The sequence below is a fragment of the Nocardia sp. NPDC051981 genome, assembly GCF_040680715.1.
Lineage (GTDB): Bacteria > Actinomycetota > Actinomycetes > Mycobacteriales > Mycobacteriaceae > Nocardia.
This window is the reverse complement of sequence record NZ_JBFAXK010000025.1, coordinates 1-56850: the sequence shown is the minus strand read 5'-3', so window position 1 is coordinate 56850 and position 56850 is coordinate 1. Positions and strand designations below refer to the sequence as shown.

Genomic DNA, 56850 nt, shown 5'->3' with positions numbered 1-56850 from the left:
GCGCGTGTGCTGGCCGAGTCCTCGGTGGTCGGCCCGCGCGGTGGGACGCGGCCGCCCACTGAACCGTGGGGCGTCCTGCGGCCCAGGCCCATTCCGGCCCTGACCGGTGAAATCCACACCGCGACAGTCATGGACAAAAGGGCGGCCCCGCCTTCCGGCGATGATCCACGCGCCGCCCTGGCCGCCGCCCTGGGCGGGGCGGGCGGCGATCGCGCGCTGCTGATCGCCGATTTCGCGATGATCGTCAGCGGCAGGCTGGAACTGCATTTCGAGGCGGCCCGCGGGCAGGTCATCGACGGCGCTCTGGTCGAGGTGCCCACAGTGGCGGCGCTCGACAGTGCGCCGGTATTCCGGTACGTGGCCCGCGGCTCGGCTGACACCTATCTTTCGGCTGACTCGGTCGGCGGACGCTACCTCGTGCTCGCGCTGGAGGACGCGACGACGCCGGTCTCGCTCCGGATTCGTGAACTACTGCGCCCTCGGGACCCGGTCGCCCCGTTCGACTCCAGCGACCCACGTCTCGACGCCGTCTACCGCACGGGTCTGCGCACCGTGGACCTGACCTCCCACGATGCCTACATCGACTGCCCGACAAGGGAACAGCGGTCCTGGACCGGGGACGCCGTGGTGCATCAGTCCGTCGATCTGATCGCAAACCAGGATTGGCGGCTGGCTCGATGGAACCCGCAGCTGGCGGCGCAGCCGCGCGCAGACGGTTTGCTGCCCATGGTGGTAGCCGGTGATTTCGCGACCACGCAGGTTCCGACGATTCCGGACTGGTCGCTGCACTGGATTCGCTCCGTGCACAACCTGTTTCGCTACACCGGCGATCGAGAACTGGTCGGCGGTCTGTTGCCCACCGCCGAAGGAATCCTGCGCTATTTCGAGCCCTATCGCGGTCCTGCCGGTCTCGTGGAGAAGGTGCCCGGGTGGGTCCTCATCGACTGGTCGCCGGTGCAGGTATCTGGCGCGAGCGCGGCACTGAATGCCCTGCTGGCACGCGGATTACGGGATTTCGCCGAGATGGCGCGCTGGGTCGGTGATCATGGCCGGGCCACCTGGGCGGCCGCCTTCTACGATCGCTTGCTCGGCGGGTTCGAGTCCTTCTGGGACCCGGGGCGATTCGCCTATCGCGACAATCTGGCTGATGGCCGCCGTGGCACATCGGTGAGCGAGCATGTCGCGGCCGCGGCGGTCTGCGCGGATCTCGTCCCGCCCGAACGCAAGCCGGAGATCTTGCGGCTGCTGCTGGATCGATCGGCCATGTTCACCGCCAGCCCACTGGCCGATCACGGTGGCGACGCGTTGGGACCGAGCGCCGGTCAGCCGGTGTCCGTGCGACCCGAACCCGATTGGGACACCGAGCGTTCGGTGGTCGGGGCGCAGCCGTTCTTCCGCTATGTCGTGCACGACGCCATCGCACGATTGGGTGCGGCCGAACGGATCGCGGAACTGTGCCTGGACTGGGATCGCCTGCGCGCCGATGCCCCGACCGCGTTCCGGGAGTGCTGGGAAGGCGGATCCTACTGTCACGGCTGGTCGGCCACGCCCACCCGGGATCTGGTCTGCTACACCCTCGGCATCACCCCGGCCGAACCCGGATTCACGCGGGTCCGCATCGCGCCGCGCCCCGGCGTGCTGACCGCGGCAGCGGGCGCCGCGCCCACGCCGTACGGCGTCGTGTCGGTGGAGATCGACGGCAACCGCGTCGTGGTCGACTCGCCGGTTCCGGTGGAGATCGTCGACACGTCGGGTACGGCGACCCCGCACGCTGCCGGAAAGTTCACCGCACACTTCTGAAATCTTCTGGAGTATTCGATGAAGCACGTGATCCGCATGATCACGGCGGCCGCGGTTGCGGTCGGCTCGGTATCGGGGATGGCCGTGGCCGCCCCACCCGACACCACGATCGGGACGGTTTGGTTGTGCAAACCCGGCATGGCAGTCGATCCCTGCGATCAGGATGCCGACGGCAGGCCCGGGGCCCAGCCCCGGCTGGCACGCTATCCGGATGGTAGCCGAGCCGCACTATCCGTCACCACTGTCGGTCACAGTGACCTCGGTGACGAAACCGCCACCGCCTCAGCACTTCCGGGCGTGGACTGCTTCTACGTCTATCCCACGGTGGACCTGGTGCCCAACCCCGTGACCGGAGACCGGCCGCAGCCTCGGGCCGAGGAGCTCGCGGTGTTGCTCGCACAGGTGGGGCCGCTGCTCGGTCACTGCCGCATGTTCGCCCCGCTGTACCGCCAGGACACCCTGCCGCAGCTGGCTCAGCATGAGGTCACCGGCTCCGACGGCTACGCCGGACCAGGATTCGCCGACGTGCTCGCGGCGTGGGACGACTACTGGGCCCACGACAATGTCGGGCCGGGCGGCGACCGGCGCGGGGTGATCATGCTCGGCCATTCGCAAGGCAGCGTGGCGCTGGAACAGTTGATTCGCGAGCGGATCGACGGGCGGCCCGACACCACTGCACAACTGGTCAGCGCGGTGCTACTGGGCGGAAAGGTGCAGGTGCCCGACGATCGTCCGACGGGCGGCGGCGCGGACCCGGACTCCACCTTCCAGCACCTGCCGCTGTGCGGCGCGAGCGCACCCGTTCCGGCCGGATGCGTCATCGCCTATTCCGCTTACGCTGCGGGGCATGAGCCGGGGTCGAAGAGCCTGGCCTGGAGCGCGGCCCCCGCCCATCGCATCGCCTGCGTCGATCCGGCCGCGCTGCGCCACGCCGCCGATCCGGCCGCGCGCACCCCACTCGATACGGTCATGCCGACCCGGAATCTGCTGCAGGGCACCGATATCGCGCCCGCCGGGCACCTGACGGCGGTGCTCCGCGACTACCGGTTGCCGAGCACCGCAACGGGTTTCACCCGCTATCCCGGCCTGCTGACGTCCACCTGCCGCTACGGTCCAGGCCGCGACGGTTCAGCCGCGTGGCTGGAGATCGGCGGCGATCTCGATGCCGTTCTGGGTACTTCCGGCGACACGCAACTCGGCCTGCACGTGGCCGATTACAGTGTCGCGCTGGGTGATCTGGCAGCCGTCCTGGATCGGCAGTCCGCTACCTGGCTCGCTCGCCGATGACCGCGACCACCGGTCACGCCGTCGTGGCGCGGCCCTGGTCGCTGGCGACCTTGGCGGGCATGGCGTCCTATCTGGACGCCGGCACCATCATCGCCGTGTCCGCGGCGCTTTCGCATTGGCAGTCGAGCTTTCGAATGTCGGAGTGGCGGTTGGGCTTTCTTTCCGCCGTGCTGACCGTCTGTATCGGTCTCGGATCCATCGCCGGCGGGCGGATCGGCGACCGCTACGGCCGCAAACGGGTCTACGCCGTGGACCTGTTGGCGTATATCGCCGGGCTGCTGTGGCTGGTGCTGGCTGTCCACCCGGTCATGTTGTTCGTCGGCGTGGTGATCGTGGGCCTGGCCATCGGCGCCGACGTGCCGGCGGCGCTGGCGCTGGTCGGTGAAAATGCTCCGGCGTCGGAGCGGGGGCGGCTGGTGACTTTCACTCAATTCCTCTGGGCACTGGGACCTTTGGTCGTAGTCGGGCTGGAATTGTCCGGTTCCCGGCTCGGTGATCAGCTGCCGCGCGCGATCTTCGCGCACCTGCTGGCGCTCGCGCTGATCACTTGGCTGCTGCGGCGGCGCATGGTCGAATCCCTGCGTTGGCATCCGTCGGACAGCACCCCCCGGGAGCTGCTCGCGCCAAATCTGAGGCGCGGCAGTTTCTTTTTGCTCGTCTTCTATGTCAGCGTCACCCTCGGCACGAATTTCTACGGGTCCTTCGGCCTCTACGCACTCGAGACCGTGGGCCATCTCGACTCGTCCCGAGCGCTGGGGGCCTCGCTGCTGGTGATCCCGCTCATCGCGGTCACGGTGCTGGCGATGATGCCGCTGATGGACACCCGAGCTCGGACAACGGTTTTCGTCGCGGGCGCGGTCACGCAAACCTTATCCTGGGCTGCACTGCTCGTAGTCGACACCAGCGCACCCATGCTCGTCGCCGCGTTCATCGCATACGGCATCGGCAACACCCTGGCCGGTGAGGTGCACTACAAGCTGTGGTGCCAGGAGAGTTTCCCGACGCGATTGCGCAGCACAGCGATCGGCCTCAGCTTCGGTCTCGCGCGCATCTCCTCCGCCGTGATGCTGGTCTTCGTGCCGACCCTGCTGCACCGCGGCTTCACGGTCCTGGTGGCCATTATGGTGGTCGTCACCGCGATGTCCGGCCTCGTGGGTGTGACCTTTCGCCCGCGCGGCCGGGGCGAGAGCATCGAATCCATCGACGCCCGTCTTGAATCCGCCGCTCCGTAACCGAATCTTCCTCCGGACTGGGCGGGCTGCCACTGTCGGCTGTCCGGCAGTGTGGCTCGCAGCTCGCCGGGTGGCCGGACGGGTACCTCGCAGCCCGGGGGAGCGGGTTCGAGACCCGCGTTTTCGTGCAAGTGTTCAGGCAGCTCCCGCGCTGGATTCGCCGCCCTGGAGGACCTTGAATTTTACCTAGTGGTAAGTAAAACTCATGTGCGAGCGCAGGTTTCGTGACCGAGTCCGCTCGCGCTCATCCGAATCCACAATCATTGAGCAAGAAGGCTTTTCATGACCAGCTCGTCCGATCATCAGGCGCCGCAGGGCTATGGGCCTGCGACGCAGCAGCCCGTCACCGGCTATCCGCCCCCGTGGCCGCCGCAGCCACCCAGGCGACACCGGAGGTGGCTGGGTGCGGTCGGGGGTCTGGTCGGCTTGGCGCTGTCGATTACCGTCGTGTACGGCTGGCAGCACGTCACCGATCATGGCCGTGTTCGAGACAGTGGCCGTGATCCGCTGCGGAAGGTGTCCGCCGGTGACTGTGTGAAGGTCAGCGGCGGGCCCGCCATGGTCGACGTGACGACGGTGTCCTGTGACGACCCGACGACGATCTACCGCGTCGGCGTGGTGCTGAAGGATCCGGGCGGCGGCTCGTGTCCCGGTACCGATTACGACACCGTGCGCTCTATCGGCGGCATGCGCAACACCACTTTGTGCCTGGAATTGCAGGTGCGCGAGGGTGAATGCGTGGCCCAGAACAGCATCGACAACTCGGCGCAGCCGGTCGACTGCGGCACTGCCGCGGCGCAGAATGGGCACCAGGCGCAACTGACCTATTTCAAGATCGGCCGAATCATCAAGGGCTCCACCGACCCCACCGCGTGCGGCGACGCGACCGACGCCCACAACGCGGTCGTCTACCCGAAACCCGATCCGACGATTCTGTGCCTGGTCGATCCCGGCGAGTGAATCGCGGTAGCGGACGGGCGCCCGGTACTTGGAGTAACCGGGCGCCGGTGCGTCGGTTGGAAATCAGTGGGTCACCACCGGTTTCATCGGTGTGTCGAGCAGGGCATCGGCTGGGTGCAGGACAATGCTCTGCTCCTGCCCACCGCGTGGGGTGCGGATCAGGGAGCCAGTCCTGATTGCGCGGATTGGGTGAACATGGTGACACCGCCGGTGGCGAAGTTCCGGACATCGCGGCCGGCCGCCTTCATTTCGGTTGAGGCCAATGCCTGATCGAGTGCCTCGGCCGTCGGGAAGTCCAGGCTCGCAACCATGTAGTACGGCGGTTCGCCGCTACCGAGCGCGGAGCAGAGGCCCCAGGTGAATGCGGAGAGTCCGGGGATCTTCCGAGCCAGCGGGACATGGGTTTCGGCGTAGTACGCGTCGAAGGCCGCGGGATCCGCCGGGCGGCCGTAGCAGATGGCGATGCGGTAGATCATGACTTCGCCACCAGGGTGAGTACGTCGTAGGTCGCGACTGGTTCGGCATTCTGATTCGTCACCACGGTGTCCCAGCGGACTTCACCGTAGTCGGCGGTGGCTCGGGGCGTGATGGCCTTCGCGGTGAGGGTCACGGTGAGGATGTCGTCGACCTTGACGGGGGTGAGGAATCGGAGGTTGTCGACCCCGAAATTGGCGAGGACGGGGCCCGGTGCGGGGTCCACGAACAGCCCGGCCGCCAGGGACACGACCAGATAGCCGTGGGCGACGATCCCGCCGAAGAGTGGATTGGCCGCTGCGGCAACGGGATCGGTGTGGGCGTAGAACGTGTCGCCGGTGAACTCCGCGAAGTGCGCGATGTCCGTGCCCGTGACCTGCCGCGGACCGCCCACGATGGTGTCACCGATGGCCAACTCCGCCAGGCTCTTCCGGAACGGATGCACCGCGCCGGCGTGCCGGGCGGCGCCGCTGACCCACTGTCCGGTGATGGCGGAGAGCTTGTCCGGCGACGCCTGAACGGCCGTGCGCTGCATGTGATGGAGTACGCCGCGGATACCGCCCAGCTCTTCGCCGCCCCCGGCCCGGCCGGGTCCTCCGTGCACGAGCACCGGCAGCGGGGAACCGTGGCCGGTCGACTCCTTCGCATCCTCGGTGTCGAGAACCAGGACACGGCCGTGGAATGGAGCCAGTCCCAGCACGATCTCCCGGGCGAGCGCCGCGTCGGCGGTGACCAGGGAGGCGACCAGACTGCCTTGCCCGCGGGCCGCCAGGTCGATCACCTCGGCGGCATCGCGATAGCCGATGATCGTCGCTACCGGACCGAACGGCTCGATCTCGTGTGGTTCGGCGGCCGTATTGTCCGTGCAGCGCAACAGGATAGGCGACAGGAACGCGCCCGGTCCCTCCGGCGCCTGAGCTCGGCCGACCACGATATCGCTGCTGGCGGTGAGGGCCTGGACGGCCTTCAACACTTCATCGCGCTGCTGCACGCTGGCCAGCGCGCCCATGGTGACGCCTTCGTCCCCGGGCGCGCCCACCACAACCTTGCTCAACCGCTCCCGGGCCGCGTCGATCACCGCGTCGACCATGTCCTCCGGAACGAACGCACGCCGGATGGCCGTGCACTTCTGCCCCGCCTTCGCGGTCATCTCCGTAACCAATTGGCGCACATACAGATCGAATTCCGCAGTGCCGGGCTCCACGTCGGTGCCGAGGATCGAGGCGTTGAGCGAATCGGCCTCCGCCGTGAAACGTGTGCCGTGGTGCACGAGCGCCGGGTGCGAGCGCAGTAGCGCGGCGGTCTGCGCGGAACCGGTGAACAGCAGCGAGTCCTGGCCACCCAGCTGATCCAACAGGTCGCCGGTGCCACCGCATACCAGCTGCACCGAACCTTCTGGCAGCAGACCGGATTCGATGATGTGGCGGAAAACGACCTCGGTCAGATACGCCGTCTGCGACGCGGGCTTCACGATGCTCGGTACACCCGCGATGAACGCCGGAGCCAGCTTCTCGAGGAAACCCCACACCGGGAAATTGAAAGCATTGATCTGCACCGCCACGCCCGGGCGGGTGGTGAAGACGTGCTGGGCGACGAAGGTTCCGCGCTTGCCGAGCCGTTCCACCCCGCCGTCGAGATGCACGGTGCCATTGGGCAATTCACGCTTGGCTCGACTGGCGTAGCTGAGCAGGGTGCCCGCGCCGCCATCGATGTCGATCGCCGAGTCCCGGTCGGTCGCACCGGTGGCCCGCGACACCGCGTAGAACTCGTCCTTGCACGCCAGGATGGACTGCCCGAGCGCCTTCAGCTGCCCCGCGCGCTCGTGGAAGGTCAGCCGCGCCAGCGCGGGCCCCCCGACCGAGTGCGCGTGGTGCACCGCCGCGGCGAAGTCGACTCCGGTCGAGGAGACCCGCGCGATCTCGGTGCCGTCCACGGCGCTGAGGATCGACTGGCCCGCATCCGGCGGAGTGTGCCACCGCCCGCTCACATAACTCTGCAACAACCTGCTCACAACAACTCCTATCTACCGTCCATTCGGTCGGTAATTACGATCGCGCGCGGCCCTTGCCCGTGTCAAGGAACCGCGACCGGTCAGTGCGTGCGCAGGCCCTCGAACGTCATGTGGACCACGGCGTCGGCGAGTTGATCGATGGAGGTGCCCCCGCGCGGGCTGTACCACTCGATGAGGGAGTTGACCATGCCGAAAAGCAGGCGGCTGATCAGCGCGGGGTCGATGTCCGGGCGCAGATCGCCCTCGGAAACGGCCTCGGCGACCAGTTGCGCGACCACATCGTCGAATTCGCGGCGGCGGGCGAGGGCGCGGCGTTCGACGGGGCTGTTGCCACGAACACGCAGCAGCAATGTCACATACGGCAGCTCGGTGGCGAGCACGTGGACGCTGCGGCGCACCAGGTGCTCGAGCCGGTCGACGTACGGGCCCGAGGTGACCTCGGGTTCGGTGGTGACCGCGAACAGCCCGTTGAGTGCGCGGCCGAGCGCCAGCTCCAGCAGCTCTTCCTTGCCGGAGACATGGTGGTAGATGGACGATTTCGTGATTCCGAGCCGCTGCGCCAGGGTCTCCATGCTGGTGCCGTCGTAGCCCTTCTCGTTGAAAACCTTGACGGCGACCGACAGCAGGGAGTCGAGGTCGTAGCCGGGCCGGCCGGGGCCGGACCTGCGGGTGACGCGCGGAGAAGCCATCCGCCCATCTTCTCAGTGCCCGGCGTGGATTTCGCGGAGACCCGCGGCCGAGGCTTGATTACCGACCGAACATTCGGTAATTATGGAGGCGAGGACAGGAGTGTGAGGATGCGCGAGGTCTTTCTGGTGGACGGGGCGCGAACGCCCCAGGGCCGCTACGGCGGCGCACTGGCCGAAGTCCGGCCCGATGACATGGCGGCGCTGGTGATCCGGGAAGCGGTGCGCCGGGCCGCGATCCCCGATGACGCAGTGGACGAGGTGATCCTGGGCGCGGCCAATCAGTCCGGCGAGGACAACCGCAATGTCGCCCGCATGGCGGCGCTGCTGGCCGGGCTGCCGGATTCGGTGACGGGATTCACGGTCAACCGGTTGTGCGCGAGCGGATTGACAGCCGTCGCGACCGCCGCCGCCATGATTCGCGGCGGCGACGCCGATCTGGTCGTGGCGGGCGGCGCCGAATCGATGACGCGAGCGCCGTGGGTGGTCGCCAAACCCGGTGTGGCATGGGCCAAGCCGGGGGAGCTGACCGACACCGCGCTCGGATGGCGTTTCACCAATGAGCGTTTCGCGCGAGCGGATGCGGCTGTGCTCGGCAGCGGCCCGGAGGTACGCAAGGTGACATTGGCGATGGGGGAGACCGCCGAAGAGGTGGCTGTCGCCGAGGGCATTTCCCGTACAGAGAGCGACGAATTCGCACTGCGCAGCCAGCGGCGCGCTGCTGCGGCCATCGATGCCGGACGTTTCGTGGCGGAGATCGTTCCCGTCCCGGTCCGCGGTGGTGAGGTGAGCACCGACGAGGTCCCGCGGCGCGACACGACCCTCGAAAAGCTCGTGGGCTTGCGTCCGGTGTTCCGTCCTGGGGGCATTGTCACCGCGGGGTCGTCGTCGCCATTGTCCGACGGGGCGGCCGCGCTGGTCGTGGCCAGTGCAGAGGCGGTACGCCGGCACGGTCTGAGGGTGCGTGCCCGGATCGTCGCCGCGGCGAATGCCGGTGTGCCGCCCAATGTCATGGGATTGGGTCCGGTACCGGCCACCCGCAAAGTCCTCGGCCGCGCCGGGTGGGGGATCGGTGATCTCGGAGCGGTCGAGCTGAACGAAGCCTTCGCCGCCCAGGCGCTGGGCGTGATGCGGCAGTTGAAGCTGGACGAAGAGATCGTCAACGCCGATGGCGGCGCCATCGCGCTGGGACATCCGCTCGGATCCTCCGGTGCGCGAATCCTGTTGACGCTATTGGGGCGTATGGAGCGCGAAGGCGCGCGCCGTGGACTCGCGACCCTCTGCGTGGGTGTCGGACAGGGTGTGGCGATGCTGGTGGAGGCCCCGTGAGCCGCCTGTTCTCCACCCTCGATGTCACCGAGTCCGACGACCGCATGGTGGTGGTCCTGGATCGGCCGGAACGGCGCAATGCCATCGACGCCGAAATGATCTCCGAGCTGCACCGGGTCTGCGAGCGGCTGGAACGTACGCCGAAACCAGTGGTGCTCACCGGTCGTGGTGACCATTTCGCAGGTGGCGCCGATATCGCCGAATTGCGTGACCGGGGACTGAACGAAGCGCTGGCCGGGATCAATCGCACCCTGTTCGACAGGGTGGCTCGGTTGCCGCTGCCGACGATCGCCGCGGTGAGCGGTTACGCCTTCGGTGGCGGCGCCGAACTGGCCTATGCCTGCGACATCCGGATCGCCACGCCGACGGCCGTTTTCGCGAATCCGGAACCAGGTCTGGGCATCACGGCCGCGGCGGGCGCCAGTTATCGGCTGCCGGAGCTGGTCGGCGCCTCGATCGCCAAGCAGGTCCTGCTCGGTGGTGCACGGCTGGATGCTGACCGCGCACTGCGGTGCGGGCTGGTGCTCGACGTCGTCCCGGAGGGTGCGCACGTCACCGCCGCACACGAACTCCTCGACCGCGTCGTGCGCCAGTCACCGCTGGCCTTGCGGCTGACCAAGCTGGTCGCCGACGGCTCCCGCGCCGATGACATCGCCCAAGCGGTGCTGTTCGACAGCGCCGAGAAACACGAGCGGATGACCGCATTCCTGGAGAAGAGGACACGATGACCGACACTGCGGTAGCCGTACGGGTCGGGGTGATCGGCGGGGGACGGATGGGTGCGGGCATCGCCCAGTCCTTCGCCACCCTCGGCAGCGATGTCACCGTCGTCGAAACAGGCGATCTCGCCGCGGCACGGCGGCGTATTCGCAATGGCCTGTCTGCGGCAGCGGACCGAAATGCGCTGGGCAGCAGTGATATCGACACGATCATGGGGAGAATCACCCTGGCTGGGGTGATCGCCGAGCTGCCCGCCGATTCGGATCTGGTGATCGAAGCGGTGCCGGAGACCCCGCGACTCAAAGCCGAAGTGCTGACTGCCGCGGAGCGGGCGGTCGGGCCGGACACGGTGCTCGCCTCCAACACCAGTTCCCTGTCCATCACGGAACTGGGTGCGGTGCTGAAGAACCCGAGCCGCTTCCTGGGCATGCACTTCTTCAATCCCGTTCCCGCGTCGAAACTTGTCGAGGTGGTGCGCGCCCCCGCCACCGCCCCCGGCGTCACGGAGCGAGTGCGCGGCTGGGTCGCCGCGCTGGGCAAAGCCGAGGTATTGGTGAACGACGCCCCGGGCTTCGCGACCAGCCGCCTCGGGGTGTGCCTCGGTCTGGAGGCCGTCCGCATGCTCGAGGACGGCGTCGCCGATGCCGAATCCATCGACAGGGCAATGGAACTGGGCTACCGGCATGCGATGGGCCCGTTGCGGTCGACCGATCTGGTCGGGCTCGACGTCCGGCTCGCGATCGCCGAACACCTCGCCGCCACCCTGGGACCCCGCTTCGAACCCCCACAGCTGCTGCGCGACAAGGTCGCCCGGGGTGAGCTGGGGCGCAAGACCGGACGCGGGTTCTACGACTGGAACGGCGGAACGAAAGGAACGACTCGATGACCACCGCCACCATGGAACTGAGTGATGGCCTGGCCGTCCTCACGCTGGCGCGGCCCGCGGCATCCAACGCGCTGGACCGCGCCCTCAAAGAGGAACTGCTCGACGCCTTGGGATCCCTCGCTGCCGACGATAGCGTCCGGGCCGTCCTGCTGCGCGCGGAGGGCCGGAACTTCTGCGTCGGACAGGATCTCGACGAGCACGTGACCGCCCTGGACGCGGACCAGGCCACCGCCATGGCAACCGTCCGGGAACACTACAACCCGCTGATCACCGCGTTGGCGGGGATCCAGGTACCGGTGGTCGTCGCGATCCAGGGCGCCTGTGTCGGTGCGGGACTCGGCATCGCGCTCGCGGGCGATATCCGGATCAGCGGGCGCTCGTCGACCTTTGCCACGGCGTTCACCGGCATCGGCCTGGCCAGCGATTCGGGCCTGAGCCACAGCTTGCCACGTGCTCTGGGCACCGCGCGCGCCGCAGGGCTCATGCTGCTCGGCGATCGGATCGATGCCGCCCGGGCCCTGGAATGGGGACTGGTGCATCGGGTCGTCGACGACTCCGAATTGGACACCGCGGCACGTGAACTCGCGGCCCGCCTGGCGGCAGGACCGACCGCCGCCTACCGAGAGGTGAAGGCGCTGTTGGAGCGGTCGGACGCCGATCTGGCCGAAACGCTGGAACACGAAGCCAATGCCCAGCAGCGGCTCGGCGCGAGCGCGGACCATCGTGCCGCGGTCACTGCCTTCCTGTCCAAGTCAACCCCGGTCTTCACCGGTCACTGAAGGGTTCGGTCATGAACACCCCTGTCTCCGACGATCTCCAGGCGGGATTCGACGCCACACTCGACGCCGATCAGCGCATCGAGCCCCGCGACTGGATGCCGGACGCATACCGCGCCACCCTGATTCGCCAGATCGCCCAGCACGCCCACTCCGAGATCATCGGCATGCAGCCCGAAGGCAACTGGCTCACCCGCGCGCCCTCGCTGCGCCGCAAGGCGATCCTGCTGGCCAAGGTCCAGGACGAGGCCGGGCACGGTTTGTACCTGTACGCGGCGGCGGAAACCTTGGGCGCGGACCGCGGTGACCTCACCGGCAAACTGCTCTCCGGTCGGCAGAAATACTCCTCGATCTTCAACTATCCGACCCTAACCTTCGCCGATGTCGGGGTCATCGGGTGGCTGGTGGACGGCGCGGCGATCTGCAACCAGGTTCCGCTGTGCCGCAGCTCGTTCGGACCCTACGCGCGCGCGATGATCCGGGTCTGCAAGGAGGAGTCGTTCCATCAGCGTCAGGGCTACGAGCTGCTCATGACCATGATGCGCGGCACCGACGCCCAGCGGGCCATGGTGCAGGAGTCCGTCGACCGGTGGTGGTGGCCGGCACTGATGATGTTCGGCCCGCCCGACGACGCCTCACCCAACACCGCGCAGTCCATGCGCTGGCGGATCAAACGCCACACCAATGACGAACTGCGGCAGCGATTCGTCGACATGACGGTTCCGCAGGCCGCGACGCTGGGTGTCACGCTGCCCGATCCGGAACTGGCATGGAACGCCGACCGCGGCGCTCACGACTTCGGCCGACCCGACTGGGACGAGTTCGCGCAGGTCGTGGCCGGCAATGGCGCATGCAATGCGCAGCGGATCGAAGTCCGGCGATCCGCACACGACAACGGGGCGTGGGTGCGCGAAGCAGCCACGGCGTTCGCCCACCGCAACGGACAGCAGGAGGCATGACCATGACCGGAACTCGTTCGGAATGGCCGCTGTATGAGGTGTTCGTGCGTGGCAAGCGCGGACTCAACCATGTGCACGTGGGTTCGCTGCACGCCGCCGACGACGAGATGGCACTGCGGCACGCCCGCGACGTCTACACCCGTCGCAACGAGGGCGTGAGCATCTGGGTGGTGCCCTCCCACGCCGTCGCCGCATCCAGCCCGGCCGAGAAGGATCCCTTCTTCGCGCCCAACCGCGACAAGGTCTACCGCCATCCGACCTTCTACGAGATCCCCGACACCGTCCCCCACATGTGAGGCGCCGCCATGATCGACCACGACAATCCCTTCGACGGTCTTGCCGCCGCCGATGACGACGGCCGCTGGGCCTTCGGGACCAGCTTCGACGACCCCCTGGCCGGGGTGGACACGACCGTGCCTGCGGACGCGGACGCCTCGGCGCTCGCGCGGTACTGCCTCATGCTCGCCGACGATGCCCTGATCAGCGCCCAGAGGCTGACCGAATTGGTCACGCACGCACCGGAATTGGAGGAGGAGGTCGCGCTGGCCAATATCGGCCTGGACCTGCTCGGGCAGGCGCGGCTGCTGCTGGCCCGCGCCGCGGCCGCCGATCCCGCCGTCGTGCCGTACCTCTCGGAGACCTCACCCATTCCACCCGAGGATGCGCTGGCGTTCTTCCGTACCGACGCAGAATTCCGCAATGCGCGCCTGTGTGAACTCGACAATGGCGACTTCGCGCAGGCGATCACCAGGCTGCTCGTCTTCTCGACCTGGCGACTGGCGGTGTTCGCGCGTTTGCGGGACTCACGGGATCCGGTGCTGTCGGCGGTGGCGCACAAGGGGGTCAAGGAATTGACCTACCACCGTGACTACGCGGCCCGGTGGGCGGTCGTGCTCGGCGCGGGGACCGACGAGTCGCACGGCCGGTTGGTCCGGGCGCTCGGCCAGGTCTGGCCCTTCGTTCCCGAACTGTTCAGCACCTCCGCGGACGAGACGGCGCTCGCGGCGGCCGGGGTGGCGGTGGACCCGGCACAGGTGCGCGCCGAGGTCGAGGAGACCCTCACCACGATTCTGCGGGCTGCGGAAACCACTGCACCCGAGCTGGTTTCGGCTGGCACTGTCGGAGGGCGCGCCGGACGCGACGGCCTGCACACCGAGGCGCTGGGGCTGATCCTGGCCGAGATGCAGAGCGTGGCCCGCGCCCATCCGGAAGCGTCATGGTGACCGCGGCCTCCACCGCCGGGGAAGATCGTGCCCGGGCGGTGGCCGCGGCGGTCGCGGACCCGGAGATGCCGATGCTCACCATCGCCGACCTCGGCGTCCTGCGCGACGTGCGGGTCGAACCCGACGGCGCGGTCGTCGTGACCATCACCCCCACCTACTCGGGGTGCCCGGCCATGGCGACCATTCGAGCCGACATCGAATACGACCTGCGCGCAGACGGTTTCGTGGCCGTGCGGGTGGACACCGTGCTGTCGCCGCCGTGGAGTAGCGACTGGATCACCCCCGACGGGCGGCGCAAGCTGCGCGAACACGGATACTCCCCGCCGGGCCCAGCGCAGGCGCGAACCGGCGGGCCCATCCCGCTCACCCTGACCTCGCTCCCGCGCGCCGTGCGCTGCCCGTACTGCGGCTCGGCCGCGACCGAACTCGTCTCGCCGTTCTCGGCCACCGCATGCAAGGCGCTGTATCGCTGCCGCGACTGTCTCGAACCGTTCGATCATGTGAAGGAGATCTGAGGTGACCACGACAACGGCACCTACCACCGGCCGATCCCGCGCGTTCTACGCGCTCGAGGTCGCGGCCGTGCAGCGCCTGTGCGACGACGCCGTCGCCGTGACCTTCGCCGTACCGGATCGGCTCGCCGACGAATTCCATTTCCGGCCGGGCCAATTCCTCACACTGCGGCGGACGGTGGACGGCGTCGAGCAGCGGCGATCGTATTCGATCTGCGCTGCGCAAGGCGCGGCGCCCCGGGTAGGAGTGCGGGAGGTATCCGGCGGCCTGTTCTCGAACTGGCTGGTCCACGAGGTCACGCCGGGCGATCGTGTGGAGGTGCAGCCCCCGTCCGGCAGCTTCGTCGCCGACACGGCGAGCGCCGGACGGCATCTGCTGGTGGGCGCCGGGTCCGGCATCACTCCGCTGCTGTCGATCGCCGCCTCGCTGCTCGCCAACCCCGACAGCCGGGTGACGCTGCTCTATGGCAACCGGCGCACCCGCTCGGTCATGTTCGCCGACGAGCTCGCCGACCTGAAAGACGCCTACGGCGAACGCTTCTCGCTCATCCACGTGCTCTCCCGCGAACCACGCGACGTCGAATTGTTCAGCGGCCGACTCGATGCCGACCGACTGCGTGAAATCCTCACGGCGCTGGTCGATATCGACGGTATCGACCACGCGTGGATCTGCGGGCCGCACGGCATGGTGGACGACACCGTCACCGTGCTGGCCGACTTCGGGGTGCCCGCCGATCGCATCCACCGCGAGCTGTTCTACGTCGGCGACACCCCACCACCGCCGGAGCTCCACCGCGAACCGGGGACGACCGGGCCGAGCAGCCAGGTCACCATCACCCTCGACGGCCGCTCCACCACCGCCGACCTGCCACGGGACCGGACGATTCTGGATGCCGCCGAGCAGGTGCGCTCCGATCTGCCCTTCGCGTGCAAGGGCGGAGTGTGCGGCACCTGCCGCGCCAAGATCACCGACGGAGCTGCCGACATGCGGCGCAACTACGCCCTCGAGAACAGCGAAATCGCAGCGGGCTTCGTGCTCACCTGCCAGAGCTACCCGACCACCGACACCCTCACCGTCGACTTCGACGCCTGATCACCACACCGACAGGAAATCCCCTTGAGTACCGTCGCCCCCAGTCCCGCTACGGTTCCCGCCGACGATATCGAATTCGCCTCTCGCGACCGCATCACCGCGCTACAACTCGAACGCCTGCGCTGGTCACTACAGCACGCCTACGACCACGTTTCCCACTACCGCACCGCATTCGACGCGGTCGGTGTACACCCGTCGGACCTGAGAGAACTGTCCGACCTCGCGAAATTCCCATTCACCACCAAGGCCGACCTGCGAGCCAATTATCCGTTCGGGATGTTCGCCGTTCCGCGCGAACAGGTGTCGCGCATCCACGCCTCTTCCGGTACCACCGGCCAGCCCACTGTCGTCGGCTATACCGCCAACGATCTCGGACACTGGGCCGATCTCATCGCCCGCAGTCTGCGCGCCGCGGGCGTGCGCTCCACCGACGTCGTGCACATCGCCTACGGGTACGGGCTGTTCACCGGGGGACTCGGCGCCCACTACGGCGCGGAACGGCTGGGCTGCACCGTGATTCCCATGTCGGGTGGCATGACCGAGCGCCAGGTGCGCCTGATTCAGGATTTCAGGCCCGACGCCATCATGGTGACGCCGTCCTACATGCTGACATTGCTCGACGCCATGACCCGCCAGGGCATCGACCCAGCATCGACGTCCCTGCGGATCGGCGTGTTCGGAGCCGAGCCGTGGACCGAGGCCATGCGCCGCGAACTCGAATCACAACTGGACATCGACGCCCTCGACATCTACGGGCTGTCCGAGGTCATCGGACCCGGCGTCGCCATGGAATGCGCGGAAACCAAAGACGGACCGCATATCTGGGAAGATCACTTCTACCCGGAAATCATCGATCCCGAGACCGGACAGGTGCTGCCCGACGGGGCCGAAGGCGAGCTCGTGTTCACCTCCCTGACCAAGGAGGCATTCCCCGTCATCCGCTACCGCACCCGCGATATCACCCGCCTGCTGCCCGGCACCGCCCGCACCATGCGCCGAATGCAGAAGATCACCGGCCGCAGCGACGACATGATCATCCTGCGCGGCGTGAACCTGTTCCCCACCCAGATCGAGGAAATCATCCTCACCGTGCCCGCGCTCGCACCCCAATTCCATTGTGTACTGGACCGACCCGGCCGGATGGATCAGCTGACCGTGCGAGTCGAAGCCCGCCCGGACGCCACCGCCGCGGATCGCGAGGCGGCGGCCGCGACATTGATCCATCTGGTCAAACACCAGATCGGGGTCACCGTGGGTGTCGAGATACTCGCGCCCGAGACCCTCGAACGATCGTCGGGCAAGGTACGCCGGTTGATCGACAACCGCCCCCACTGAACTCGTCCGAGGGAGTACCCGATGAACGAACACGTCGGCGAGGATTCCACCGGAATCGACTTCGCCCGTGCCATGCTCGACGCGGATCACGCGTCGACAGACTGCGGAATTCAGTTGCTGGGCAACGGACCCGGGTCGGCCACCCTCGCCATGAAGGTCACCGACGACATGCTCAACGGCCACGCCATCACCCACGGCGGCTACGTCTTTCTCCTGGCCGACAGCGCCTTCGCGGTGGCGTGCAATGGTTACGGCCGTCCCACGGTGGCCGCTGGTGCGTCGATCACCTACCTGGAACCGACGACCGCCGGCGACGAGCTGGTCGCCGAAGCCGTCGAGCGGGCCCGCTACGGCCGCAACGGCATCTACGACGTCACCGTGCGTCGCGGTGAGATGGTCGTGGCCGAATTCCGCGGCACCAGCCGTGAGATCCGAACTCGCGCCTGACGCGCTCTCGGCCCTCGTCGGCGCCGGCGCCCTTCCTATGCTCATGGTTTCCACAACGATCGGCCCGCGGTCACACTGTTCACCGCGGGCCGATCGTTGTTACGCGATCAGGAATGGCTGTGCAGCGGGCGGCCGGCCAGGGCGAGCATGGCTTCGCCGAGCGCTTCGTTCTGGGTGGGATGGGCGTGGATAAAGGGCGCGATGTCGGAGGGGAGGGCCTCCCAGGCGACCGTCAGCTGGGCCTCACCGATGGACTCACCGATTCGGTCGCCGACCATGTGGACGCCGACCACCGGACCGGTTTCACCCGCGCGCACGACCTTGACGCCGCCTGCGGTGCGCAGGATCTGGCTCTTGCCGTTGCCCGCGAGGTCGTAAACCGTTGCGGTGCAGGCGCCGTACTGTTCGCGGGCCGCGGCCTCAGTGAGGCCGACGGAGGCGAGTTCCGGGTGCGAGTACACCACGCGCGGAATGAGGTGGTCGGCGACCGGGACCGGCGAGAGGCCGGCGATCTCCTCGGCGACGAACAGGCCGTGCTGAAATCCACGGTGCGCCAGCTGGGGCCCGGCAACGAGATCGCCGACGGCGTACACTCCGGACACGTTCGTGCGCAGCTGGCCGTCGGTGACCACGCCGCCATTGTCGATAGCGATGCCCGCCGCCGCGAGGTCGGCGCTGCGCGGGGCGCGGCCGACGGCGACGAGGAGTACGTCGGCCGCCAGCGTTTCGCCCCCGGCCAGCTCCACCGACACCCCGTTGTCGTCCTCCTTCGCCGCTGCCACTCGGGTTTTCGTGCGCAAGGTGATCCCACGTCTGCGCAGTGCCCGCGTCAATTGTGCCGAGCTCCAGCGGTCTTCGGCCATGAGCAGATGGGGGAGGGCTTCGACGATCGTCACCTCGGCGCCGAAGGAATGCCAGAGACTGGCGAATTCGACGCCGATGACGCCGCCGCCGAGCACGATCGCCGAGCGCGGGATGAAGTCCAGCTCCAGGGCTTGATCACTGGTGAGGATGCGGGCACCGGTCTCGATGCCATCGAGCAGACGCGGTTGGGATCCGGTCGCCAGTACGACCGATTCGCCGGTGTAGCGCACACCGTCCACGGAGACCGAGCGGTCCGGCGAGTACGCCCCGGTACCCTCCACGATCTTGATCTTGTCGCCGGTGAGCAGCCCGCGCAGTCCTTTGTACAAGCGTTGCACGACACTGTTCTTGTAGTTGTGCAGCTCGTCGACGTCGATGCCGTGAAGTTCGGCCAGGACACCGAAAGAGGGTGCGGTGTGGGCTGTTTCGGCGACCTCGGCGGCGCGCAGGAGCGCCTTGGTCGGGATGCAGCCGCGGTGCAGGCAGGTGCCGCCGACCTTGTCGGCCTCGACGAGGGTAACGGTCAGCCCCAGTTGGGCGGCGCGCAGGGCGCAGGCGTAGCCGCCCGAGCCGCCGCCCAGGATCAGGACATCACTATGGGTTTCGGTCATCACAGCCTCCCCAGCGCGGCGACGGGGTTTTCGAGGTAATCGGCGAACAGCCGCAGGAATCCGCCGGCCGCTCCGCCGTCGCATACCCGATGGTCGAAGCTGAGCGAGACCTGGGTGAGCTTGCGAATGGTGAGCACACCGTCGACCACCCACGGCCGGTCGACAATGCGGCCGATTCCCAGAATCGCGGCCTCCGGGTGATTGATGATCGGGGTCGAGCCGTCGACGCCGAAGACGCCGTAGTTGTTGAGGGTGAAGGTGCCACCGGTCAACCGGGCAGGCGGCAGCTTGCCCTCGCGCGCGGTCTCGACGGTGTCGCGCAGCGCACGGGCTAGTTCCACAGTGGTCATCGTGTCGGCGCGGTCGAGGACCGGAACGATCAGACCGCGGGGAGTTTGCGCGGCCACGCCGAGATTCACCTGGCCGTGGCGGATGATCTCGCCGTGCTCGGTGTCCACCGACGCGTTGAGCTCCGGATATCGGGACAGCGCCGCGATGGTCAGCCGCGCCAGCAGTGCCAGCAGACTCACCTGGTCCTCGGGCGGCAGACCGTGATTGATGGCGGCGCGGGCCCGCAGCAGCTCGGTGGCATCGACATCGACCCAGGTGGTCGCGTCGGGAATCTCGCGGCGACTGGTGGACAGCTTGTCGGCGACCGTCTTTCGCAGGCCTTTCAGCGGAATCCGCTCGAGATGGAAGCGGGCGGGGCCGGACATGGGAGCTGCGGGTACCGGCGCGGGCAGGCTCTCGACATCAGCGTGGCTTTCGACATCGGCGCGGACGATGATGCCCCCGGGCCCCGTTCCGGTCAGTGCGGAGAGGTCGATTCCCCTGCGCAGGGCGAGGTTTCGCACTAGTGGCGAGATGATTCGAGGCGCGGACGGGGGAACGTTGGTGCTGGTCGATCTTGCCGTGTCCGGTGGCGTGTGCGCCTTGGGGGTGTCAGGCGGGCGGTGGGTGGTGGGTACCCGCCTGCGTCGGCGTGGGGCATCGAAACCGGTGCCGTACCCGATGAGCACATTGCCTGACCCGGCGCGCTCCTCCTCCCGATACTGCTCGTGACCCGCCGGCGCCTGTCCGGCCGCTGCGGTGTGCGCGCCACGGATGGTGACCAGCGGGGTGCCGACCTTCAGCGTGTCGCCCGCGGCCCCGTGTAGTTCGATCACGGTGCCCTCGAACGGAACTGGGACCTCGACCGCGGCCTTGGCGGTCTCCACCTCGGCGATGATCTGGTCGATGTGCACGGTGTCGCCGACCGCGACCCGCCATTCGAGAATGTCGGCCTCGGTCAGGCCCTCACCGAGATCGGGCAGCAAAAAGACCTGGTCGTTCATGCGGTCACCGCCCATCGGGTATCGGGGATGTCGTTCCACTGCAGGCGGTCCACAGCGTCGAGGACGCGATCCACGCTCGGCCGGTGGATCCGCTCGAGTTTCGGTGCGGGATAGGGAATATCGAATCCGCTCACCCGCAGCACGGGCGCCTGCAGATGGTGGAAGCACCGTTCCTGCACGCGGGCCGCGATCTCTGCTCCGACCCCGGCGAATCCCTGTGCCTCGTGAATCACCAAGCAGCGACCTGTCTTTCGCACCGACGCGGTGACGGTCTGGTCATCGAAGGGGACGATCGAGCGTAGATCGACCACTTCGAGGTCGTGACCGTCCGCGGCAGCGGCTTCGGCAGCTTCCAGCGCCACTTCCACTGAGGGGCCGTAGGCCACCAGGGTCGCGTCGCGACCGGGCCTGCGCACAAGCGCTCGTCCCAGCCGGTCGTCCGCGCGCGGTTCCACCTCGGCACGGGAGTAGTAGAGCCGTTTGGGCTCCAGGAAGATGACGGGGTCCGGGTCGTCGATGGCGGCGCGCAATAGGGAGTAGGAGTCGGCCACGGTCGCGGGCGTCACCACCTTCAATCCGGGGGTGTGGGCGTAGTACGCCTCGCTGGAATCGCAGTGGTGTTCCACGCCGCCGATGCCGCCCGCGAAGGGGATACGGATGACCATCGGCACCGACAGCTTCCCGCGGGTTCGGTTGCGGATCTTGGCCACGTGCGAGGTGATCTGTTCGAAGGCCGGATAGGCGAAGGCGTCGAACTGCATCTCCACCACGGGCCGGAAACCCGACATCGCCATGCCAATCGCGAAGCCGATGATGCCGGACTCGGCCAAAGGCGTGTCGAAGCACCGGGTTTCGCCGAAGTCCTTGGTCAGGCCGTCGGTGACCCGGAAGACACCGCCCAATGCGCCGACGTCCTCGCCGAAGACGATGACGTTCTCATCAGCGGTCAACGCATCGCGCAGGGCCAGGTTCAGTGCCTGCGCCATCGTGAGTTTCGGCATGATCAGTCCTCCTCGGCTTCAGCGGCGAGTTCGATTTCGACCTGGGCCAATTGCTCGCGCAATTGCGGGGTGGGCTCGGCGAACACGTGCCGGAACAATTCGGTCGGGTCGGCGGGCCGGTCGGCGTTCATGGCCGCGCGCAGCGCGGCGGCCTCCGCCTCGACCTCGGCGGTCAGCTGCTCGTCGAAGGCGTCGTCGACCGTTCCCTGGGCGACCAGGTAAGTGCGCAGGCGGTTGATCGGATCCCGGGTGAGCCACTGCTCGACCTCGGCGGATTCGCGGTATCGGGTGGCGTCGTCAGCATTGGTGTGGGCGTCGAGCCGATAGGTGTGGGCCTCGACGATGACCGGCCCATTGCCCTCGCGAGCGAACCGCACGGCCTCGTCCATGACGCCCATCATGGCGACCGGATCGTTGCCGTCGACCTGTTCGGACCCGATGCCGTAGCCGACGCCCTTGTGCGCCAGCGAGGGCGCGACACTTTGCCGTGCCAGTGGCACGCTGATCGCGAAACCATTGTTCTGTACCAGGAATACGACTGGTGCGTGGAACACCGCTGCGAAGTTGAGTGCTTCGTGGAAATCGCCCTCGCTGGTCGCGCCGTCACCACACAGCGCCAGCACGACCGTGTCCCGCCCACGGCGCTGCTCGGCGTGCGCCAACCCGGTGGCGTGCAGGAGCTGGGTGGCCAGCGGCGTGCACTGCGGCGCGGTGCGGTGCACGGCCGGGTCGTACCCGCAATGCCAGTCGCCGGCGAGCATGCTGAGGATCTCGGCGGCCGGGATTCCACGCACAGTCATGGCCATCGAGTCTCGATAAGTGGGGAACAGCCAATCGGTGGGGCGCAGGCACATCGCCGCGCTGACCTGGCACGCTTCCTGTCCGCGCGCGGACGGGTACACCGCGAGCCTGCCCTGTTTGGTCAGCGCTGTGGCCTGCTGATCGAAGCGCCTGCCGCGCACCATCTGCCGGTACACCTCGACCAGGCGGTCGTCGGCGGGGTGGGGGTAGCGGGCATCGCTAGGGGTGGGCTTGCCGTCGGCGTCGAGATACTGGACGGCGCTCGCCGCGGGCAGGAACTTCTCGAACTGCCGCGCGGACGGCGGCTCAACGAGGGTCATTTCTGTCTCCGGATACGTTGATACATGGTCGAATAAGGGAATTTGTTGTGTGCAGTTCGTCTACACAGGGTCGGCGGTTTGAGGCCAATGTTCAATGAAGAGCGGAATTCTGTAGATGTTCTGCTTGCAAGGGTGTGTTTCGACGACAATTGGTCGTCGCGCGGACCGAATCGGCCCCTGCGGATGGATGAATGGCCCTTCCGGCGGGCTCGGGTGACAGGTCAGTCCGCCGTGCGGTCGGCCGAGCCGGCCCCGTGGATCGGTGTCGGTCAGCGCGTGTAAAGCGGGTCCGAGCAATTCGAGAATCACGGGGACGTCGGTGCCGGTCAGCGCCGGCAGCGATCCGTTCGTGTACGGCGCTGATGCCCGCCGGGCAGGCGACCGCCAGCGCCGAATGCACCGCGGCGTCGCCGGTTCCGCTGTCGGTCAGCCGTTCGACGAGTGGCGCCGTAAGTTTGTCAACGCGAATTGGCCGCGCGTACACCGGCGGTGGTGTTCGCCGTCGACCCGTGCAGATAGATACATCATTGCCGGGGTGGCCTGTTGTGCGGGCGAGCCCGCCGTTGCCCGCGCCGCGATCGACGCGGGCATGGATGTAGTGCTCGGGCGTCATCATCACGAGATCCGCGGTGTGGAGTTCTACCGGGACAAGCCGATCTTCCACGGGCTGGGCTTGTTTGCCTTCGACCTGCACGGCCTACTGGACCGGGCAATCCCGGGCATGATCGAGGCGTGGCGGAAGAAGTACGGGGAGTACGGCATGTGGCCGCGTGAAGGCTGGCCGTTGCTGCCCATGCACCCCGATGCCCGCATGACCATGCTCGCCTATCTCAGATTCGACGGTGATCGGTTGGCCGACGTCGGTTTCGTGCCCTGCACGATGACCTCTGATGGACGGGGCATGCCCCGGCAGCTCGACAGCCCGGAAGGTGTGCAGGCGGTGGACTATCTGCGGCAGGTGACCGCCGACGAGGGAATGCCGACCAGCTATCGGCCGTTGCCGGACCGGCAGCTGGGCGGCTTCGACGTCATGGGTGTGTTCCCCATGAATGCGGCTAGCCCTGCCTGACGCTCGCGTTCACGACCGGGCTCGGGAGCAGCTTGGCCAGCGCCTCCTCGAGGAGCTCGCGAGGAGGCGTGCCGGCATCGACGGCACGCAAGCAGACATGCCCATCGGGGCGGACGAGAACCGCCCCGGACGCCTCGATTCCATACCGCGCCAACCAGTCCTGTCCCTCCTCCACGATGAAGTCGCCGCCTTCGCCGATCGTGTATGTGGCGGTGGGCAGTTCGCGAGCAGCCGACAAATCCTCCAGCGCCGCACGCCATTCCGTGCCCTGCGGGGTTGTCAGGAGAACGAAATCGGTGTGCAGCAGGTCGATTGTCGAGATCCGGTTACCCTCCGGGTCACGCAGCCATACGTGCGGTGCATGCGCGCCCGGTGCGGCGGAGGGGAGGTAGTCGCTGACAATCGATGCCGGTCCGATGGTTCCATCGTCGATGACGGCCGCAGAATCGTAGACAAATCCGAATTGCTGGCCGTAGGACCAATATTGGTCCTCCTGCAAGGGAATCGCGTCGGCGATCTGCTGGCGCACCGGGCCGCCGTCGGGTCCTTCGATGCGAGCGAGCATGTCGGGATCGGTCATGACCCATCCGACCTTGGCCGACGCCTCGACGTTCCGGTGAATCTGTTCGGCGTTGAACCACGCGACCGCGCGCCGTTCCTCGTCATAGGTATCGAGTACACACTCTTCGGCGTGGCCGTGCAGCACCAGTGCGAGCTTCCAGGCGAGGTTCTGCGCATCCTGGATGCCGCTGTTCATGCCGAATCCGCCGCTGGGCGGAAGCCGGTGTGCCGCATCGCCAATCAGGAAGGTCCGGCCCGAACGGAACTGGTCGGCAATGGCGGCATCGATGGTCCAGGGGAAGACCCGTTCGAACTCGACCTGTGCCTCTGCGTCGCCGATTGCGGATCGGATCACCTCGGTGCAGCGTTCCGGCGGGTAGTCCGCGACCGATTCCCGGTTGGGATCGTATCCCCAGCTGTATACCCAGCGACGGTCGCCGTCATAGGTGAGGAACGCGCCCGTGGTGTCCTGGTTGATGATCCACCAGAGAATGTGGTTGCGATCGCCCAGATAGGGGCGGAGGTCGCCGACGAAACACGCGTTCAGCTGGTGGCCCTTGGTCGGTGAGACCGGTGCCTCGATGCCCAACAGCCCGCGCACGGTGCTGTGCGCGCCGTCGGCTCCGACCACGTACTTGGACGAAATGCGCCGGACCGCGCCGGTTTCATCCTCGACGGTGAGGGTGACATGGTCGTCGAGCTGTTCGAGATGAGTCACGCGCAGGCCCGTTGTGAGACGGACCGACGGGAACTCACGTACCTTCTCGACGAGGAAGGGCTCGAAAACGTCCTGCGCGCACCAGGCGATCATCTCCGGGGATTCCGAGTAAGCGCGCTCGACGCGATCGGGATCCGACATCAGATCGATGGATCCGATGTCGGCCGTATTCAATCGGGTCATGTAGCCGAAACTGGACCAGCGCTCCAGCGGTAGGTTGCCGACCCGGCGCACCTCCTCCGCCCAGCCGAGCTGGCGCATGATCTCCATGGTCCGCGCGTGCAGGCCGATTGCCCGCGGATGCCGCAGCCGGGTGGTCCGGCGTTCGATCACTTCGACCTCCACGCCGCGGCGACCGAGTTCGATCGCCATCATCAGGCCGACCGGTCCGCCACCGACGATGACGACCTCGTGATCGGTTCGGGTTGTAGACATGGATAGTGCTCCTACTGGTTTTCGACCGGGGTGTTTGCGGCCAGATTTCGAAGATTGCCGAGGGTGGCGTTCAACATGGCGTAACCGGGCATATTGGCCTGGATCGCGCGATATTCGGTGAGGGTCTCGGTATTCGCGTAGGACTTCTGAAATTCGGACGCGAGAGACATCCACGTGCGCGGCACGACACCCAGCTGGGTGAAGCGGGCCATCGCGGTGTGATGCGCGGTGACGCTTGTGCTGGCGGTCGCGTCGGCGACGATCGAGACGCCGTAGTCGCGGCGCAGGGCGCTCATGGTCGTATGCATGACGCAGCCGTCGGACATCAGACCGGCAATGACCAGGTGCCGGCGTCCGGTCGCCGTGACGGCCGCAGCGAACTCCTCGTCCTCGAAGGCATCAAAGGACAGACCGCGATGCTGCACTAGATGGTCCCCGAGTACCTCCGCGATCTCCGGGTACAGCACACCCCGGGGGTCCTGCTCAGGGCCGACGGAAACGATCAGCGGGATGCCGTAGGCGAGCGCCGTCTGTGCGAGAGCGCGCCCGCCGGAGACGTTTTCGGCCACGGTCTGCGACGCGATCAGCGGGGCGAATCCGCTGACGTAGTCGATGAGAACAATGCAGGTGTTCTCGGGAGTTCGGACCTCGATGTCCACTGTGATTCTCCTGAATAGGGATTCGGTGACTGTTCGGGAATCGCCCTGAACACAGTCACTTCTCATCTTCGATCGGCGTCTCCATGACGCCGAGTCCGGTGATCTCCATTCGCACAACGTCGCCGTCGCGCAGGAACTTCGGGGGATTCTGGAATGCGCCGCAGCCGGTGGTGGTGCCAGTCATGATGACATCGCCGGGGGACAGCTCGATGACCTTGCTGAAATCCTCGATCAGGTGCGGGATGTCGACGATCATCTCGGAACTGCTGCCATCCTGGCGCAATTCGCCATTGACCCAGCAGCGCAGCTGGAGCCGGTGAGGATCGGGGATCTCGTCCTTGGTGACCAGCCACGGTCCCAGCGGCGCACCGGTCGGGATGCCCTTGGCCCGCGTCATCTGTGAAAAGAGCGGGCTGATGTGGACATCCTTGAATGCCAGATCGCGGGCGGTGACATCATTGGCGATGCAATATCCGGCGACGTGGTCGTAGGCGTTCTTCGCGGCGATGTGCCGCCCGCCGCGACCGATGACGACGGCGATTTCGGTTTCGTAGTCGAGCTGTTCGGTCTGCGCCGGGCGAATGAGCGCGTCACGCGCGCCGATTACGGTATTCGACGGCTTGAGAATGATGATCGGTTCCGAGGGGGAAGGGGCATTCTTCATCCCCGCAGCCTCATCGACATGCGACTGATAGTTGCCACCGGCCACCAGTACCTTCTCAGGGAAAGGAATAGGCGATCCGAGGCGTGTCGTAGCGGGGTCGAGCCACGAGATCGACTGCGTGGCTGTATCGTTCGCGGTCGCCTTCTCGATCTCGGGTTGCAGCCAGTCGAGCATGGCGACCAATGTGTTGGAGTCAACCGCGGTCAAACCGAGCGACCGCAATAGTGGGTCCAGCGGCGCGATTCCTCGCTCCGGCACGAAGATTCCCGGACGTTCGGCCCGCTCGGGTCCGTAACTGACAATTTTCATTCTCATTCCTAACCTTGTGGGGACGGCGTCCATCCGATGTCTGTGCCGGGGGCCGGGACCGACGGGTCGTATTCGAGCCCGATGAATCCCGTGTAGCCGATCTCTGTCAAAGCTCGTGTGACACCGTCGAAATCGATGCGGCCGGTGCCGGGCCGCCCTCGCCCGGGTGCGTCCGCGAACTGCACGTGGCGAATCAATGGTCCATACTTGTCGATGGCGATCACTGGATCGACATCCATCATTCGCAGGTGGTAGGTGTCGAGCAGCAATCCGATGTTGCCGTGGCGGCTCCGTGTGATCGCCGCGGTGACGAGGGCCGCGGTATCGGCGATATCGGTCAAAGGAAATCGGGGACTGTCAATGGAATTGAGCGTTTCGACGACAACCGTCACGCCCATCCCCGCGACACGGTCGGCGATTTCCGCGAGTCGGCGCAAGGCGAGCCGGTCCTGGTCCCTTTCATCGTGACCGCGGAGCCGATTACCGTACAGAGCGTTGAGGACCGTGCATTTCGTGTCCGAGAGAATCTCGACAGCCGAGTTCAGATTGGCCTGAACGCGATGGTCGTGGCCGGGGTCGGTCAGCAGGCCTCGCTCCCCGGCACGGGGGTCGCCCGCGTCGAGATTCAGTGCGGCAAGCCGGACTCCCGCGCGCCGCAGTGATGAGCAGAAACGATCGATTTGCTCCGATGCCGGTGCCGATTGTTCGAAGGGCCACCAGGTTTCGACGTAGGAGTAGCCGTCGCGTGCGGCTGCGGCGGCCCGCTCCTCGACCGGAAGCCGGGAGTACAGCATCGACAGATTGGCCGCCCATCTCATCGCGGACCCACCTGCGCAGCCGGATTTCTCTGGTCGGGTCGGGCGAGGGCGGCCGGATCGAGCTCGCCCGCGCCGCACGCGACCGCCGCCCGGAACGACGCGGTGGTCGCGTCGAGCACCGGACCGCTGAGGCGGGCGTCATCGCGCAAGCGATTCACCAGGTCCAAGACCTCGCTCATCCCGGAGATCGTGGCGCCGGTGTGCTCTACGGCACCGAGCGCCAGCTGGGTGAAGGCGCGCCGGAGCATGGTGCTCTCGGCCCATCCGCTCAACAGGACCTCCGCGGCGAGGCCGAGATCCAGGCCCACCCGGTCGAGCACTCTGATAGCCTCGGCGGCCGCGGTCATATGCGCGCCAACCAGCAGCTGGTTCACCAGTTTGAGTTCGAGGCCCGCGCCGGAGCCGCCGATGCGAATGACGCGAGATCCGAAGGATTTCAACAGCGGAGTCACCTGGTCGATGGCGTCGGCGTCACCACCGGCCATGATCGTGAGCGTCCCCTGCGCGGCCCCCGCCGGCCCTCCGGTGACGGGAGCGTCGAGGAATGCCGCACCTTGCTCACGGGCCAGGGCGGCGAGGTCGCGGGCGGTGGCTGGTGCGAAGGTGCCGTGCTCCACGAAGATCTGGCCGGGTCGAGCGCCACAGAGCAAACCGTCGCTGCCTCCGTAGACCGCCTCGACCGCGAAAGTGTTTCGCAGACAGGAGATCACAATGCGGCTGGCCCCGGCGAGCTCCCGGGCGCTGCCACACCACTGCCCGCCTGCGTTCTCCACGGCGAGCGCATTCGCGCGGGTTCGATTGTGCACGGCGAGCCGATGGCCCGCAGCGATGATGCGGGTGGCGATCTGTGTCCCCATCGCCCCTGTTCCGATCAGGCCGACATCGAACATGCTCATCGCACCGCCTGCAGGAAGTCGAAGTCGCAGCCTCGGTCGGCCTGTGTCACATGTTCGGCGAACAATCGCGCATACCCGCGCGCACGGGGAGCTGCCGAGTGCTCGGTGCTGTCGTTCCGCTGTGGCCTTTGATGATTCGGGACTCCCTCGAGGCAGCGCCGTTCCAATTCGGCGGCGTCCACCAGCAGATCGAGGGTGGTGCGGGCGGTATCAAGCTCGATGAGGTCACCGTCGCGGACGAGTGCTAGTGGTCCGCCCGCTGCCGCCTCGGGAGTCACGTGCAATACGACGGTTCCGGTCGCGGTGCCGCTCATCCGGGCATCGGAGATGCGCACCATGTCGGTGACGCCCTGCTCCAGCAGTTTTCGCGGAATGGGCAGGTGGCCTACCTCTGGCATACCCGGCCCGCCGATCGGACCGGTCCCGCGCAGCACGAGCACCGATGTCGCATCGACCTCCAGGTCGGGGTGATCGATCCGCGCCCGCAGGTCGTCGACACCGTCGAAAACCACCGCTCTGCCAACGTGTCTGCACAGACCCGGATCGGCGGCGGACTGTTTGAGGAGCGCGCCGTCGGGGGCGAGGCTGCCGCGCAGCATGACCAGCGACCTCGCTTGGCCGACGGGATGAGTCAGCGTCGATAGGCAGCCCGCGATCGAGGCCGGGTCCGTCGCGGTCTCGTCCCAGCTGCGATCGTCGCCGGACACCGCAGTCATGTCGGCGATTTCGCGCAGCCGGCCCATGAGTGCGGGAACCCCGCCATCGACCTCGAAGTCGTGCAGGAAACGTCGCCCGGACGGTTTCACATCGGCCAGCAGGGGAGTCGAGTCGCTGAGCTTCTGCAAATGCGCCAGGGCCAAACGCAATCCGAGTCGGCCCGCGATGGCCTGCAGGTGGATCACCGCGTTGGTCGAACCGCCTACCGCGCACACCGCGCGAAACGCGTTGTCGAACGCGCCCGGCGTCATGACCGCGGCTGGGGTGATGTGGGCTCTGGCGCGTGCGACGATGGCTCGTCCGGTGTGCTCGGCGGCTGCTGCCCGCTGCGCCGAGCCCGCTGGCAAGAGCGCGGTGCCGGGCAGCGCCATCCCCAGCACCTCCGCGACAACAGCCATGGTGACGGCGGTTCCCATTACATTGCAGGTGCCGACTCCGCCGCTGAGGCAACCTTCCAGCCGCGACCAGTCGCTGTCGGATAGGTGGCCGGTGCGGCGCTGATCGATGAGCGGCCAGAGGTTCTCGACCGCCATCGGCCGACCCTCCCAGGTCGACAGCGGGCGCGGGCCGGCCGCGAGTGCCAGTGCGGGTTTGCCCGCGCTGGCCGCACCCATCAGCTGGGCAGGCAGGGTCTTGTCGCAGCCACCCAGCAGGACGACCCCGTCGATCGGGCTCGCGGTGATCATTTCCTCGGTGTCCATCGCCAGCAGGTTCCGCAGATACATGCTCGACGGACGCGTGAACGCCTCGGCAAGGGAGATGGTCGGGAACTCGAGTGCCAGCCCGCCCGCCGCGGTGATCCCGCGTTTCACATGCTGAGCGAGCTCTCTCAGACCTCCATTGCAGGGATTGAGCTCACTCCACGTATTGGCGATGCCGATGACCGGCCGCTGGCGGACCGACAAGGCCGACAAACCGGTTCCACGCAGGAAGGCTCGGGTGATCAAGCCGTCCGGACCTTCCTCGGACATCAGCTCCCCACCGATTCCGTGGGTGCTTTCCTGAGACATCGTTTCCTCACCCTGCCGCGATTGCGGCAGCTTTGCTGCAATCAGGGTTGTATTGAATGGCGCTGCGAGCTCGACAGTTGGGTCTCGCGGCCGATGGGATCTCGGCGCGAAGCCGAGTGATGGCTACCACAATGACATATGCGTTAGAGATTTTGGAAGAACTTTGTAGATATATCAGTGGGATCTCGGTGGATTACACTCATGGTCTCAGGATTTCAGCTGGTGAAAGAGGGGCGATGTCGCTCACCGACGATGTGTACGAACGGATCAAGGACCAGATTCTGCGGGTGCAGCGGGCACCCGGCACTGCCATCTACGAGGCGGAGCTGGCCACCGAGTACGGGGTGTCCAAGACGCCGGTGCGCGAGGCGCTGCGGCTGCTGTCGCAGACCGGGTGGGTTGTGGTGCTACCACGGAAGGGTTATCTGGTCCGACCAGTCGAGTTGCGGGATATTCGCGATATCTTCGCGGTCCGGCGCATGATCGAGCCGGAGGTTGCCGCGGCAGCGGCGGCCCGCGCGACAGCGGATGATCTGGAGCTGCTCGCGCGCATGCTCGGGGAACAACACAATGCCTCTGGCACGGACGCCGCTCTGGGCGCGGCGAGCGCGTTCCACCTGGCGTTGGCCGATATCGGCGGCAATCCGAGAGTCCGGACCATTCTGCAGGATCTCACCGACGAGGTGCGCCGGTTGCACTATCTACTGCCTCAGATCGAAGAACACATCACCTCAGTGGAGGAGCTGCGCGCCCACGATCTGATCCTGACGGCCTTGCGGGACCGTGACTCGGAGCGGGCTCGTCAGCTGACCATCGAGCACCTCAACGAGGTCGCGCAGACACTGGTACGCGGGTTCTCAGGGGTCTAGACGAGCATCTCCTGGGTCAGGCCGGGATCGGGGACGGAGGAAGAAGAGTTCAGGGTCACCTGCGTCCAGGCCGTGGACGAGTCCGACGACGTGTCAGCCGAGGCGAGCCAGCAGCGACTGCATCGAGGTTCGAGACGTTGGTCGACGCGCTGCGCGTCACCGGCTGCTGCGGCTGAATCGATTCCCGCCAGGTCGGCCCAGTCCGAGGCATTGGCGCGGCGGATGATGAACTCGCTCGGGTCCTCGCTGCTCATGTCGTCAATCGTCGCCGCTATCTCGGGAGCGTCGGTTGTGGCGGTTCGTAGTTGATGAACGACGTTGCGGGGTACCAGATTTGGGAAGCGTGGCGAGGGCGTCATACATCAACATTGTGAGCAATGAATCGACATCCTCACCGGTGCGCGCTGCGGTGCAGTCGATCAGACCCACTCGGGTCCGGGACCTACGGCTTCCTCGAAGATCAGCCAGGTTCTCGTCGACCGCACGCCCGGCAGACCCTGCAGTTGTTCCAGCACGATACCGCGGAGCGCCTGATTGTCCGTGGCGCGCACCAGGACAATCACGTCCAAATCGCCGCCCAGCAGGAAGTAATGGTCGACGAACGGCAGGGTACTGAGCGAATCCGCGATACCGTGCCAGCGCTCCTGTCGAATCGACATGGCCACCAAGGCAGATGCGCGTAGTCCGGTCTTCTCATACCCGATGCGCGCCGAGAAGCCTTCGATGACGCCGGATTGCCGGAGGCGGTCGAGCCGTACATAGGCGTGGGCTCGGGAGATATGGGTTCGCTCGGCCAATTCGCGCATCGACAGTCGCGCATCGCGGGACAACTCCTGGATGATGCGCCGGTCGATCTCATCGATGCCGGTTCGGGCCGCTTCGTCGGTGGTCATATGTTTACTCCCTGTCGCTGTTCGAGGGTGCTGGAAGACTGTTTGCCGGAGATAGACGCCCGCGGGAGTCTATTTGTCTAGCAATGTGGCGATTGTGTTGTCAATGCTGTCTCGAATGGCCAGTCTGAGCGGACATCTTTGCGGGTCGAGGGACAAGGAAAGGAGTTCGCGCGCTATCGAAGCGACAACGCAGAGCGCACAGACCGCTGCGTACCGCGGTGCGCGCGTCGGAGTGGTTCGCGAGACGAACCCGGACGAGTGACGCGTCGATACCTGATCCGAACGGTGGGCTGCTCCGGGGCCTCGCTGCGCCGCCTCATTCTTTCGGGAGTTGAACGGGCGGCATCGATCCGGCCGAGGACGTGGAAGTTGTTTCGATACAAGCAGATTCATGCGGATTTCACGAAACGAGCGCCGGGGCCGGCGGTGCGGTGGATTGCGGTCGGCGGCAGATGTGTATGTCCCGCCGCGCATTCCAGCACGACATGGACCGGCTCATCGCAGTTGTGCTCGATACCGGGGGAGTGGTGGCGGACCACAACGAACGGGCCTTCGGGGTCGGCGAGATATTTGTCGCCCCATTCCAGCGGTGCCACCAGGGTTGGCCGTAGATCCAGGCCACGTTCGGTGAGACGGTATTCGCAGCGTTGCCGAGCGCCGGGCTCCCGATATGTCCAAGCGCACTCGACTTCCGGCCGGCTCCCGCTGACCGTCTGTTGCCGGTGCCGCCCCATGGCGGCCCGGCCATCCGACTGTACGTAGGACAATTTCTTGATCGTCCTATCCTGTCGGTTCTAGCGTCACGGCCATGACGATCTCGCCGACCGAACTGCCGGTCCTGGACTACCTGCACGCCCAGCTGGCAGGCACCCTGACCGACGATCAAACTTGCCAATTTCGTTATCCGACAGCGATTTCCCGCACGCTCGGCATTCGTCTGAAGGCGGTTCTCGCGGGTCGCGCGGTCGTTGAGATGGACACAGATCCGGCCGTGCACGGCAACCAGCAGGGGACGGTGCACGGCGGGTTGCTCACCGAGCTGGCGGACGCGGCCATCGGCACGGCGCACTCCACTGTGGTCGGGCCCGGTGAATCGTTCACGAGCATCGACCTGCGTGCAGTCTTCCTGCGCCCCGTCTGGCGTGACACACTGCGTGCGCACGCGTATCCGACGCACTCCGGGCGCACCATCACCCACTACCAATGCGATATCACCCGAAGCGACGGCAAACCGGTCGCCACTGTCGTCAGCATCGTGACGACACTGGAGGGTGAGCGCTCGCAGAGGCGTTGATCTCGGGCCGTCGAAAAGGAGCGGATTCAGTTGCGGCGCAATCACCCTCGTCCTCCGGGCGGATTCACTGGTGCTGCGCACCGATGTCCCCTTTTTGCAAGTTGTGGCGCACGGACGTGTACGCGCTGGCGTGCGTGCTCTACGAATGCCGGATGGGGCAAACCCCGTTCCCGGTTGCCAGCTCCGAGCAGCAGATCGCTGCGAACTTGACCGCACTTCCCCGGCGGCCCAGCGCATCGGTCCGGTCTCGGGACCCATTTCGACGAGGTCGTGGTGCGCGGGATGGCCAAGGACCCAGCGCCGGTGCGCAGTTGGAAGGACCACCTGATCCGCGACCATTGTGAGAGGTCAGAAGACCGCGAGTACACAGGCGCTGATGAATACGACCTGCACCAGGGTTCGTGCCGGCAACGGCATGGTGTGGATGCCCTCGCCGGTACGTGCGGCACGGACATTGGCAGGGAACATCACGACCAGGAGCACTGCCAGGGAGATCGCGGCCGCCGGTGCGAAAAAGGGAATCAAAAGGCCGGTGGCGCCCGCGATTTCGAGTACGCCGGTCAGTGAAACCATCGCGGCCGGGTTGCGGAACAGTGGGGGGACCATGGTGATCAGAGCGTCGCGACGTGGCTGTAGGAAGTGGGCGCTGGCGCTGAGAAGGAACATGGCGGCCAGACCGATTCGGGCAGCGTGCGGCCACGAGTCGAGCCAGCCGGCTAGGCCCAGCCAGCCCGCAAATCGAGTTACGGAGGTGACGATGAGGAATGCGATGATCGGCGCCATGACGGGCTCCTGAAGCGATGACCGAAAGAACTTGACGGTGGCTAGATTAGGTAGGGTTGCATAACTTGTCAATGACAAGATTGTCGATGATCATCGAGGCATGCCCAAGAGCGCGTACCACCATGGCGACCTCAAGACCACGCTGCTCGAGGCCGCCGCCGACCAGATAGCGACCGAAGGGATCGACTCGATCTCCCTGCGGGCCCTGGCCCAGCGCGCGGGCGTCTCCCACGCCGCTCCCGCCCACCATTTCGGAAACCGTCAGGGCTTGTTCACCGAACTGGCCATCGAGGGCTACGGCTTGCTCGCGCAGGAACTGCACTCCGCCGCAGGCGATTTCGGGGAGATGGCCGTCGCCTACATCCGCTTCGCCCGTCGCTACCCCGGTCATTTCGATATCATGTTCCGCCGCGACCTTCTCGATACCGACGACGAGCGTCTGATCGCAGCCAATGAAGAGTCCGGTCGTGAATTGCGCACCGGCGTAGACGAATTGGATGGTCCGGTGGCCGACCAGAAGGCGGCGCAGCTGGCCGCATGGTCCCTGGTTCACGGCTTCGCCGCTCTATGGCGTGCTGGCACGCTCATCGATTCGGAACTCGGCGGTGAGGATCCCGAGGAACTGGCCCGCCGCATGGTCGCAGCTGTTGAACTCAAGTAGAGGCTGGTACCTCTGAAACTGTCGCGGCTGAACTGGCAGGGGCAGGTTTCGGCGACGCATAGGAGTTCGGTCGCAGCTGGTTCGGCGCAGTGCACCGCGGCTTCGAGTACGCCCTACGCAGTGATCCTGGCCTCGTGGTCCTGCGGATCCCGGACTCCAGGCGACCACTGGTCGTTTTTCGAACGGGAGCGCTGTCGTACCCGAGCTGCCGATGACCTGAACAGCGGACCGAGTTGATATGAGCTGAGTCACAATTCGCTGCCTGGGTCGGTCCTGATGTCGAAACCTCCGCAGCCCGTTCGAGGAGTACTCGAGCGGCATCCCGGATCCTCGATCACCCGCCGTCATCCACCTCGGCTTCCGGTTCCCCACCGCCGCCTTCCACGACCAACCATCGAAAGGCACGAGTTCCATGACCAGTCCCGTCCTGACCGCCGTCGATTCCGCGGACGGCAGCACGATCGCCGTCGAAATCATCGGCTCCGGTGCACCGGTGATCCTCATCGGCGGCGCATTCAACGACCGCTCGACCGTTGCCGCGCTCGCCGCGACCCTGGCCCCGCACGTCACCGCGGTCAGCTACGACCGCCGCGGCCGTGGCGGTAGCACCGATGTTCGTGGCGACTATGCCGTCCAATCCGAAATCGACGATCTGGCCGCCGTGATCGAGCATGTGGGCGGCGCCGCACACGTGTTCGGTCATTCGTCCGGTGGCGCTCTGGCTTTGGAGGGCGTGCTACGTGGGCTGCCGATCGACAAGGTCGCGGTGTACGAGATGCCCGCGGTGGTCGACGGCAACCGCGCGGAACCGCCGGCCGACGTCTTCGATCGGCTCGTCGCCCGCCTTGCTGGCGGTGACGCCGACGGCGCAGTCGAACTGTTCCTCATCGAGCAGGTCGGGGTGCCGGCGCCGGTAGTCGCCGATATGCGCAATGCACCGGTGTGGGAATTCCTGCGCGCCCAGGCCAGCAGCCTGCCGTACGATGTCGCCGTATCCGGTCCCCAGATGCGTCTGCAGTCCGACCGCTACGCCACGATCACCATCCCGGCGCTGGTCGTCAACGGCGATCAGACCTGGCCCTGGATCCAGACCGCGAACCAGGCCTTGGCCGCCGCCATCCCGAGCGCACGCCGGGTAGTCCTGCCCGGTGCCGATCACGAAATCCTCGCCCAGCCTGAACTGCTCGAGCCGTTGTTGCTCGACTTTTTCGGCTGAGCAGGCGCGCGGTGCCCATGTGCCTGCGTGACGATTCGGGCCGAGGGTGAGAAAGTCCCAGAGCTGTTGTGCCACAACGGTGTCGCCACGCCGAACGCCTCGAGATCGATCGAACATCTGATCTTCCCGCCGGGCATAGCGCGGTTCGGGACAGTTGCCGATCGTTTTTCGAACGCGCCCGCCATGTTCGATCTTTGGGTCTCACGTCGTCGTGATTCGCTTGCCGCGTGATCAGCGGGTCGGTAAGGGCGGCGCAGGCTCGAATACGACCGGCAGTTCGATCAGGGCACGTTGCGCAGGTCCCGGCCGCCAACGGAGTTCCGTGCCCGCGACGGCAAGCCGGAGTTCGGGGAGGGCCTCCGGCAGGTGGTCTACGGCGCACTGCGCAATCAGATACGCGAGCGGCCGCTCGGAAACGACGGCTGGCGCAGGGAATATCGCCACTGAAGGCTACGTCGGGTAGCCCGGATCGCCATTCGACGATGCGTGTCGGATGCACGGCGATCTCTCGGCCACCGACGGCGGTTCCGGGTATACGAACTGAACCGGTTTGTCACCATGAGGAATGGAGGATATTCCGCTCGATGCGCAGGAACGGTTTGCGCTGTGCGATCTCTTCGAGACACTGGGAGCCGATGCGCCCACGCTGCTCGGAGCGTGGTCCGCTCGAGACCTCGCGGCTCATCTAGTGTTGCGTGAGCATGATCTTCTCGCTGGACCCTGTCTCGTGCTGCCCGGGCCGTTCCAATGGTGGGCTGAGCGGCGGCGGGTACGGCTGGTACGGCGTAGCGAGTTCGGGTGGCTGGTCATACGGATCCGGTCGGGTCCACCTCGCGGGTTCTTTCGCGTCGGCTGGGTCCGCTCTCTGGCGAACCTGAACGAGTTCTTCGTTCACCATGAAGACCTGCGCCGCGCGAACGCGCTGGGACCTCGAACCCTGACGCCTGCGATGGAGGCCGCCCTGTGGCGAAATGTTTGTCGCAGCAGCCGTTACCTGAGCCGACGATTGCGTGGGGCCGGACTGGAGATCGCATGGGCTGGAACAGACCAGCGCAGGACGGTCCGCGGTGCCGGACCTACGGTTCGGCTCAGTGGTTCTCCCGGCGAACTTCTGCTGTATCTGTTCGGTCGGCAGGCCGCCGCACGGGTCGACGTGACCGGACCCGCGGAGGCCATCACGGCAGTCGGCCGAACGCATTTCGGAATGTGAGCAGCGCGGGGTAGGCGTTCCAACCGGCCCACAGGAGCGCAGCAGCTTCAGGTGGTCGTGAGCAGGCCGCCATCGATGACGAAATCCGAGCCGGTGATGTTCGCGGCGCGGCGGCTGGCCAGGAACACGACCAGGTCGGCGATTTCGTCGGGTCGGGTGAATCGGCCGGTGACCGATTCGGCCGCGACGGACTGCGCGACGGCGTCGGCGTTGCCGCCGGTGGCGTGGGCGATCGTGTGGGCGACGCCGGTGTCGCCCAGCCACAGGTCGGTGGCGACGGGTCCGGGACTTATCGTGTTGACCCGAATGCCCTGGGGGCCCAGCTGTTTCGAGAGTGACTTCGCAACGTTTGTGAGTGCGGCCTTCGCGGCGCTGTAGTCGATGACCGCCGGATCAGCGAGCGTGGAGTTGACCGAGCTGATCATGACGATGCTGCCCTGGCCCGCGCCGAGCATGGCCGGAAGTACTGCGCGGGTCGTGCGAATCGCGGCGAGCAGATCCAGCGTGAGCGTGCCCAGCCAATCGTCGTCGGTGACATCGAGGAACCCGGTCAGTCTGGGCGTGACCCTGCCGACATTGTTGACGAGAATTCGCGTGTCACCGAACTTCTCTGCGGCGGCTGCCAATTCGATCGCACCGTCCGGTGTGGACAGATCGACCTCGACCGGATGCACCCGGCCGCTGTCGGCGAGGGCGCGCAACTCGTCACCGGCGTGGCGTGCACCGGCAACCACGATCGCGCCTTCGTCGACGAGGGTTCGGGTGATGGCCAGACCGATGCCCCGGCTCGCGCCGGTGACTACGGCGAGCACGTCGGTGAGTCCGAGATCCATGCAGTGGCTCCTCTGTCCGTTCGGTCGGTCACAGGCCCTGGTCTGCCAACCAGGCGAGCACGGCGTCCGCGACGTCTTTCCAGCCGCTGTCCACGGTGAGTGAGTGGCCGCGGCCCTCGAATTGCCGCAGCTCGGTCACCGCGGTGGAGTCGCGGTACTGCTTCAGTGTGGACCGGGTGACCACATCGGGCACGGTATGGTCCTCCAGTCCCGAGATGAGCAGCAGCGGACCACGATCCGAATTGCCGGTGTCCACCTTTGCTTGGGAATGCAGCACGAAGTTGGCGACGGCGGCCTGGAAAAGCGGGCGGGCCGGTGAGGGAATGGTCCACCGGTCGAACAACTCGTCGGACTCCTGCTCCGACAGCGCATTCCCGAATCCGAACCGGAATTCCTTGCTGGTCAGGGAGACCGCTTTATGCAAGTTGGCCGGGTTGCCCAGCGCCGGCAGGCCCGCGCGCAACTGCGCGAGTGGTAGCGGCAGCACCCCCTTGATCTGAGCGGGATCGATCGCCACTCCGGCGATGCCGCGTCCCTCGCCCATGAGCTTCTCGGTGATCAGACCGCCGAACGAGTGGCCGATGATGATGGGCTTCGTGGGCAGGCCATCGATGAGTTCCGCGAAATGTGCTGCGGCATCGTCGATCCCGATATCGGCGACGGCTTCCGGGTGCTCGCGCGCGGAAACGACCGTGTCGGGTTCGCCCGGCCAGCCGGGCGCAATCGGCGCGTATCCGGCGGCGCGGAAGTGATCGACCCACGGGCCCCAACTTGTGGCATGCAGCCACAAACCGTGAATGAACACCACCGGGGTAGGAGTCTGTGGCATCTCGATCCCTCTCTGCGAAACCTTGGCACGGCGGGACAAGCGGTCGACCGCGAATCGGCCGGTGCTCACAGCCCCCCGCTCACTCCAGCACCGCGCCGGGGCAGGCGTCCAAGGCATATCCGGCCCGGATCGATAACCAGAAAGGCATACTTGCAGGCGAAGATGCGCCCGGGAGACCGCTGGGGCAAAGAAGCGAGGGGGGATCGTGGACTTGGACCTGCGCCTGCTGCGTTACTTCGTCACCGTCGCCGAGGAACTGCACTTCGGCCGCGCCGCCGCCAGGCTCTACATCAGCCAGCCCGCCCTGTCGAAGCAGATTCGCAAGCTCGAGGATCAGCTCGGCGGCCGGTTGCTCGAACGCGACAGCCGCCACGTAACGCTGACAGCCCGTGGACACCGTGTGCTCCCCGACGCCCGGGACATGATCGCCCTGGCCACGCGCATCAGCGAACAGACCACCGAGTCCGGAGCCGTGCGCATAGCGCACATCTTCGAGTTGCAGACCAGCCGGATCGTCGCGGATGCCTTCGCGGCAGCCTATCCGGACGTCCAACTCATCGAGCGTTCGCTGGACAGCCTCCGGCAGTTGGACGCGCTGCTGGACAAACGACTCGACGTCGCAGTACTGCGCGTCACGGCCCCGATGGCCGCCCGGTATCCGACGGGCTGGCGATTCCATCGCCTACGTCTCGAACCGATGTATCTGGTCGGCCGCCCGGGTGATCCGCCGAAGGCTACGGCCTCCTTGTTCGAGCGTCCCGTGGAGGTCTTCGCGGACAGTCCCGCATCCGGGCTTTACAACGCGCATGGCGACTACCTCACGGCCTTCGAACGCCACACCGGAATGTCGATGCGATGGCTCGGTAACCCGGGAACCTTCGGGCATTGCCTGGCCGCCGTGCATCGTGCCACCGACGCGGCCTACGTTCTCGAATTCGAAAGCTACGCAGCACGATACGGTGATGTCGGAATCCCGATGCACCATCCTGCCGAACTACAGCCGTACTACCCCTGGTGCATCGCCTGGCGCGACGAACCGCTCAGCCCGGCCGTCACGAACTTCCTGCGGATCGCGGAACATACCGCCCGCCAGCACAACTGGCACCTCCCACCCCACCACTCGGCCCTTCCCTGGGTACCTCCCGACGACCCGACCGATTCGACCCAGGCCGCCCTGTCGACCAGCTCGCCCCGGTAGATCCACATTCCCCTCGAGCATCGTTTCAGCCGGTAGGCGGATCTGTCCCGAACCGGTTTCAGTGGAGTCGTGGGTCCACGCCCCGGACGGTAGGAGACCACCATGGCCATCGGCCTTACCGCCGCTCGTGGATCCGGACCGACCGGAGTTGTCGGTATTTGCGTAGATCGGCTGCATGGACGGGGTCCTGGTGTCGGTCGCCATCGGAGCGAGCGCGGTTGGGCGTCCGCGACGACGGGCAGCGTCAACGCTGCGGCCGCGAGTGCACCGGTGATCATCCCACCAGCGATGTTGACCCCGGCGACCAAGTCAAACCCCTTCTCTGCATGCATAATTCGTCGCTGCGATCTTCGGCTGGCGAGATCAAGCCCTCAGCGAGCAGTGCGATCGATAGCGGTGACGCATCGACTTCTCGGTTGTCGCTCAGGACGTTCGCAGACGGAATGACAGTGCAGGGCGTCGCGACGAATCCGGGCTAGGGTGGCAGACCTACGCCGAGGCGCTGCAGAATGCGGGCATCAGCTGGAAGGTCTACCAGAACGCCGCGGATAACTTCGGCGACAACGCACTTGCCTACTTCAAGCAGTTCGCGAACGCCGCCCCCGGCAGCCCACTCGCTGTCAATGGCATGAATTCGGTGCCGGCGACCACCGGCAAAACCCCTGACGACATCGTGGCCGCGATCAAGGCCGACGTCGTTACGGGCAAACTGCCGCAGGTGTCGTGGATCGTGCCCGATCAAGCGTCTTCCGAACACCCCTACGCCCCGCCCAACGATGGCGCCCACTTCGTCCATAACGTGATCAACGCGCTCAACGCCGATCCCAGTGTCTTCAATTCGACGGTGCTGATCCTGAACTACGACGAGAACGACGGATTGTTCGACCACGTGCCGCCGCCGGTCGCACCGGGCGGCACCGCGGACGAATTCCTCAACGGAGTTCCCATCGGCCTCGGCTTCCGGGTGCCGCTGATCGTCATCTCGCCGTGGACGCGCGGCGGCTGGGTGAGTTCCGAAGTGTTCGACCACACCTCGGTATTGCGTTTCCTGGAAGCCTGGACCGCCGCGCTCGGAAAAAAGGCCACCTGCCCGAACATCAGTGCCTGGCGGCGTTCGGTCTGCGGAGACCTGACCGGGCTGTTCAACTTCTCCTCTCCCGTTACCGGCCTGCCGACACTGCCCGACACCTCTGCGCTGATCGGGCTGGCGGCATGCGCCCCCGAACCGAATCCAGCACCCACATCCAATTCCCAACCCGCACAAGAATCCGGAACTCGCCCAGCCCGTGCTCTGCCCTATCAGCCCAACGCCTACCTGGACCATTTCACATACGGAGCCAGTGGCGAAGCCCGTGCCTGGATCACCTTCGCCAATGTCGGCGCACCCGCGACTCACGCGGCGCATTTCTCCGCCTACGTCAACGCCTTTCGCTCCGGTGGGCCATGGCAGTACACGGTCGGTGCGGGTGGCAATGCCAGCGATTTCTACGAGGTCGGCACCGGTTACGGCAACGGCGCCTACGACCTGACGGTCATCGGCCCCAACCGATTCCTGCGCCGCTTCCAAGGCGACATCACCAAGGCCGGAAAGACCGCATCAGTGGCCAGCTCCTACTCCAACGCACCCAACACCGGCAAGCTCTCCGTCTGGTTCGCCATGACCAACACCGGCACTGCCACGGTTACCTTCACCATCAAAGCCAACCAGTACCGCACAGACGGGCCCTGGACGTACTCCGTCGCGGCCGGCAAAACCGTCAGCGACTATTTCAACGCCGTCGCCTACAACAACGGTTGGTACGACTTCACCGTCACGGTCAATTCCGACCCCGGTTGGTCACAGCGCTTCACGGGGCACCTCGAAACGGGACCGCCTCCGTCAGCGGCTGAAACGCACGGCCGGCTATCCGAGATTTGCTGTAGCCGAAGGCACGTTCCAGGGCTGGGAAAGCTCACCCAGCCCGGCGCGTGGGAATTTGGGTAGCTGAACGGAGTTGTTCGTGGCACAGAGGAAGTCGACACAGTCCAGCGCGTCGCAGGTAAGCCCGGCCGAGCGGTAGGGCATCGGGGCACCCATCTTGGCTCTACCACCCGCGCTGGCATCGTGGGGACGAAAGATGTTCTGGCCCTTGGTGTCTCAGGTGGTTGGGCGCGATGAGGGGCAGGCGCTGGATATCCGTCACACGGCGCGACACAATCAGGCGCTGGTGCGGGCGGCGGTGTTCTGCGTACTGAGGGGTGTTGCGACTGGTCACGCCTACTCGGCTGGGTATCGTGGTCGGCATCCTGCTCGACACCTTCGTTGTGTGCACGCTCGTGGTCCCAGCTGTGTCCGCCGTTCTCGGCGACCCTGCATTGATCGAACCATCGAAATCGACGGACGAGTACACCGCCAGGAAGGACAGGCATCATGAATCCGAACCGACTGCGCCGGCTTTCGTCGGCGATCTGCGTGGCTGTGGCCTGCTCGATCGCGGTCGCCGGAATCGGTCCCTCGGCGTCTGCGCACGCCGACCCGCCGGCACCGGTCGCCCGACTTGATTTGGGCCGGTATCTCGGCACCTGGTACCAACTGGCCGCGATACCACAGTATTTCAACCTCATCTGTGCCAGGGACACGCGTGCGGACTATGCGCTGGACGCATATGGCGATGTGTCGGTGCACAACTCGTGCACGACGTGGTCCGGCAGCGTGAGCGAGATCCGGGGCACGGCCACGGTCACCGATCCGGTGACGGACGCGCAACTGCACGTCAGTTTCCCCGGCGTGCCAACCCAGGACGCACGTTATGGCCCGCCCAACTACATCGTTACCGCCCTCGGCGACGACTACTCGTGGGCGCTGGTGACCGATCCCAACCGTCTGTCGGGATTCGTCCTGTCACGCACTGCAATGCTGGACACCGCCCAGTGGAACGATGTCAGCGCCGCGATCGCAGCGGCGGGGGAGAACGCCTGCTGGTATCTGACAACCCCGACTACGGGCGGACTCGACCGCTTCACACCATTGTGCGCGGAATGAGGTACCGATCTCGCACGTCGAGGGTCGGCGTGGGTACCCACACGACAGGTCCGGGCCCGTGTACCGCAGACAGGTCGCCTCATATGCATCGATAGTGAATCGAATTACGTCTAGGGTTACAGGCATGACGGCATCCATCGCGCTGTTCACCCGAGACCTGCGTGTGCACGACAATCCGGCGCTGGATGCGGCATGCCGTGCGGGGGAGAGGGTGGTGCCGCTGTTCGTTCTCGATGTCGATCTGCTCGCCAAGGTGTCCGACGCGCCCAATCGGATGCGCTTCCTCACCGCCGCGCTCACCGAGCTCGACGCCGAGCTCCGCGCGCGCGGTGGGCGATTGGTGGCGCGACGCGGCCATGTCGTCGAGGAGGTCGCGGCTGTCGCGGCGGAATCGAACGCGCACAGCGTGCACGTCGCCGCTGACGTCACCGGCTACAGCGCCCGGCGGCAAGCCGCCCTGCGCGAACGGCTGTCCCGCATCGGCTGCACCCTGCGTATTCATCCGGCGTCGATCACCGCCGTGGATGCTCGCGCACTGCGGCCCGACACCGGCCGGAGCCACTACGCGGTGTTCACGCCGTACTTGCGGCGCTGGCTCGACACACCGATGCGGCGCCCGCTGAACGCACCGGCCGCGGTGGTTGTGCCGCCGATCGCGAGCGAGGCGATTCCCGACCCGGCCGCGCTGGGTGCCGGCCCCGGCTCGCCGGAACTGTCCGTGGGCGGGGAGACGACGGGTCGTAGGCTGCTCGAGCACTGGCTGTCCGGTCCGGTGCGCGAGTATGCGCAGGTCAAGGACGTGCCTGCCGTCGACGGAACCTCGGGGCTTTCCGCCTACCTGCACTTCGGTTGCCTGTCCGCAGCCGAGATCGTCTTCCGCGCCGACATCTCCGACCCCGGTGGGTATGCCTTCGTCCGGCAATTGGCCTGGCGCGACTTCTACCATCAGGTGCTGGCGGACCGTCCCGAGATCGCAACTGCCGACTACCGCGACAGGTCCCGGCCGTGGCGCAACGATGCGCACGCGGTGGCGGCGTGGCGCGCCGGCCTGACCGGGTACCCGATGGTCGATGCGGGGATGCGGCAGCTCACCGCACAAGGCCGGATGCCGGGCCGGTCCCGGCTGATCACCGCCAGCTTCCTGGTCAAGACGCTGCGGGTGGATTGGCGAGTGGGCGCACGGCATTTCGAGCGCTGGCTGGTCGACGCCGATGTGGCCAACAACCGGATGAACTGGCAGTGGATGGCCGGAACGGGCACCGACACCCGCTCGAGTCGCGTGCTCAACCCGTTGCGGCAAGCCGAGCGGTTCGACCCCGACGGCGACTATGTGCGTCGTTGGCTGCCCGAACTGGCACAACTGTCCGGCGCGGAGATCCACCGCCCCTGGCGGGCGGGTGTGCCGGCGGCGCAGTATCCGGCGCCGATCGTCGAATTCAACGGCATGTGACCGGGACTCATGCGGCCGAGATGCCGGCCGCGGCCGCGCAGTACTGCCACACGCGCTCGGCTGCGGCAGCGGATTCGGCGGTCCGGCGCAGATAGTGCTCGGGTCTGGCGCGCCGGTCGTGCCAGAACCGTCCGGAGGCGACATCGGTCGCGGCCAGCCAGACCGCGGTGTCCGCGCCTTGGGCCGGTGTGCGCAGCAGCGGCCGCGTCAGCGCGCGAAACCTCGGCAGTGAGGTGGCCACTCCGGGGGTGTCCACCCATCCCGGATGCATGCAGTGCACCGAGATGCCTTCTGCCGCATACCGATCGGACAATATCGGCGTCAGAGCGACCTGCATGCGCTTGGTTCGGGCGTACGCGGTCGCGCCGTGATATTCGCCCGTCCGGTATTCGAAGTCGCCGTCGGGCACAGTCTGGGTGTACATCCCGCCCGACGACACCAGGATCACCCGTCCGCTCGCCGCCCGCGTCATCGCCGGCGCGAGCTGCTCGGTGAGCAGCAGTGGACCCAGAACGTGTGTGGCCAGGCAGATCTCGTGGCCCTGGGGGCTTTCACCGCGCGCCGCCGGTAGCACGCCGGCGTTGTGGACCAGGACATCCAGTCGCTCGGTGCGCTGGACGAAGCCGGTCGCGAACCGCCGGATGTCGGCGAGGTCGGAGACGTCGCATCGTTCGACCTCGGGCGTGACGCCCGCCGTCACCGCGGCGATCTGCGCCGCGGCTGCGGCGCCGCGTGACTCGTCCCTGACCAGCAGGGTGACCGCGGCGCCGAGTCCGGTCAATCCGGCCGCGATGGCCTTGCCGATGCCGGAGTTCGCGCCGGTGACCGCGGCGGTCCTGCCGCGCAGCGCATCCGGCGGCAGCGGCGACCATGAGCGGTGTCGCAGCCGGAATCCGGTGCGGCCGTATCCGAGTACCACGGTGCGGTCGAGTATGGCGTCGAGCGGGACTGGGAGGTGAAGGACCATGGGTCGCCTCCTCTGCGGCCGCGCGGGGGAGGGCCCCGCCGGCGGTGGTCGCCGAAATCTATCCACGCTGATGCATCGATTATGCATCGATTCAATGGTAGCGTCGACGTTGCGAACCGGACAGCCCTTCGGTTCGCCCGAACGGCGGAGAACCTCATGGCCACGACCCGACATCTCAGGCGCGCACGGCTCACCGCGGCGCTCACCTCGCCGGTCCCTGCTCAGCGACCGTCCGATCGGCAGTGCGCCCGTGTCGTCGTCTCGATGGGACCGCTGTGCGCGCGTTGAGCGGTCGGCGCCGGCGGGTCGCGGTGGTCGGCAGCGGGGTGGCCGGCCTCACCGCGGCGTGGGTTCTGGCCAGGGACTGCGAAGTGGTGCTCTACGAAGCCGATTCGCGGCTGGGTGGCCATGCGCACACCCATCGGATCGCTGCGTGGGCCGATGGCACCGGGCAGCTGCTCGGGGTCGACTCCGGGTTCATCGTGCACAACGATCGCACCTACCCCACGCTGCTTCGACTGTTCGGTGAATTGGGTGTGCGCACACAGGAATCGGATATGTCGATGTCGATCCGCTGTGACGGCTGCGGACTCGAATACGCCGGGGGCAAGGGCGCCCGTGGACTGATCCCGAATCCGGGAGTGCTGGGCAGTGCGCCCTATCTGCGCATGCTCGGCGAGATCATCGGTTTCCATCGCCTCGCGCGCGAAGCGCTCGCCGATGATGGCGACGAACTGCTCACCCTGGACGATTTCCTGCAGGTGGGCGGCTTCTCGGCCTATTTCACGGCGCATTTCATGGTTCCGCTGGTGGCCGCGGTCTGGTCCTGCCCGCCGCAGATGGCGCTGCGGTATCCGGCCCGCTCCCTGTTCACCTTCCTCGACCATCACGGCATGCTGACCGTGTTCGGGTCACCGACCTGGAGGACGGTGACCGGAGGCTCCGCGACCTACGTCGACACCGTCGCGGCGGGCCTGCACGAAGTACGGGCCGGTGTGCCCGTCCGCAAGATCCACCGCGCCGCGCGGACGGTCGCGGTGCGCGACGACGCCGACACGGTGGACTTCTTCGACGCCGCGGTGATCGCCACCCATCCGGACCAGGCCCTGCGGCTGCTGGCCGCGCCGACCCCGGTCGAAACCGCTGTCCTTGCGGCACTGCCCTATTCGACCAACCACACCGTGCTGCACACCGACGAATCGGTGCTGCCGCGCCGTAGCGGCGCCCGCGCCTCGTGGAACTACCGCCTGCCGCACTGCACCGCCGCCCCCGACCGTGTCCTCGTCAGCTATGACCTGACCCGGCTGCAACGCCTTCCGGCGAACGCCGGCCGCCGATTCCTGGTCACACTCGGCGACCAGGAGCGGGTGGCACGCGACACCGTCCTGGCCACCATGACCTACGAGCACCCGCAGTACACCCCGTCGGCCGTGGCGGCGCGCCGACGTCTGTCCGAAATCGGCGACCACACAGTCGCTTTCGCCGGCGCGTACCACGGGTGGGGCTTTCACGAGGACGGCGCACTGTCGGGGCTGCGCGCCGCCGAACGTGTCGGCGGGCGCTGGAGCGGGGGCCCGTCGCTGCCGATCGCCGCCGCGCAGGAGGTGCCATGACCCGGCCACGCCTGGTGCGCACCGTGATCCGCCACGACCGCCGCGAACCGATCCGGCACCGATTCGCCTACCGCAGCTACAGCTGGCTGGTGGACCTCGACGAGGTGCCCGTGCCGCCGCGGCCACTGCGCCCGCTGGTGGGCTTTCACGCGCGCGACCATCTCGGTGATCCCGATGCCACCTTGCGCGACAACGTCATTGGGTACCTCGCCGATCAGGGGATCGATTCGTGCGGCGGGCAGATCCTCATGCTCGCCAATGCCCGGGTGCTCGGATACGTCTTCAATCCCCTCACCGTGTACTGGTGCCACGATCCCGCGGGCGCGCTGCGCTGTGTGATCGCCGAAGTGCACAACACCTACGGCGAGCGACACCGATATCTGGTACCACCCGATCCGCAAGTCGTCGTCGGCAAACAGTTCTACGTCTCGCCGTTCAATCCGGTGACCGGTCGCTATCGGCTGCGCGCACCGGTTCCCGGCAGCCGGCTGCACCTGGCGATAGCGCTCGAGGACGCCGATGGCCGAACCCGCTTCGAGGCCACCGTGCGCGGTCTGGTCCTGCCCGCGAACCGGCGCACGGTGACCCGTACGGTGCTCGCGCATCCGCTCGAGACCTGGCGCATCGCCGCCCGCATCCGTGGCCAGGGGTTGCGCCTGTGGGCGCGCGGCCTGCCGGTCATCCCGCATACACCGCATCGGTCCCAGGAGGCACTGCCGTGACCATCTCGCCATGCCCGGCCCAACCCGCGTTCGTCGCACCGGTCGGTGACCGGTGGCCGGACCTGCCGAGGGTGCCGCGCGGGGTGCGTGCCGTCGCCGGCCGCCCGGTCGTCATGGCCTTGTTCGGGCATGCGGTGCGGCGCCTCGCGCTGCGAGTCGAACTGCCCGAGGGCCGACTGCTCGGCGGCTCGGCACACCACCCGCAGGCGCCCCGCCTGATACTGCACGATCCGGACGCGTTCGCGGCCCGGATCGCCGCGACCGGACTCATCGGATTCGGCGAGGCCTACATGGCCGGTGACTGGTCCGCGCCCGACCCGGCCGCGGTCTTGACCGTCCTGGCCGCGCAGATCGACCGGCTGGTACCCGTGCCGCTGCAAGCGCTGCGGTCGCTGGTGCTGCCGCGGCGACCGGCGCGGACACGTGCCGGACGCGACGGCGCGCGCAGCAACGCCGCTCATCATTACGACCTGTCCAACGACTTCTTCGCACTGTTCCTCGACGAGACCATGACCTACTCGTCGGCGTTGTTCGAGGTGCTCGAACCCGCACCGGTGTGGGCGGAGCTGGCCGGGGCCCAGGCTCGCAAGATCGACCGGCTCCTGGACTCTGCCGCGGTCGGGCCGGGCAGTTCGGTGCTCGAAATCGGTACCGGCTGGGGCGAGCTCGCGATTCGGGCGGCGCGCCGCGGCGCCACTGTCCGGTCCATCACCCTGTCGGCGGAACAACAGCAACTGGCGCGGCGGCGGGTCACCGAGGCAGGGCTCGCCGATCGGGTGTCGATCGAGTTGCTCGACTACCGCGACATCGACGGGCACTACGACGCGGTGGTCTCGGTCGAGATGATCGAGGCCGTCGGCTACGACTACCTGCCCGGCTATCTCACCACCCTCGAACGCGCCCTCGCACCATCGGGCCGCATCGCCCTGCAGGTGATCACCATGCCGCACGATCGCATGCGGGCGACCCGCAGGACCCATACCTGGATACAGAAGTACATCTTCCCCGGTGGCTTCCTGCCCTCGGAAGAACTACTGGCACAGCTGCTTTCCACCCATACCGGGCTCGAGATCGTCGATCGGCTGTCACTGGGACAGCATTACGCTCATACGCTGCGACTCTGGGATGCCCGGTTCACCGCGGCCGCCGACCGAGTCGGCGCGCTCGGCTTCGACGAGGTCTTCCGGCGCATGTGGCGACTGTATCTCGCGTACTCCGAGGCGGGGTTCCGGTCCGGGTACCTGGACACGTGGCAGATGGTCCTGCGCCACCGCGGAACTCGCGGCGCACCGACGGGCGCGGCGGTGTCGCGATGAACCCTCGCCACACTGCGGGAGGCAGCCGATGTGCTGTCCGGCCATTCTGATCGAGCAGCAACAGACCTCGCCGATGAGAGGGTCGCGAACGGTCTCCGTGCGCCGGCCCCGGATTCATCGCCTACGCACCGATCATGTGATCACCCCATGTGGCACGCGAGAGCGGACCGGTGTCGCGCTCATCGCGATTCGTGCAGCGCGCCGGTACTTCTCAGCCCACGACCGGCACGCGCAGCTGCGTGAGCGCGTCGGTCAGGCTGGACAGGCGTCGGGCTGGATCCGGCAGGATGAGGGTGTCCCAACCCGGTCCGCCGACGTACACCGTCGCGCCGGCGTCGTCGCACGCCCGAATCGCGGAGGTCAGTGCCGTGGCTTCCTGCTGAGACCACAGCACGACGGTGGCGGGCGCGGAAAGACGGCCCAGCGTGTCGGTCAAGGCGGTGGTCGGCACGTCCGGGCCGAGCATGCGGGCGCCCACACCGTGTTCGGCGAGCCCCGCGCGCAGGACTTCCAATGGCAGCGAGTGGGTTTCGCCGCCGGTGCAGGCCAGGACCAGTGGCGCGGACTCCGCGGTGAGCACCGGCGCAACCGCGCGGTGCAGCGCCGCGACCATGCACCACGACAGCAGATGCTCGACATCCACGCAGCCTTCGCCCGCGCGCTGACGGCCGATGATCTGCGCGAACACCGGGCGGCACAGGCGATCCCAGGTGTCGACGACGCCGAAGCTGCGCAGATGGTTCTCCAGCAGCTCGCACACCGTGCTGGAATCGAGTGCGAAGGCTGCCGACAACAGGGTCGCCTCGTCGCCCAAGGGCAGGACTGCTCCCTGCGCGGCCGCCGCCGCGCCGGCGGGGGTGGATCCCGCGCGAACGAGCTCGACCATCCGCGACAGCGTCGCGATATCGGTTTCGGTATAGAGGCGATGCCGGCCGGGCCGGTCCTGGCGCGGGCCGATTCCGTATCGCCGATTCCAGCTGCGCAGCGTCGCGGTAGGAAGGCCCAGCCGTTCGGCCACCGCACGCACCGACAGCCCGGTCTGTTCGGGCGCGGACATAGAGCGGTGCGACATGTCTCGATTGTGCCTGTTCGTCATCGGAAGAGGTGATCACGTGCGGTGTGTGGTGTTCGGTGCCACGGGTTACATCGGTGGCCGGTTGGTCCCGGAGCTGCTGGCAGCCGGTCATTCGGTCCGGGTGCTGGCCCGGGACCCGGGCAAACTCGACGATGCGGCCTGGCGCGACCGCGTGAGCGTGCTGCGTGGTGACGTCACTCGCGCCGAGGACGTGCGGGCCGCGCTGGTGGGTCGAGAGGTTCTCTACTACCTGGTCCATTCGCTGACCCGCGCCGATTTCGCGCGTATCGATCGCGATGCCGCGGGAGTGGTCGCCGCCGAAGCCGATCGTGCCGGACTGACCCGGGTCGTGTACCTGGGCGGGATCACTCCCGCCGGGCAGGCGCTGTCACGTCATCTGGCCTCGCGCGCCGAGGTCGGTGAGATCCTGTTGCGCTCGGCAACACCGACCGCGGTGTTGCGGGCGGCGGTCATCATCGGTTCGGGCTCGGCCAGTTTCGAGATGCTGCGGTATCTCACCGAACGGCTGCCGGTGATGGTGACGCCGCGGTGGGTGCGCAACCGCATCCAGCCCATCGCGGTGCGCGATGTCATCCATTACTTGACCGGTGCGGCCGGACTACCCGACACGGTCAACGAAGCCTTCGACATCGGCGGGCCCGACGTGCTCACCTTTCTGGGCATGATGCGCGGGTACGCCGAGGTCGCCGAGTTGCCACACCGCCTGATCGTGCCGGTCCCCGTGCTCACACCGTGGTTGTCGGCGCAGTGGGTGAACCTGGTGACACCGGTGCCCCGAGCGATCGCGGTGCCGCTGATGGAGTCGCTGGCCAACGATGTGGTGTGCGCTGAACACCGTGTCGCCCAATACATTCCCGACCCACGGGGCGGGCTCACACCGTATCGGCGCGCGGTCGGCTTGGCCTTGCAGCGCGTCAGGACCCTGGATGTCCCTACCCGATGGTCGGATGCGAGTCCGTCCGACGCCCCGTCGGATCCGCTGCCCACCGATCCGGAATGGTCCGGTGGTTCGGCGTATTCCGATGTGCGGGAACGGAATACCATCGCCGATCCAACGACCCTCTGGTCGGTGCTGGAGTCGATCGGCGGCACCAATGGCTGGTACTCCTTTCCGCTGGCCTGGGCGCTGCGCGGATGGCTCGACCGCCTACTCGGCGGTGCCGGCCTGCGCCGGGGACGCCGACATCCGAACCGGCTGCGTGAGGGCGAAGCCCTGGACTGGTGGCGGGTCGAACGACTCGAACGCGGCCGGCGCATCCTGTTGCGCGCGGAGATGCGGGTTCCCGGGCGAGCCTGGCTGGAACTGACGGTCACCCCACTCACGAACGGCGGAGCACGCTACCGCCAGCGTGCCCTGTTCGACCCGCACGGCCTGGCAGGCCACATCTATTGGCATGCCGTCGCCCCGTTCCACGCCGCGATCTTCGGCGGCATGGTCCGCAACATCACCAGCGCCGCCGAGCGGACCGCAGCGAGTCCACGACAATGCCCCATCGACAGGTGACGCACCCCGGACCGCTGCTGCTACTGCGCGAGGTGGATAGACAACGGAGTCCAGCAACGTATTTCGATGCTCGCGCATGCGTCGCGGGCACCGTGCAGGTCGAACCCGCGCCCGCTGGAACGACCCTTGTCGCGCAACCGAAACTGGACGGCTACGGAGGCGGCGGCAGCCTCGACCCCACCAACTACGTCAGCGGCAGTGCAACGTCCAGTTCCGAAAACCTGCGAGGGGGACACGCTTGCGGTTGGTTGGGGGCCCGGTCATTCGTCGGTTGGGGTCGCGATCGTGACGGGTACGGCGCACGAGGTCAAGCCGACTGCGAACGAGACGGCGGTAGGGTCTCGCGGTGCTTGCTCGCTGGCCCTTACCTCGACGGACAGCTCCGGATTCACCTCGGAGTCGATGGTGACGGCCTCGAAGGACAAGACATCCTCGCGAGAGTCGGCGCCCGCGGGATAGGTGGTCCCGTCGTTGACCGTCAGCTGACTGTGTGTGAAGGTCAGCCCCGATTCGGGGTTGACGCCAACGACGACGCGCACTTGGCCGGCGCCTGCTTCTCCCTCGGGTGTCACGCGTACACCGACGCGCATCGGCGACCCGCCGGCTGTAATGGTCACCTGTTCGGGGCTGGGATCGACAGCGAAGGGTTTTCCGATCTCGCCGGTGAGCCGAATCGTGCCCATGCTCTGCTCCTGATCTACGTCCTCGGATCTGGGTTGTTCGGGAGTGGTGGGTGGCCGTTGCCCGTCCCCGGTGTGCGCGTCGGGAGCGCAGGTCCGGGCAGGGTGGCAGGCAACACGCCATATCGGCGTTTTCGGCTTGGGTCCGTATTTGCACCGACATCGGTCCTCTACCCGCTGGCGGCCCCGTTAATCAACTGCCCATAGGCAAGATGCCCAGTCCGGGCCTGCATCCCCAGTACCCGAATACCCCAACCCACGTAGGCCACCTGCACGCTTATCCCCGCGTACTCCCGCCGCAGCGTGTTCAACGCGTACCAGTCTTCCTCGCTCACTGTCACAACGATGTCCCTGCCCGCCATACCCGACAACGGTGGACCCCGAGCGACAGTTGACCTTCCGGAGATTCGAGCTCCGTCGGGTGGGTAGTACCCGAACGAGAGTTGCACTGCCAATCGCAGTGGCAGTGCGAACGAGGAGGCACGTCATGGCGGTCCAGCCGGAAATTTCGACGTTCATCGGGCCGCCACGATCGTCTCGATCCCGGTACCGAAAAGCATCGCGTACCGGACGTAGCGCCATCAACGACGACGTCGACACATTCCGCGACCGGACCGCGGCGGTGAATGAGCAATCCGGCGAAAGAATCTCCGGCAGACGGGAATTCAGCGAAGCAGCCGCGGTGTGGCCCGACCCGAGTCCACTCGACGACTGGTGGAAGTCGGTCATGTGGGGATGCGATGGCCCAGGGGCCGCTGTGCCACCGGCTGCCCGCGAGCGCCGATGATGTGTGCCCACACGGGGGCGTCGCCGCCCGCGCGGCGGGGATTCGGCTCAGGTGGGTCTCGCCGCGCGGGCGGTGTCCGGACCGCGACCCGCGGTGATCCTCTCGCCCGGCTCAGGGGCGGGATCTGCGGGTCCGTCGGGTGTGGCAAGCCCCCGACCAGGGCAACGGTGTGCGACACCGTCGAGTAGCTCGCAACCACGAGTCCGCACCGATGGCCATCAAGCCCCGTACGATCTCGACTCGGGTCCTCAGCACTGCCCTCGACAATAGGCCCTCCCTATCGGGTCCGGCGGGCGATCATGCTGGCGAATTCTTCGAGACAGGCGAGATCAGGTATGGCTTTGCCGATCCATCCCTTGTGATGGGTGCGGCGTGGATATCAGCTCGACGGACCGCGGGCTGACGCTCGGCGCCGTGCGGAGGTCCGATGCTTCGTCATACCGGCACGATTTCGAAAACCGGATGGGTGCGGGCGTTGTCGAGGAATTGCTGCGGTGATGAGTCCACATCCACATCCAGGTAGGGCAGCACGAAGAACCGTCGGTAGAGCGCCACAACGGGTTTGGGAACGTGTGGCGGCCCCGTGACCAGCGATGCGCGGAACACCTCGGCCGCTTGATCGGTGGGCAACTCGACGGCTGTCACGGACTCGAGGCGCCTGCCCTGGCGCAGCGTCGCCTTCCCTTGTGCCGCACGAAGGTTGCGTACCCAGTTCACCGTTCCATAGGACGCGACAAGATATTGTCGGCCATGCTGTTCGAACACCGCCAACGGCGTCTGGATGGCGTCGCCGGTGCGCCGTCCGGCCACGGTGAGGACACGGAAGGTCCACATCGGCAACCCGGCGCGTATCACAGTCCGCATCCACGCGTTGGATGCCCTGACACCCCACCCCGCTCGATATGGCTTGGCCATGAACTCGAGGGTTCACCTGTCCGCGAGTGAAGGCAAGGCCCGAGAGCAGTCTTGACGAAGTCGGGTCGGCCAGATGGGTCGGTCGTCGAGCCGATGGCATCGGAGGGCGTGGAGGGCGTAGAGCACACAAACGGAGAAGTCGTTCGAACGTATCTAGGCCCGGCGTGGGCGCGCGAGACCCGTTCGAGAGTCTTGCCCAGCGGCTTCAGGAACCTCGCCAACCGTGACTCTTCGGCCGAGTGTGAATCGCCCCGGGTTTCATGCCCACTCTCTTTCTTGAGAGACATCCCATGGCGGTGGTCGGTCAAGCTGCGGATTGTTGATCTTGGTTGTGGTGTGCCCAGGCGGTGGTCTCGTTGTAGAGCGTGTTCGTCTTGAGGCAGCCGTGGAGGATGCCGACGAGCCGGTTGGCGACCTGTCGCAGGGCGGCGTTGTGGGCCAGGCCGCGGGCGCGTTGCTTGTCGTAGTAGTAGCGCGCGCCCGACGACGCGTTGAGCGCGCTGAACGCCTGTGCCATCAGGGCGTCGACCAGGCGGTCTTGGTGCACGAACCGGGCCGTGACGACCTTCGTCTTGCCGGAGGCGCGGGTGATGGGGCTGGTCGCGGCGTAGTTCTTGCGGGCCTTGGCGCTGGTGTAGCGGGCGGGGTCGTCTCCGAATTCGGCGAGCACCCGGGCGCCGAGGATCGTGCCCAGTCCCGGCTGGGACCGAATGATCTCAGCGGCCGGGTGCCGGCCAAAATGGGCCTCGACCTCCTGTTGCAGGACTTTCACCTGCGCGTCGAGAGTGGTCAGGATCGCGACCGTGGAGCGGGTCCCGGCTGCGTATGCCTGCTCGATGACCGGGTTCCGGCCCAGTTGCTCGCTGCGCAGGATCGCGTGGATGCGGGTGGCCTTGGCGTCGATGTCGCCGCGGCGTCCGGCGCGCTTCAATGCGGCGCGGACTTGGTTGAGCGACAACCTCGCCGCGGATGTCGGGTCGGGTGCCTTGCCCAACAGTTCCAGGGCGTCGGGCGCGTCGAGGTCGTCGAAGGCTTCCAAAGCGGCGGGGAAGTACTCTCGTAATCCGTGTCGCAGGCGTTGAGTATGGCGGGTGCGGTCCCAGATCAACGTCTTGTGGGCTCGGGCGACAACTTTCACCGCTTCGGCGGCAGGACTGTCGCCGGCGATCGGGCGCAGCTGGTGTGAGTCGGTTCGGACCATGTCCGCCAGGGTGTGCGCGTCGGCGGCATCGGATTTCGCGCCGGACACGCTGCGGCGTTCCCGGAACCGGGCCGCTTGCAACGGGTTCACTGCGAACACGGTGTAGCCGGCCGCGATCAGCGCCGCGACCCATGGGCCGCGATCGGTTTCGATCCCGACCCGCACCTGCGCGGCATCATCGTCGTCGCCGAGGTGTTCACCGATCATGGCGTGCAGTCGGGTGATCCCGGTGATTCCCTCGGGTAACCGGGCTTTGGCCAGTCGTTTCCCGGTGTCGTCCATCAACTCGACATCGTGATGATCTTCGGCCCAGTCGTCACCGACCAGCAGCACAGCAGCTCTCCGTTCAATCGTTGTCGGACAACCGATCCGGCAGCGAGCAGGGAGAACGTCGGCGACCTAATGAATCGGTGCTCACGCCGACCCGCGGCGGGCACGACATCCCATCAGCGATCCATTTCTCCCGGCCGACCGGCAGGGGCACGATCTCTCAACAGGGCTCGAGGCCCGGGTTGGGCGGGTGCTCACCTGCCAGTCGCTACCAGAAGCGAGTCTGCCCGACCGAGAAAGCTGGGGAGGCCTACCCGCTAGATCTCATTAGGATGGGCAAGTTATGCCAGCGAAGTACGACGAAGCGACCAGGGCCAAGGCTGTGCGGCTGGTCGTGGACCATCGCGGCGACTATGACAGTGAGTGGGCCGCGATCAAGGCGGTGTCGGCTCGGCTGGGGATGACGGCGGAGACGCTGCGGAAATGGATCCGGCAGGCCGTGGTCGATCGGGGCGAGGCCGAGGGGGCCTCGACGGAGTCGGCCAGGATCATCCGGGAGCAGAAGCGGAAGATCGCCGAGTTGGAGCAGACGATCGAAATCCTTTCTGCGGCAACGTCTTTTTTCGCGCGGGACAAGCACCCGCGACACCTTTAGTGTGTGAGTTCATCGCCGAGCACATGGCCCGGTTCCCGATTTCGGCGATGTGCCGGGTGTTGACCGGGCGCGGGGTGAAGATCTCGGCGCGCACCTTCCATGCCTGGGCGAAACGTGCGCCGTCGAAACGGGCGTTGTGGGATACCGCCCTCACGGAGATCCTCGCCGGTTATTACGAGCCCGACGAGAACGGCAAACGTCGGCCGGAATGCCTGTACGGGGCGGAGAAGATGTGGGCGCACCTGCGGCGCGAAGGCATCGAGGTGGCCCGGTGCACGGTGGAACGGTTGATGCGGGCCAACGGGTGGCGAGGTGTGGTGCGGCGCAAGAAGATTCGCACGACCGAAGC

General features: G+C 66.8%; 54 protein-coding genes and 2 pseudogenes (1 of these 56 only partly in view). 32 read left to right on the top strand and 24 right to left on the bottom strand.

What is annotated here, in order from left to right; genetic code table 11:
* The 4 genes from AB0L60_RS32955 to AB0L60_RS32940 form a co-directional block, all read left to right on the top strand.
* Positions 1-1800, top strand: partial view of an alpha-L-rhamnosidase N-terminal domain-containing protein gene (locus AB0L60_RS32955; protein ID WP_364622105.1) — the 3' portion only. 588 nt of this gene lie to the left of the window's left edge; the window shows 1800 of its 2388 coding nt (coding positions 589-2388); the start codon falls outside the window, past its left edge; its stop codon occupies positions 1798-1800.
* An 18-nt stretch (positions 1801-1818) separates the two neighbouring features.
* Positions 1819-3087 carry a DUF3089 domain-containing protein gene (locus tag AB0L60_RS32950; protein WP_364622102.1) on the top strand — a complete coding sequence of 423 codons (1269 nt, stop codon included), beginning with the start codon at positions 1819-1821 and terminating at the stop codon, positions 3085-3087.
* Positions 3084-4319, top strand: a complete 1236-nt coding sequence (locus AB0L60_RS32945) for an MFS transporter (protein WP_364622099.1) — start codon at positions 3084-3086, stop codon at positions 4317-4319. The genes AB0L60_RS32950 and AB0L60_RS32945 overlap by 4 nt, the downstream gene beginning before the upstream one ends.
* A gap of 282 nt (positions 4320-4601) precedes the next feature.
* Entirely contained in the window at positions 4602-5279 is a 678-nt protein-coding gene (locus AB0L60_RS32940) for a hypothetical protein (protein ID WP_364622097.1), read from the top strand.
* Between the two features lie 158 nt (positions 5280-5437).
* On the opposite strand, the gene AB0L60_RS32935 is transcribed toward AB0L60_RS32940, so the two are convergent.
* The 3 genes from AB0L60_RS32935 to AB0L60_RS32925 form a co-directional block, all read right to left on the bottom strand.
* Positions 5438-5755, bottom strand: a complete 318-nt coding sequence (locus AB0L60_RS32935; RefSeq protein ID WP_364622094.1) for an EthD family reductase — start codon at positions 5753-5755, stop codon at positions 5438-5440.
* A complete protein-coding gene (gene paaZ / locus AB0L60_RS32930) occupies positions 5752-7764 on the bottom strand; it encodes a phenylacetic acid degradation bifunctional protein PaaZ (protein ID WP_364622091.1) in 2013 nt (670 codons plus the stop codon). The genes AB0L60_RS32935 and paaZ overlap by 4 nt, the downstream gene beginning before the upstream one ends.
* Before the next feature lie 80 nt (positions 7765-7844).
* Positions 7845-8453, bottom strand: a complete 609-nt coding sequence (locus tag AB0L60_RS32925) for a TetR/AcrR family transcriptional regulator (RefSeq protein WP_364622088.1) — start codon at positions 8451-8453, stop codon at positions 7845-7847.
* Between the two features lie 108 nt (positions 8454-8561).
* Here AB0L60_RS32925 and AB0L60_RS32920 point away from each other — a divergent pair, with 108 nt between their 5' ends.
* The 11 genes from AB0L60_RS32920 to paaI all read left to right on the top strand — a co-directional run bounded on the left by AB0L60_RS32920 (position 8562) and on the right by paaI (position 17730).
* Positions 8562-9779 (top strand): thiolase family protein, encoded by a 1218-nt coding sequence (locus AB0L60_RS32920; protein WP_364622085.1) that lies wholly within the window; start codon positions 8562-8564, stop codon positions 9777-9779.
* A gap of 44 nt (positions 9780-9823) precedes the next feature.
* A complete protein-coding gene (locus tag AB0L60_RS32915; RefSeq protein ID WP_364622304.1) occupies positions 9824-10507 on the top strand; it encodes an enoyl-CoA hydratase/isomerase family protein in 684 nt (227 codons plus the stop codon).
* Positions 10504-11385, top strand: a complete 882-nt coding sequence (locus tag AB0L60_RS32910; RefSeq protein ID WP_364622082.1) for a 3-hydroxyacyl-CoA dehydrogenase family protein — start codon at positions 10504-10506, stop codon at positions 11383-11385. Before AB0L60_RS32915 ends, AB0L60_RS32910 begins: the two co-directional genes overlap by 4 nt.
* Complete coding sequence (locus tag AB0L60_RS32905; protein ID WP_364622078.1) at positions 11382-12164, top strand: enoyl-CoA hydratase-related protein; 783 nt, start codon at positions 11382-11384, stop codon at positions 12162-12164. Before AB0L60_RS32910 ends, AB0L60_RS32905 begins: the two co-directional genes overlap by 4 nt.
* Positions 12165-12175: 11 nt before the next feature.
* Positions 12176-13120 (top strand): 1,2-phenylacetyl-CoA epoxidase subunit PaaA, encoded by a 945-nt coding sequence (paaA, locus tag AB0L60_RS32900; protein WP_364622075.1) that lies wholly within the window; start codon positions 12176-12178, stop codon positions 13118-13120.
* Positions 13121-13122: 2 nt separating this feature from the next.
* Entirely contained in the window at positions 13123-13416 is a 294-nt protein-coding gene (gene paaB / locus AB0L60_RS32895) for a 1,2-phenylacetyl-CoA epoxidase subunit PaaB (protein ID WP_364622072.1), read from the top strand.
* Between the two features lie 9 nt (positions 13417-13425).
* Positions 13426-14343, top strand: coding sequence for a 1,2-phenylacetyl-CoA epoxidase subunit PaaC (gene paaC, locus AB0L60_RS32890; RefSeq protein WP_364622069.1), 918 nt, complete (start codon positions 13426-13428; stop codon positions 14341-14343).
* Positions 14337-14858: a 1,2-phenylacetyl-CoA epoxidase subunit PaaD gene (gene paaD, locus AB0L60_RS32885; protein ID WP_364622066.1), complete on the top strand. Its 522-nt coding sequence runs from the start codon at positions 14337-14339 to the stop codon at positions 14856-14858. Before paaC ends, paaD begins: the two co-directional genes overlap by 7 nt.
* A gap of 1 nt (position 14859) precedes the next feature.
* Positions 14860-15948: a 1,2-phenylacetyl-CoA epoxidase subunit PaaE gene (gene paaE, locus AB0L60_RS32880; protein WP_364622063.1), complete on the top strand. Its 1089-nt coding sequence runs from the start codon at positions 14860-14862 to the stop codon at positions 15946-15948.
* Between the two features lie 24 nt (positions 15949-15972).
* Positions 15973-17283: a phenylacetate--CoA ligase PaaK gene (paaK, locus tag AB0L60_RS32875; protein WP_364622060.1), complete on the top strand. Its 1311-nt coding sequence runs from the start codon at positions 15973-15975 to the stop codon at positions 17281-17283.
* A gap of 72 nt (positions 17284-17355) precedes the next feature.
* Entirely contained in the window at positions 17356-17730 is a 375-nt protein-coding gene (gene paaI / locus AB0L60_RS32870; RefSeq protein ID WP_364622301.1) for a hydroxyphenylacetyl-CoA thioesterase PaaI, read from the top strand.
* A 107-nt stretch (positions 17731-17837) separates the two neighbouring features.
* Here the strand turns inward: paaI and lpdA are convergent, their stop codons facing one another.
* Genes lpdA through pdhA form a run of 4 tightly spaced genes read right to left on the bottom strand, consistent with a single transcriptional unit; the run spans position 17838 to position 22661 of the window.
* Positions 17838-19205, bottom strand: a complete 1368-nt coding sequence (lpdA, locus tag AB0L60_RS32865; RefSeq protein WP_364622057.1) for a dihydrolipoyl dehydrogenase — start codon at positions 19203-19205, stop codon at positions 17838-17840.
* The gene (locus AB0L60_RS32860) at positions 19205-20539 is read right to left on the bottom strand and encodes a dihydrolipoamide acetyltransferase family protein (protein ID WP_364622055.1); all 1335 of its coding nucleotides are present in this window, start codon (positions 20537-20539) and stop codon (positions 19205-19207) included. Before AB0L60_RS32860 ends, lpdA begins: the two co-directional genes overlap by 1 nt.
* Positions 20536-21540 carry an alpha-ketoacid dehydrogenase subunit beta gene (locus AB0L60_RS32855; protein ID WP_364622051.1) on the bottom strand — a complete coding sequence of 335 codons (1005 nt, stop codon included), beginning with the start codon at positions 21538-21540 and terminating at the stop codon, positions 20536-20538. Before AB0L60_RS32855 ends, AB0L60_RS32860 begins: the two co-directional genes overlap by 4 nt.
* A 2-nt stretch (positions 21541-21542) precedes the next feature.
* Positions 21543-22661, bottom strand: coding sequence for a pyruvate dehydrogenase (acetyl-transferring) E1 component subunit alpha (gene pdhA, locus AB0L60_RS32850; RefSeq protein ID WP_364622048.1), 1119 nt, complete (start codon positions 22659-22661; stop codon positions 21543-21545).
* A 319-nt stretch (positions 22662-22980) separates the two neighbouring features.
* On the opposite strand from pdhA, the gene AB0L60_RS32845 reads away from it, so the two are divergent.
* On the top strand, positions 22981-23730 hold the full coding sequence (locus AB0L60_RS32845) for a CapA family protein (protein WP_364622045.1): 750 nt from the start codon (positions 22981-22983) through the stop codon (positions 23728-23730).
* On the opposite strand, the gene AB0L60_RS32840 is transcribed toward AB0L60_RS32845, so the two are convergent.
* The 6 genes from AB0L60_RS32840 to AB0L60_RS32815 are packed head-to-tail and all read right to left on the bottom strand — an operon-like array spanning position 23717 to position 30517.
* Complete coding sequence (locus AB0L60_RS32840; protein WP_364622042.1) at positions 23717-25444, bottom strand: FAD-dependent monooxygenase; 1728 nt, start codon at positions 25442-25444, stop codon at positions 23717-23719. The two genes, AB0L60_RS32845 and AB0L60_RS32840, sit on opposite strands and share 14 nt — an antisense overlap.
* Positions 25445-25455: 11 nt before the next feature.
* Positions 25456-26103, bottom strand: a complete 648-nt coding sequence (locus tag AB0L60_RS32835) for an isochorismatase family protein (protein ID WP_364622039.1) — start codon at positions 26101-26103, stop codon at positions 25456-25458.
* Between the two features lie 55 nt (positions 26104-26158).
* Positions 26159-27076 carry a fumarylacetoacetate hydrolase family protein gene (locus AB0L60_RS32830; RefSeq protein WP_364622037.1) on the bottom strand — a complete coding sequence of 306 codons (918 nt, stop codon included), beginning with the start codon at positions 27074-27076 and terminating at the stop codon, positions 26159-26161.
* Positions 27077-27084: 8 nt separating this feature from the next.
* On the bottom strand, positions 27085-27870 hold the full coding sequence (locus AB0L60_RS32825) for a TIM barrel protein (RefSeq protein WP_364622298.1): 786 nt from the start codon (positions 27868-27870) through the stop codon (positions 27085-27087).
* 20 nt (positions 27871-27890) lie between these two features.
* On the bottom strand, positions 27891-28790 hold the full coding sequence (locus AB0L60_RS32820) for an NAD(P)-dependent oxidoreductase (RefSeq protein WP_364622034.1): 900 nt from the start codon (positions 28788-28790) through the stop codon (positions 27891-27893).
* Complete coding sequence (locus AB0L60_RS32815; RefSeq protein WP_364622031.1) at positions 28787-30517, bottom strand: dihydroxy-acid dehydratase; 1731 nt, start codon at positions 30515-30517, stop codon at positions 28787-28789. The genes AB0L60_RS32820 and AB0L60_RS32815 overlap by 4 nt, the downstream gene beginning before the upstream one ends.
* Before the next feature lie 236 nt (positions 30518-30753).
* On the opposite strand from AB0L60_RS32815, the gene AB0L60_RS32810 reads away from it, so the two are divergent.
* Entirely contained in the window at positions 30754-31386 is a 633-nt protein-coding gene (locus AB0L60_RS32810) for a GntR family transcriptional regulator (RefSeq protein ID WP_364622029.1), read from the top strand.
* On the opposite strand, the gene AB0L60_RS32805 is transcribed toward AB0L60_RS32810, so the two are convergent.
* The 3 genes from AB0L60_RS32805 to AB0L60_RS32795 form a co-directional block, all read right to left on the bottom strand.
* Positions 31383-31640 (bottom strand): hypothetical protein, encoded by a 258-nt coding sequence (locus AB0L60_RS32805; protein ID WP_364622027.1) that lies wholly within the window; start codon positions 31638-31640, stop codon positions 31383-31385. The genes AB0L60_RS32810 and AB0L60_RS32805 overlap by 4 nt on opposite strands.
* A 165-nt stretch (positions 31641-31805) precedes the next feature.
* The gene (locus AB0L60_RS32800) at positions 31806-32279 is read right to left on the bottom strand and encodes an Lrp/AsnC family transcriptional regulator (protein WP_364622024.1); all 474 of its coding nucleotides are present in this window, start codon (positions 32277-32279) and stop codon (positions 31806-31808) included.
* 389 nt (positions 32280-32668) lie between these two features.
* Positions 32669-32875: a hypothetical protein gene (locus AB0L60_RS32795; protein ID WP_364622021.1), complete on the bottom strand. Its 207-nt coding sequence runs from the start codon at positions 32873-32875 to the stop codon at positions 32669-32671.
* A gap of 212 nt (positions 32876-33087) precedes the next feature.
* Between AB0L60_RS32795 and AB0L60_RS32790 the strand changes: the two genes are divergently transcribed.
* Positions 33088-33573, top strand: coding sequence for a PaaI family thioesterase (locus tag AB0L60_RS32790; RefSeq protein WP_364622018.1), 486 nt, complete (start codon positions 33088-33090; stop codon positions 33571-33573).
* Between the two features lie 348 nt (positions 33574-33921).
* Here the strand turns inward: AB0L60_RS32790 and AB0L60_RS32785 are convergent, their stop codons facing one another.
* Positions 33922-34356, bottom strand: a complete 435-nt coding sequence (locus AB0L60_RS32785) for a DoxX family protein (RefSeq protein WP_364622015.1) — start codon at positions 34354-34356, stop codon at positions 33922-33924.
* Positions 34357-34456: 100 nt separating this feature from the next.
* Here AB0L60_RS32785 and AB0L60_RS32780 point away from each other — a divergent pair, with 100 nt between their 5' ends.
* The 4 genes from AB0L60_RS32780 to AB0L60_RS32765 all read left to right on the top strand — a co-directional run bounded on the left by AB0L60_RS32780 (position 34457) and on the right by AB0L60_RS32765 (position 37443).
* The gene (locus AB0L60_RS32780; protein ID WP_364622012.1) at positions 34457-35017 is read left to right on the top strand and encodes a TetR/AcrR family transcriptional regulator; all 561 of its coding nucleotides are present in this window, start codon (positions 34457-34459) and stop codon (positions 35015-35017) included.
* Between the two features lie 412 nt (positions 35018-35429).
* Positions 35430-36233 carry an alpha/beta hydrolase gene (locus tag AB0L60_RS32775; protein ID WP_364622009.1) on the top strand — a complete coding sequence of 268 codons (804 nt, stop codon included), beginning with the start codon at positions 35430-35432 and terminating at the stop codon, positions 36231-36233.
* Between the two features lie 27 nt (positions 36234-36260).
* Positions 36261-36464 carry a hypothetical protein gene (locus AB0L60_RS32770; protein ID WP_364622006.1) on the top strand — a complete coding sequence of 68 codons (204 nt, stop codon included), beginning with the start codon at positions 36261-36263 and terminating at the stop codon, positions 36462-36464.
* A 334-nt stretch (positions 36465-36798) separates the two neighbouring features.
* Positions 36799-37443, top strand: coding sequence for a TIGR03085 family metal-binding protein (locus AB0L60_RS32765; protein ID WP_364622003.1), 645 nt, complete (start codon positions 36799-36801; stop codon positions 37441-37443).
* A gap of 47 nt (positions 37444-37490) precedes the next feature.
* Here AB0L60_RS32765 and AB0L60_RS32760 read toward each other — a convergent pair whose 3' ends face one another.
* Both AB0L60_RS32760 and AB0L60_RS32755 read right to left on the bottom strand, forming a co-directional pair.
* Complete coding sequence (locus AB0L60_RS32760; RefSeq protein WP_364622000.1) at positions 37491-38276, bottom strand: SDR family oxidoreductase; 786 nt, start codon at positions 38274-38276, stop codon at positions 37491-37493.
* A 28-nt stretch (positions 38277-38304) separates the two neighbouring features.
* Positions 38305-39105 (bottom strand): alpha/beta fold hydrolase, encoded by an 801-nt coding sequence (locus tag AB0L60_RS32755; RefSeq protein WP_364621997.1) that lies wholly within the window; start codon positions 39103-39105, stop codon positions 38305-38307.
* A gap of 205 nt (positions 39106-39310) precedes the next feature.
* Between AB0L60_RS32755 and AB0L60_RS32750 the strand changes: the two genes are divergently transcribed.
* The 5 genes and pseudogenes from AB0L60_RS32750 (at position 39311) to AB0L60_RS32730 (ending at position 44775) form a co-directional block, all read left to right on the top strand.
* Positions 39311-40303 (top strand): LysR family transcriptional regulator, encoded by a 993-nt coding sequence (locus AB0L60_RS32750; RefSeq protein WP_364621995.1) that lies wholly within the window; start codon positions 39311-39313, stop codon positions 40301-40303.
* A gap of 403 nt (positions 40304-40706) precedes the next feature.
* A complete protein-coding gene (locus AB0L60_RS32745; RefSeq protein ID WP_364622295.1) occupies positions 40707-42287 on the top strand; it encodes an alkaline phosphatase family protein in 1581 nt (526 codons plus the stop codon).
* A 220-nt stretch (positions 42288-42507) separates the two neighbouring features.
* Positions 42508-42652, top strand: a pseudogene (locus tag AB0L60_RS32740) (hypothetical protein); the annotation flags it as partial.
* A 61-nt stretch (positions 42653-42713) separates the two neighbouring features.
* A complete protein-coding gene (locus tag AB0L60_RS32735; protein ID WP_364621992.1) occupies positions 42714-43325 on the top strand; it encodes a lipocalin family protein in 612 nt (203 codons plus the stop codon).
* Between the two features lie 124 nt (positions 43326-43449).
* Positions 43450-44775 carry a deoxyribodipyrimidine photo-lyase gene (locus AB0L60_RS32730; RefSeq protein WP_364621989.1) on the top strand — a complete coding sequence of 442 codons (1326 nt, stop codon included), beginning with the start codon at positions 43450-43452 and terminating at the stop codon, positions 44773-44775.
* Between the two features lie 7 nt (positions 44776-44782).
* Here AB0L60_RS32730 and AB0L60_RS32725 read toward each other — a convergent pair whose 3' ends face one another.
* Positions 44783-45742, bottom strand: a complete 960-nt coding sequence (locus AB0L60_RS32725; RefSeq protein ID WP_364621986.1) for an SDR family NAD(P)-dependent oxidoreductase — start codon at positions 45740-45742, stop codon at positions 44783-44785.
* A 284-nt stretch (positions 45743-46026) separates the two neighbouring features.
* On the opposite strand from AB0L60_RS32725, the gene AB0L60_RS32720 reads away from it, so the two are divergent.
* Genes AB0L60_RS32720 through AB0L60_RS32710 form a run of 3 tightly spaced genes read left to right on the top strand, consistent with a single transcriptional unit; the run spans position 46027 to position 49393 of the window.
* The gene (locus AB0L60_RS32720) at positions 46027-47355 is read left to right on the top strand and encodes an FAD-dependent oxidoreductase (protein WP_364621983.1); all 1329 of its coding nucleotides are present in this window, start codon (positions 46027-46029) and stop codon (positions 47353-47355) included.
* Positions 47352-48077, top strand: coding sequence for a DUF1365 domain-containing protein (locus tag AB0L60_RS32715; RefSeq protein ID WP_364621980.1), 726 nt, complete (start codon positions 47352-47354; stop codon positions 48075-48077). Before AB0L60_RS32720 ends, AB0L60_RS32715 begins: the two co-directional genes overlap by 4 nt.
* Positions 48074-49393, top strand: a complete 1320-nt coding sequence (locus AB0L60_RS32710; RefSeq protein WP_364621977.1) for a cyclopropane-fatty-acyl-phospholipid synthase family protein — start codon at positions 48074-48076, stop codon at positions 49391-49393. Before AB0L60_RS32715 ends, AB0L60_RS32710 begins: the two co-directional genes overlap by 4 nt.
* Before the next feature lie 211 nt (positions 49394-49604).
* On the opposite strand, the gene AB0L60_RS32705 is transcribed toward AB0L60_RS32710, so the two are convergent.
* Positions 49605-50465, bottom strand: coding sequence for a MerR family transcriptional regulator (locus AB0L60_RS32705; protein ID WP_364621974.1), 861 nt, complete (start codon positions 50463-50465; stop codon positions 49605-49607).
* 40 nt (positions 50466-50505) lie between these two features.
* Between AB0L60_RS32705 and AB0L60_RS32700 the strand changes: the two genes are divergently transcribed.
* The gene (locus tag AB0L60_RS32700) at positions 50506-51993 is read left to right on the top strand and encodes an SDR family oxidoreductase (RefSeq protein ID WP_364621971.1); all 1488 of its coding nucleotides are present in this window, start codon (positions 50506-50508) and stop codon (positions 51991-51993) included.
* A gap of 260 nt (positions 51994-52253) precedes the next feature.
* Here AB0L60_RS32700 and AB0L60_RS32695 read toward each other — a convergent pair whose 3' ends face one another.
* From AB0L60_RS32695 to AB0L60_RS32685, 3 genes are all read right to left on the bottom strand, one after another.
* Positions 52254-52676: a hypothetical protein gene (locus AB0L60_RS32695; protein WP_364621968.1), complete on the bottom strand. Its 423-nt coding sequence runs from the start codon at positions 52674-52676 to the stop codon at positions 52254-52256.
* Between the two features lie 1219 nt (positions 52677-53895).
* Positions 53896-54375 carry a nitroreductase family deazaflavin-dependent oxidoreductase gene (locus tag AB0L60_RS32690; RefSeq protein WP_364621965.1) on the bottom strand — a complete coding sequence of 160 codons (480 nt, stop codon included), beginning with the start codon at positions 54373-54375 and terminating at the stop codon, positions 53896-53898.
* A 304-nt stretch (positions 54376-54679) separates the two neighbouring features.
* On the bottom strand, positions 54680-55909 hold the full coding sequence (locus AB0L60_RS32685) for an IS110 family transposase (protein ID WP_364621964.1): 1230 nt from the start codon (positions 55907-55909) through the stop codon (positions 54680-54682).
* Positions 55910-56189: 280 nt separating this feature from the next.
* On the opposite strand from AB0L60_RS32685, the pseudogene AB0L60_RS32680 reads away from it, so the two are divergent.
* A pseudogene (locus tag AB0L60_RS32680) lies at positions 56190-56850 on the top strand (IS3 family transposase); the annotation flags it as partial.

Bases quoted from the DNA above. Each gene is read 5' to 3' on its own strand.
- AB0L60_RS32950 (WP_364622102.1), top strand. From the start codon at position 1,819: ATGAAGCACGTGATCCGCATGATCACGGCGGCCGCGGTTGCGGTCGGC.
- AB0L60_RS32945 (WP_364622099.1), top strand. From the start codon at position 3,084: ATGACCGCGACCACCGGTCACGCCGTCGTGGCGCGGCCCTGGTCGCTG.
- AB0L60_RS32940 (WP_364622097.1), top strand. From the start codon at position 4,602: ATGACCAGCTCGTCCGATCATCAGGCGCCGCAGGGCTATGGGCCTGCG.
- AB0L60_RS32935 (WP_364622094.1), bottom strand. From the start codon at position 5,755: ATGATCTACCGCATCGCCATCTGCTACGGCCGCCCGGCGGATCCCGCG.
- AB0L60_RS32925 (WP_364622088.1), bottom strand. From the start codon at position 8,453: ATGGCTTCTCCGCGCGTCACCCGCAGGTCCGGCCCCGGCCGGCCCGGC.
- AB0L60_RS32920 (WP_364622085.1), top strand. From the start codon at position 8,562: ATGCGCGAGGTCTTTCTGGTGGACGGGGCGCGAACGCCCCAGGGCCGC.
- AB0L60_RS32915 (WP_364622304.1), top strand. From the start codon at position 9,824: ATGGTGGTGGTCCTGGATCGGCCGGAACGGCGCAATGCCATCGACGCC.
- AB0L60_RS32910 (WP_364622082.1), top strand. From the start codon at position 10,504: ATGACCGACACTGCGGTAGCCGTACGGGTCGGGGTGATCGGCGGGGGA.
- AB0L60_RS32905 (WP_364622078.1), top strand. From the start codon at position 11,382: ATGACCACCGCCACCATGGAACTGAGTGATGGCCTGGCCGTCCTCACG.
- paaA (WP_364622075.1), top strand. From the start codon at position 12,176: ATGAACACCCCTGTCTCCGACGATCTCCAGGCGGGATTCGACGCCACA.
- paaB (WP_364622072.1), top strand. From the start codon at position 13,123: ATGACCGGAACTCGTTCGGAATGGCCGCTGTATGAGGTGTTCGTGCGT.
- paaC (WP_364622069.1), top strand. From the start codon at position 13,426: ATGATCGACCACGACAATCCCTTCGACGGTCTTGCCGCCGCCGATGAC.
- paaD (WP_364622066.1), top strand. From the start codon at position 14,337: ATGGTGACCGCGGCCTCCACCGCCGGGGAAGATCGTGCCCGGGCGGTG.
- paaI (WP_364622301.1), top strand. From the start codon at position 17,356: ATGCTCGACGCGGATCACGCGTCGACAGACTGCGGAATTCAGTTGCTG.
- lpdA (WP_364622057.1), bottom strand. From the start codon at position 19,205: ATGACCGAAACCCATAGTGATGTCCTGATCCTGGGCGGCGGCTCGGGC.
- AB0L60_RS32860 (WP_364622055.1), bottom strand. From the start codon at position 20,539: ATGAACGACCAGGTCTTTTTGCTGCCCGATCTCGGTGAGGGCCTGACC.
- AB0L60_RS32855 (WP_364622051.1), bottom strand. From the start codon at position 21,540: ATGCCGAAACTCACGATGGCGCAGGCACTGAACCTGGCCCTGCGCGAT.
- pdhA (WP_364622048.1), bottom strand. From the start codon at position 22,661: ATGACCCTCGTTGAGCCGCCGTCCGCGCGGCAGTTCGAGAAGTTCCTG.
- AB0L60_RS32840 (WP_364622042.1), bottom strand. From the start codon at position 25,444: ATGTCTACAACCCGAACCGATCACGAGGTCGTCATCGTCGGTGGCGGA.
- AB0L60_RS32830 (WP_364622037.1), bottom strand. From the start codon at position 27,076: ATGAAAATTGTCAGTTACGGACCCGAGCGGGCCGAACGTCCGGGAATC.
- AB0L60_RS32825 (WP_364622298.1), bottom strand. From the start codon at position 27,870: ATGCTGTACTCCCGGCTTCCGGTCGAGGAGCGGGCCGCCGCAGCCGCA.
- AB0L60_RS32820 (WP_364622034.1), bottom strand. From the start codon at position 28,790: ATGAGCATGTTCGATGTCGGCCTGATCGGAACAGGGGCGATGGGGACA.
- AB0L60_RS32815 (WP_364622031.1), bottom strand. From the start codon at position 30,517: ATGTCTCAGGAAAGCACCCACGGAATCGGTGGGGAGCTGATGTCCGAG.
- AB0L60_RS32810 (WP_364622029.1), top strand. From the start codon at position 30,754: ATGTCGCTCACCGACGATGTGTACGAACGGATCAAGGACCAGATTCTG.
- AB0L60_RS32805 (WP_364622027.1), bottom strand. From the start codon at position 31,640: ATGAGCAGCGAGGACCCGAGCGAGTTCATCATCCGCCGCGCCAATGCC.
- AB0L60_RS32800 (WP_364622024.1), bottom strand. From the start codon at position 32,279: ATGACCACCGACGAAGCGGCCCGAACCGGCATCGATGAGATCGACCGG.
- AB0L60_RS32790 (WP_364622018.1), top strand. From the start codon at position 33,088: ATGACGATCTCGCCGACCGAACTGCCGGTCCTGGACTACCTGCACGCC.
- AB0L60_RS32785 (WP_364622015.1), bottom strand. From the start codon at position 34,356: ATGGCGCCGATCATCGCATTCCTCATCGTCACCTCCGTAACTCGATTT.
- AB0L60_RS32780 (WP_364622012.1), top strand. From the start codon at position 34,457: ATGCCCAAGAGCGCGTACCACCATGGCGACCTCAAGACCACGCTGCTC.
- AB0L60_RS32775 (WP_364622009.1), top strand. From the start codon at position 35,430: ATGACCAGTCCCGTCCTGACCGCCGTCGATTCCGCGGACGGCAGCACG.
- AB0L60_RS32765 (WP_364622003.1), top strand. From the start codon at position 36,799: ATGGAGGATATTCCGCTCGATGCGCAGGAACGGTTTGCGCTGTGCGAT.
- AB0L60_RS32760 (WP_364622000.1), bottom strand. From the start codon at position 38,276: ATGGATCTCGGACTCACCGACGTGCTCGCCGTAGTCACCGGCGCGAGC.
- AB0L60_RS32755 (WP_364621997.1), bottom strand. From the start codon at position 39,105: ATGCCACAGACTCCTACCCCGGTGGTGTTCATTCACGGTTTGTGGCTG.
- AB0L60_RS32735 (WP_364621992.1), top strand. From the start codon at position 42,714: ATGAATCCGAACCGACTGCGCCGGCTTTCGTCGGCGATCTGCGTGGCT.
- AB0L60_RS32730 (WP_364621989.1), top strand. From the start codon at position 43,450: ATGACGGCATCCATCGCGCTGTTCACCCGAGACCTGCGTGTGCACGAC.
- AB0L60_RS32725 (WP_364621986.1), bottom strand. From the start codon at position 45,742: ATGGTCCTTCACCTCCCAGTCCCGCTCGACGCCATACTCGACCGCACC.
- AB0L60_RS32715 (WP_364621980.1), top strand. From the start codon at position 47,352: ATGACCCGGCCACGCCTGGTGCGCACCGTGATCCGCCACGACCGCCGC.
- AB0L60_RS32705 (WP_364621974.1), bottom strand. From the start codon at position 50,465: ATGTCGCACCGCTCTATGTCCGCGCCCGAACAGACCGGGCTGTCGGTG.
- AB0L60_RS32695 (WP_364621968.1), bottom strand. From the start codon at position 52,676: ATGGGCACGATTCGGCTCACCGGCGAGATCGGAAAACCCTTCGCTGTC.
- AB0L60_RS32690 (WP_364621965.1), bottom strand. From the start codon at position 54,375: ATGGCCAAGCCATATCGAGCGGGGTGGGGTGTCAGGGCATCCAACGCG.